The organism is Streptomyces yangpuensis (assembly GCF_001005295.1).
GTDB lineage: Bacteria > Actinomycetota > Actinomycetes > Streptomycetales > Streptomycetaceae > Streptomyces > Streptomyces yangpuensis.
Map to the genome: position 1 here is coordinate 1 of NZ_LBMK01000012.1, position 56,501 is coordinate 56,501.

The window sequence follows — 56,501 nt, forward strand, 5'->3', positions numbered from 1 at the left end:
CGCCACCGGGGAGCACCGTGACCTCGGCGGCCTCCGCGACCGTCGCCACCAGCCGCGCCAGCTCGGCCGGACCGGACGCCACCTGGTCGTACCGGCTCCTGTACGGGCTTCTCACCTACCGCGACCGGTCCGTCTAATCTGAGCAGGATGTCCTACAAGATTCACGATGCCGGTCCGGCAGACCTCCCCGACATCAACGCGATCGGCGCGACGTACAGCGACACCGGCTGGGCGGTCAGCCATTTTGGCGGGATCCTCCCGCTCGACCGGGCCGAGTGCGTCCTCGTGTGCCGTCTGAATACCCCGATCCTCGGCTGGCTGTACGCCGACCTCGGCAGCAGCGGAAGGATCATCATCGAGCGGTTGATCACTGCTCCGCACGCTCGGGGCAGGGGAGTCGCAACGGCACTGGTGGCCGAGCTGGCCCGGCGATACCCCGACCGCTGCCTCGTCGCGGGGGTCGGACCCGAGGAGGTCACCTTCTACGAACGTGTCGGCTTCCTTCCCGACGAGGAACACTTCGAGCCGATGATCAAACCCCCGCTCACGCCGGGACCGTGTTGCCACCTCCGTCCGGCCAGATAGCCGCACCCCTGTCCCGGACACCGTGATGACGGGCGGTGCGCTCGGCGCTCCGTCCAACTCCACGCGCTGTCCGACTACTCAGGCCTGAGCCCGATCGGGATAACGCCGGGCGTGGGTCAACTGCATCCCCTCCTACCGGGCTCGTCTCCGAGGAGAACGCAGGTGCCGCTCCCGCAACACGTCGGGCTACCGAAGCGCTCCCTCGCCATCTGACAAGCTGTCCCCGTCCGAGTAGCCGCGAACAAGCGGTGAAACCAACGGAAGGCACAGCATGAGCACCACTCTGACCAGACCCGGCGAGCGGGCAGAGGACCGCGCGAAGGTGGTCGTTGTCGTCCAGCAGAAGGGCGGCACCGGCAAAACCACCATCGCGATCAACGTGGCCGCCTGCTCCGGGCGGTCTGCGGTATACCCGCAGGCCGCCAACGAGGACGCGCCAGCCCCGGTTGTCGCAGCCGGTATCGACGTTCAGGGCAGCATCGAGAAGTGGTGCGCCCGTGTCCGCGAGGCGAAGCTCCCGTTCGATTACCTCGTCACCAAGGGCAAGACAGGCATCCTGCCTCTCATACTGGAAGACCCCACCAGGCGCCGCGTCATCGTGGACACTCCCGGCTTCATGGACGTCGACCCCGATGCCGAATGGGACGCTGACCCGCTCGGAGACAGCCGCACGGCCGACGCTCTGCGTGAACTCCTGGACGTCGCAGACCTCGCCATCGTGCCCATCACCCCCTCTCGGATCACCTGGGACGAGGCGGAGTTCACGATCGAGCGGATCCTCAAGCCGAGGAAGATCCCCTTCCTCGTCGTGGTCAACATGCACGACCCGAGCAAGGACAAAGCCGAGAAGCAGCTCGACAAGCTCAAGGCGTGGATCGACGAGAGGGAATACCCGCGCGTTGCGGACCCGATCCGCCGGTACACGATCCACGAGCACGCCCACGAGAACGGCACCTTGGTCACCGAGTACAAGATGAGCGGCACTGCGCTGAACGCCCGTGAGGACTTCATGCGTGTGGCCCTGACGATGGAACAGATGCTCTGATGGGACAGCAGATCAACCTGCCTGGCGGCCCCCAGGGGCCGGGCAAGCCGCACACCGCTCTCCAGCTGGCCCGGGCGATCGGCAGCCCGCCGGCCCGTCCGCTCACCGACTCCCCGGTGCCGACGTCCGACGAGGAGCGAAGGCTCACCGCGTGCGAGGCGGCCCTGGAGAACCTGCGGATCGCGTTCTTCGCGGCGGGCAAGGCCCTCCAGGTGATCCGGGACGGGAAGCTGTACCGAAAGGGCTTCACGACGTTTGAGGCGTACACGCTGGAGCGTTGGGACATCACCCCGCAGTACGCGGGGAAGCTGATCCGATCCTGGCGGGTGGCGGAAGTCGCGTTCGAAAAGGCAGCCAAGGAATCGAACGTTTTGGAAACTGCAGTTTCCAAAAGGCTCGGCTTCACGCACGCTTGGGCACTGGTCCCGCTCGCCGAGGAGCACGGCGTGGAGGCGGCAGCGGCCCTGTATCTGACGCTGCTGAAGAAGGACGGCAAGGTCACCTCGACACTGGTCGCCGCCGCCGCAGCCGCGATGCCCGTCGACCTGGTGGGCCACCCACGCAAGCTGGAGTCGTGGGTGGAGCAGTTTGTGCTGAACTACTCTCCGCCGGAGAAGACGGCTGAGCTGGACCCGGCCAAGGCCGTGCGGGCCCTGCGGAAGGCGTCGACGGCCTTCGCGCCGGCAATGGTCCGGGCTGCGCTGGAGCACGATCCCTCGGGGACCCGTGAGGCCGCACGAAACCTGATCCTGTCCCTGTCGGAGTCCACTGGGCTGACAGTTCTGATCGAGGACGACGCCCCGGCCGTGGTACCCGGGGCCAGGAGCGGGGACGACATCAAGGCGAACACAAGCCAAGAAGCGACTGCGTAAAGCGAAGCAGCGCCTCCCCTCCAGCGGAACGGTGGAGGGGAGGCGCTGCCGTCGGTGCAGGACGTTGCCGGCGCCCACTCGGCGAGGCCCTGTCTTCGGGAAAGGGACTCAGCGCATCACACTGTCGCCCGTTGTGCCGAAGGGCACGTGTTCAGTACCGCCTCCCCTAAGAAGGTGCAGGCCGTCCCTGATCCCCGGCTACAGCCCCATGCTTGGCTCGCGCCTTTGCTGTGGCTGGGCGACGGTCGCGGCGGCTTGCGGTGCGGGCGCCTGCTGACGTTGCTGGACCTGGACCTGGCGGGCGCGGAAGGTGCGGGCGGCGGTCTCGGCCTTGTGGAAGTCGGGGTGCTGCTCGGCGAGGGTGCGCCGCAGCTGCTGCTCGGCTCTGGCCAGTTCGGCGTGGCGGCGCCAGTCGGCTGCTTCGGTGGTGGAGGCCTGGGCGGCGCCGTGGAGCTGTCCGAGTTGGCGGGCGTCGCGGGCATCGCGGGCCTGGGCCCGCTCCGGCAGTGCCTGCCGCATCGAGGCGAGCTTCTGGGCCATGTCGTCCAGCTGCGGGGCGTGCCCGGTGGAGCCGAGGGCCTCGGCGTGCGGGCTGGCCTTGAGGGTCTCCCATGCCGCGAGGCGGGCGTCGTCGGCTGCCCGGCGGGCCCGCAGTGCCTCGTTGTCGCCGCCGATGGCCTCGCCGAGGTATCGCTCCTCCATCTGTCGCAGCTCTTTCTTGCTGCTGCCCGCGAGCCGTAGCGCGAGCCAGGACGCCTCCCTCTGCTTCTCCAGGTGCCGCAGGATCGAGCGGGCGTTGGTGGCACGGGCGGTGGCCCGCTGGATGGCGGCCGTCTCCTCCAGGGCCCGGGTCAGATGGCCGACGGCGGTATCGAGCACGGCGCCGGCCTCGGCCGCCCAGCGGGCCCCGCGGCTGGTGCCCTCGGCCCGGTCCCGCTCCAGCCGCTCGGCGAGCGCCCGGTGGGCCTCGCGGGCCTCTGCCGCCTTCTGCTCGTACTGCTCGGCCATGGTGAGGAAGGAGGAGATACTCCGGGCGAGTTCGCCGTCGGGGCGCTTGCCGTACGGGCGGTCCTTCCAGTCCGGCACCTCCGGCTCCTTGCCGGTGTCCTCCTGCTGCCCGGTGACCGGCTCCGGGGCCTGGGCGCAGGTGCGGGTGCGGCTGGCCTCGTCCTCGGCCTGGCGGCGCAGCGCGTGCTCGGTCGACGGCGACTTCATCCGGGCCGCCCTCGCCGACACGACCCGCCGGGCCTCTTGGACTGGGGCCTCGGCTTTCTTCTGGGCCTCGGCGTGCTCGACCTCGACCTGCCGCGGCACCGCCGCCGGGTCAGGGGCCGGGCGGAGCGCGTCGGAGATCATGCCGTCCTCGGCGGACTGGCCGAGGTAGCGGGCGAACGCGCCGATCGCCCGGTGCAGCTGCTCGGTCTCCGTCCGAGCCTTGCCCAGCAGCTTCTGGGTGCGCGCGTCCTCGACCACGTCCAGCGGGAGCCAGAGGTGGTTCGCCGTCCTCGCCCGGGTGATGCCCGGGTAGACCGCGTGGGCGTTCGCCCCGTGCCCGTAGAGCAGGCTCGTGTGGCAGGTCAGGCCCTGGGAGGCGGCGACGGTCATGGCGTAGCCGAGGGAGAGGGCGCCGACGCCGATGTCGTCCGGCTTCATCCAGGCCGACTCGGTCCGCACGCTGCCGTCGGGGTTCACGTCCTTGGTGCGCCAGGTGATCTGCACCCGGCGGTCCTCGGCGACCTGGGTGACGACGGCGCGGTAGCCGTTGAGGACATCGGGCCCCTCGCCGCGGCGCGAGCGGTAGTCGTTGACGCGGACGCGGACGACGTCGCCCTCGGCGAGGGAGAGCTCGCCCCCGCCCGGCAGCGCGTACGTCTGCTCGGCGCCGAGTTCGCCAGCGGCCCGCCGGATCTGCTGCGCGCCGAGATTGAGCGCGTCCACGTCCAGGTTCCGGGCGGCGAGCACCACGAGGTTCTGCAGGAGGTCCTGCTCGTCCGGCCACGCCGTGCGAAGCTCGTCCCACGTCATGAGCATCTCGGAGCGGGCCTCGTCGGCGGTGGCGACAGCGTGCACGCGCCCGCCGGCGGCGAGGAGTTCGAGAGCGTGCTGGTGGTCGCCGGTCCGCCACACCTCCAGCGCGGCGCGCTCGGCCTCGTTCTCCTGGCGGCGGTTCTCTGTGAGGACCTCGCCGTCGACCAGGCGGTGAACCTCGCGGAACCAGCCGCCCACGCCCACGGCCTGGAGCTGCTTGGGGTCGCCGATCGCCACCACCTTCGTGCCGGTGCGGGCGGCCTCGGTGAGGAGCCTGGCGGCGGACCGGTCGTCCGTCATCACCGCCTCGTCCACGACCAGGACGTCGATGCCGGTCAGGCCCCGGCCGCCCTCGATCTGCTGGAGCCAGGACGCCACGGTGCGCGAGGGGATCGCGGAGGCGTCCTGGAGGCCCTTGGCGCCGACCGCCGACAGGCATGCGCCCGCGTACGTGGTGCCGGTGGCGTCCCACGCGATCCGGCACGCGTCCATCAACGTCGACTTGCCCGCGCCGGCCACGCCGACGACGGCCTCGACGCCGTGCCCGTCAGTGAGGATCCGGGTGACGACCTGGCGCTGCTGCGCGGACAGCTCGAACCCGGCCGCCACCGCGAACACGCTCATAGCGGCCTCGGCCTGGGCCACCGTGAGGCGCGCGGACCCGTCGCCCACGCGGTCCAGGGCATGCGCGATGACGGTCTCCTCGGCCACCAGGACGTCGGCGGTGGTGTACCGGTCGGTGCTGCTCATGACGGTAGAGCCGATGTGCGGCAGGGCCACCGCGTACCCCTCGACGCGCAGGACGTCGTCGGCCAGCCGCTCCAGCGCGGCCGGCTCCGCCCCGATGCCCAGGGGGAGTGCGTTGGCGACGGCGGCCAAGAGCTCGGCGCGGCTGAACATCTTCTGGCTGGCGGTCACCCCGGTCTCCGGATCGAAGACCACGGCAGCGATGTCAGCGGGCGGCGGGATCCGCGGACCACCGCCCGGTCCGGCGAGGCCTGCGCCACCGCCGTGCAGGCCCGGGCCGCCGGGGGCCGCGGCCGCGACCATCGCAACCACCTCGACGCCGGCGGCCTCGGCCCGCTGGCGCCAGGAGGTCCGCATCGCGGCCGGGTCGGCGGCGTGCTTGGCCCGGCGGGTCAGCGCGCCGAGCCGCTGCTGGTCCTCGCGGGTAGCGTCCTCGCCGAGCTCCTCGACCACCTTCGCCGAGCGGCGGGAGAAGAAGTCACGGACCGGCTCGGGGATACCGTCGACCTCCCACGCCCTGGTGGTGGCGGACCGGGTGCGGCGCACGCCGAACCTCTCGTACGCCAGCGACCGCACCCGCGCCTTGAAGTAGCCGTCGGCCGCGCTGGCGTGGCGGTAGAGGTCGGCGCCGGAGTTCGCGATCGAGCGCCACTTCCCGTCCGTGCAGCGCGCCATGTTCGCGATGACGACGTGCAGGTGCAGATGCGGGTCCCCGGGAGCGCCGTCGCCCATCGGGCGGGCGGAGCGGTGCTCGACGGACCAGCCGACCAGTCCGCCGGTCGCCAGCCGGACCGGCTTGCCGTCCTGGCTGCCGACCCCGTAGCCGATCCACCGCTCCAGTTGCCGGAACGTATCCGTCTTCGCCTGGTGGACCAGGCGGCGGTACTCGGCGTCGTCCAGCTCGCCCATCAGCCCGGCGAGGACGCTGTCGCTCTTGGGGAGGTCGAGGACGAGGTCCCACCCGCGGACCCGGGAGTCGGTCCGGGCGTCCTTGTTCTCCCACGCCCGGGTCAGCTCGGCCTCGGTGTAGATGTCGGCGAGGTCAAGGCCGGCGGCGCGGGCCAGCTTGTGGAGCGTACCGACGTGGAGGCGGTGGGCCTCGCCCTTGAGGTTCACCATCCGCTGCTGCTGGGCGAGCTTCTTCTGCTGGTACGGCTTGCCGTCCAGCAGGGCTTCCGGCTCCACCCCGGCCTCGGCCGCCGTGAGCGCGATCTCCTTCACCAGCGGGGCCACCGTGAGGGTCGCCGACTCGTGCGCGCGGACCGACGTGGCCGACCCCGCGAGGCGGGCGCCGGTCTTTGGGTGGCAGCCCTTCATCAGTCGGCGGGCGGCCTCCTCGCCCTCGTGGTCGAGGACCTGGCCCTCGGCGAGACCGACCGCGCCCAGGCCGGCGCCCATCCACACGAGCACCCCATCCGATCGCAGACGGTAACTGACGGCCGGGTCCAGAGAGTCGGCCTCGACGGCCTGGTCCGCCTCCACGAGGGCGCCGGCGCTCTCCACCACGCCGCACCCGGCGTGCCTGCGCAGCCGGTAGTCGACCTGCTCGTCCGCCCCGATCTCCGTCACCCACGCCACCGGCGCACCCCGCTTCCCCCACGCGCCTTGTGCGCTTGTGCTGTTACTGTTCTCCGGCCTTGGCCGGGGTTACCCGCGAGGGTAACCCCCTTTGTACATCCTCTGTTTTTGATCTTGAGCGGCCAGCCGAACTGTCCACGGCACCGATGGGATCCGGTGTCGGACGCCAGCCAGATGTCAGTGGCCGACGACAGGAAGTGTCAGCGCTCGGCGACACGGCGGGTGTCAGTTGGGGTCGACGTCGTCGGTGCCGATGACGCGGAGGCTGTACTGAACGTCCTCGGCGAGGACAGTGTCATCGTCGGGGGTGACGATGAGTAGTCAAGTGTCGATGAGTCCGGCGACAGCATGGGCCGAGGTCCGTCCGGATCGACGGTCACGAAACTGTCGTGACCGGCCGGGCCGTCCGGTACTCCAGCCTTTGCTGGTAGTACGTCCGGACGGCCGGCAACGGCGTCCGAGGCTCACATCTTGCTCCGCTGCGGCAGCCGGTTACTGGGCTCAGTAACCACTACCTTGCTCCGCCGGTTCCCTGCCGCTGCCACCAGTGTCGACGCGGAACCGTCTCCAGGATTTTCCCGACGGCGCCAGCGATGTCCTCCTGGCAGCGTCTCCTCAAGTAGCCGCTTGCCGCGATGTTGCCGAACCTAGGATCTTCTTCCTGCTCTTGCCGGATCCTGGCAACGGTTTCAGCGGGGCTGTTCGCGAGCTGCCGGAGGAGCGGGACGAGGTCGGGAGGTAGCACCTTCAAGCGAATGGCTATCTCCGGGGTCTGCAGAGCCGTTCCGGGATTGGAACCGAGCGCCACAGACAATGTCATCAGCTCCCCCAGATAGAAGTCCGCCCGTCGTTCGGCGATCAGGTCCTTCCTGGAGCTGACAAGCTGCCACACGGCCAGCCCCAGGGCTATCAGGGCGAAGGCAGACGCCAGGGTGTCGCCAAGGTTGATCTCGTTGGTCCACTTCATGCGCGAACCGTATGACGCTCCGGCCCTGCTGAATCTGGATTGGGCAAGCCCCGACCAAGAACACGTATCGCAGGTAGGACACGGCCAGTGCTGTCGGACGACAGACGGATGTCAGCGGCTGGCGACATGAAGTGTCAGTGGGAGGCGCTTACCCACGGTTCATCACCGGGCGTAGTGTGCGCGAACCACCGCGTTCGCTACGCCCTGGGGGGGACCATGTTCAAGCCCAAGCTTCCGTACTCACCGAGAGAGAAAGTCTCCTACGCCGACACGAGCACCGCGCCCGCGGCTATAGGCATCGCCATCATCCCCATGGCCATCGTCCACATGTTCCTGGTCGAAGGATCGGGCTGGCCAGCCTGGGTTCCGTGGCTGATCCCCATCGCGTTGCTTTGCCGGAACCTGCGTACGGCGGCGAACTCGTTCAACGAGCTGGCTCACCAGTGGAACCACAAGATCGAACTCGAAGAGGCCGCTGAGCGTGCCGCTGCGAGCGAAGAGACATAGCCGTAAGCCGAAGGTGGGGCCACCATGCAAGACCGTAACGGCGGACACCGCTTGCTGCCGCACACCCTGACACCGACCACTGACACTCTCATGTCGCCCGACACCTCCAGATGATTACGCTGCGTGGGCACGAACCGGGGCCGCCCTCCTCTACCCCGGCAGCCGGGACAGGCCGGCAAACGGCCGGGCAGGAACCTTGTCGATCTCGCACGATGGCATCCATGGACTCAGAAACCCTGCTGGGCCTCGCAGGGATCGGCGGAACCCTGCTCGGATCCGTCGTCGGCGCAACTGGCGCCCTGCGGGTGGCCCGGATCAACACCCGCTCGCAGGCCGACCTCGCCAGCCGGGCCGCCCAGCGCCAGGTCTACGCCGCGTTCTGCGCCACCGTGATGGCCCACACAGCCCGAACCGCCGCCCTACAGGAACTCCTCGACGCCCAGCCACCCGACCCTGACGCCCTATCCACGACCGGCCCTGAACTGGTTGCCAGCCGGGACGCCGTCGTCACCGCCGCCGCAGCCGTCGCCATCGAAGGACCGCCCGCCCTCTCCACTCAGGCCCGCGCCGCCAGCACCGTCGTACGCCTCCAGAGTCTTCTCCTCCAGACAATGATCAACACCCGAACCACCGGGCAACCACTCACTGAGAAGTACCGGACCGACGCCACCACCGCACAGCTGACCGTCAACAAGTACCTCGACACCTTCACCGAAGACTGCCAACTCCTCCTCCACCCCCAGACCGCCACACGACGCGACCGACGCAAGATCCGACTCCTTCACCGCATCAGACCCTGGTAGGCCTTCTGCTGGTTGTGCGGGAAGGTAGGGGGACAACCGCTTGTTGGTTCGGGGGTGGTCCCTGGCTTTCGTCGGGACGCCGGGTACGGTCCCGCTGCTTCGCCGATCCCCTCGCCACGGTCCCACCGATTGCCGGGGTAGGCCTGCGGTCCTGCGCCCACGGTCCCCGCGGTCCGGCCGCCACAGCGGAGGGGCCGCCCGTAGCCAGCCAGCACCAGGGACGCAGCGGGCGGTCAAGGGTGCGCAGCGTGCATCGCGCAGCGACACCGAAGGCACCCATGACGGCCCGGCGGGGCCCGAACACTGAACGAGCGGGCGGCCCCGGCTCATCCTCTGGAGAGCATGGCGATGGCCCCGGCCGGAGGGCCGGGGCCATCGGATCTGTTGGCCTGCTGGCCTGTCAGGTGCTGTGGGTGCTACCACCCGAGGGCTCTGCCCCACTCTCCGGTCGTATGGCGCCTGCGGAGGATCTCCAGGACCGCCTTGCCAGCTTCTCTGTCGAATCCCTCGGGGGTCATGACGATCTTGTGATGGGCCATCTCCAGGTGGTCGTCGTGGTACCCCTCCCACTTGCCGTCGAGGTGGCGTTGCGGCGGGAGGTAGACCTCCAGGAGCTGGAACGCACGCAGCGGCTGGTGGGTCTCGTAGGTCTCACGACCGAGCCCGTACCAGCCGTGCCGATCGCGGCTATTAACGAACCCCATGGTCACGGGCTGGGTGGCACCGGGCAGAGTGATCTGCCTGCTGTCGAACTTCAGGATGTCGAGCCACATCAGGATGGCCGCGATCTCGCTCATGGTGAGAACGTGGACCCAGCCGCGGGTGAAGAACCCTGTGGGGATCTCGATGTACGCCTCGTCGTCCGTGGGCACCGTGTACGGGATGCTCGCGGCTCGGGTGCTCCTGCCGTTCTCGCACCCCAGAAGGATCCCCCTCTTAACCTGGCCGGCCACCCCGGTCACCGACTCCACCAGGTTCTTCTTCTCCAGGGCCTTCATGGCCTCGGCCACCTGGCGCAGCTTGTTCGTCCGCACCGAGGACGCCTGGACGCCGGGTCCCGCGTACTGGGCGACGCTCGCGGCCAGCCCCATCCAGGAGTCGGGCTGCTGCGGGGTCGGTTCAGCGGGGTACGGCACGGGCCACTTCTTCCCGGGGGCGACCTCGCACTGGGCGGCGAACAGCATCAGCAGGTGGAGCTTGAGGGAGAGGCCCTTCGGCGCGATCATCTGGGCCGAGATCGGCCGCTTCTCACGGGGGAGCGGTTTCCGTTCATCGATGACGACGCCTCCGAACTGCTCCAGCCGGAGATAGGAGCGCCGTACGCGAACGACGTTGGGACGCTGCCCTCGCTCCCATATCTCTTGCGCCTTGGCGACCGCGTCGGGGAGCTCCGCCTCCATGAGCTTCACCAGGTTGCCGATCCGAACCTCGACCTTGTCGTCGCGCCGCACAATCCCTCACAAATCGGTCCCACGAATTTTCGCGGATTAAGCGCTACGGATTGATCCTCATGTAACCGTACCTGGTCCGTTCGCTAGCTGAGTCTGCTCTGAACTAGGTCTCGATACATGAGGATCAATCCGTCGAACAGCTTACCTGAGGCGGCGTCAAGGGCGCATCAGACTTTAAGGAGCGGGCCACCGGGGGAACCCATCGGCCGGTCGCGAGCTGGGGTTACCAGCCGCGGAATCCCCTCCGCTCCAGGACGGGAAGCCGGGAAGCAGAACTGTCCTGGAGCCGAGGATCACAGAGAAGAGTCGTACACCCTTGTCCACAGTTGACCGTAACTCAAGCATCGCCGCCCAGAACACCGTGCCGGCGGTCTCCATCCGCAGGCGCCGCTCCACGGGTGCGCTGGCCTGGTGCCAGTTCGTCTTCAGCGTCGGTTGCGCCGTCGGCGGGGTCGCGCTGAGCATCGCCGGCCTCCCCGCCGTCGGCATCCCCCTCATCGTCGCCGCACCCAGCTCGCACATCACGATCACCTTTAACAGGTGATCTACGGGTGGGAAGTCGCGGCCACCCCGGCTCCCCACCAACTCCAGCGGCTACGCGCTGGACACGACGCGGCCCCGGCGGATTCTCTGCCGGGGGCCGCGTCGGTGGTCGTGGTCAGGGTCCGGCGATGAGCCAGAGGATCAGCGCGGCGTCCATGTCCTGGCTGTAGCGGTAGACGACGCTGATGCCGCGGCCGGCGGTCTGCTCGGGCAGCAGCTCGATAACGTACGTCTCGGATCGGGGGTCGGCGTCCGGGAGTCCGCGGGCGTGGTCGGGGTCGGGGTCGTCCTCCAGCGCGCGGCGGACGGTTTCGACGGCGGCCTGCTCGCTCCGGCTGAGGTCGGCCAGGATCTTCTCGGCGGCGTCGCTGAGGAACGCGTGGGTCACCTGGCGCCCGCCTCGTTCATCTTGCGCCGCAGCTCGTCGGTGACGTCCTCGGTGCTCCGGCCGAGCGCGGCCATCGCCTGCGGGTCGAAGCGCAGGAGCACCCGGTGCCGGTATGCCTGGGTGATCTCGCGGACCCGGGTGAGGTCGTCCAGGTCCGCCTCCGACAGCTCCCGCTCGAACGTGGCGGAGTCCGCCGGGAAGCCCCAGACGCGCAGGGCGGCCCGCAGCTCGGCGAGCGTGCGCATCGGCGGGACGGCGTCGTGGTGCTCAGGCTGTGCGGTCACGGCCCCTCCTTCGGTCGGTGGTTCGAGTGTCCTACGTGGGACGGCTCGCGGTGGAGGCTCACCGGTTCTTCCTGAACGGGTCGGCGACGTCGCCGCGCAGCACGCCGTGGACGAGCTGGGCGACCTCGGCGGCGCCGGCCTCCGTGGCCGGGGCGTGGATCGTGTGGGACGTCGTGTGTGCGGAGTTGAGCATCAGCTCCCAGCTGCTGTCCGTGTAGAGCGCGACGGCCAGGCCCCCGGCCGTGCCCCAGGTGGGGCCGCCGGGCACAGGGGCGATACCGACGCCCATGCGGACGGGGGTGGTCACCACCTCCAGGCCCTCGGCGGCCAGCGCGGTGCGCAGGTGGTTCAGCAGCTCGTACAGCTCGCCCGAGTTGCGTTCGGTCGGGCGGCTGTACTTCCGGGAGACCGCCTCGGCGGCGGCCAGGGCGAGCCAGCCGTCGAAGTCCGCGGCCTTCTGGTCGAGGCCGTGCTGGTCGGCGGTGGCGAGGTAGGCGTCCAGGAGTGCCGCGGCCTCGGTGACCACGCTGGGCGCGTACAGCCCGGCGTGTCCGTCGTAGATCCGGCGGACCCTGGTCTGCGAGTCGGTGGTGGAGGTGCTCATTGTGGTTCCCTTCATGGCGAAGCCCGGGGCCGATTACGGCGGCCCCGGGCTTCATGCTGTCGCCCCGTGGTGCCCCGGCGGGCTGGAATGCCGGGATGAACCCCGTTGGGGGCGTTGGGTCTAACAGGTCTGATCGGGCTGCACGGCCGTGTCGAGGTGGTCCAGGGCGCGCTGCAGCAGGGGGCGGTGCGCGGCGTAGAGGGTGCGTCCGGTGGCGGTGATCGCGGCGTCGAGCTGGTCGACGGATCCGAAGGGGTACCAGGTGGCGTCGAGGGCGTCGTCGGCCGCGACGGCGGTCACCGTGGCGGGCAGCAAGTAGAGCGCGCTGGTGGAGGCGACCCAGGCGTTGTCGCTGTTGCGCCAGTCGTCCACGAGGTCCTGGCCGAGGATGATCGGGCGGTGGTCGGAGAGGTCGACGCCGGTCTCCTCTCGCAGCTCGCGGACGAGGGCGGCCGGGGCGGTCTCGCCCGGGTCGACCATGCCGCCGGGGATGGCCTCCACGTGGATGTCGTCCCGGGTGATCAGCAGGACCCGGCGGTCCTGGCCGCTGCCCGCGACGACGATCGGGTCCGCCGCCTGGTTCTCTCCCCATTTGCCGAGGTTGCGGCCGGTGCGGCCGGTGGGGCCGTGGGGGTGCATCGGCCAGCCCTGCGCGTCGAGCTGGAACGGCACGAGGGCGTTTGCCTGTCGCTGGTCCCAGTCGGTCACGTCGGCCGGTGTGGGCGCCGCCTCCGCCCAGTCGGGCACGTGGTGGGCGAGGGCCGCGGGCAGCAGCTCGGGGGGTGTGATGTCCATGGGTGTGTACTCGCTCCTGTGGGTGAGGCGGCGGCTGGTCGTGTCGGGGGGTGTGGTCATCGCTCGTCCGCCCCGATGGTGGCGACGAGCGCGCCGACCGTCTCGCACGCGTGGTGGAAGCTCGCGTCGAGGAGGTAGGCGCCGTTCAGGCCGTGGGCGGCGAGGGCGTAGAACCGCGACTTGCCGGTGCGCTCGGCGATGGTCTGCAGCAGTCCGTCCGGAACGCGCCGGTCGGCGGCGTAGTGGGTCAGGCCGCTGATCGCGAGACCCGCGAGGGCGGCGGCCGGGTGGAGCCGGATGCCGAGGGCACGGGCGCCGGCGGTGACGGCCAGGACCTGGGTCGCCGAGTAGGTGATGCAGTGCCAGGCGCACGCCCGGCGGCCGTGGGCGGTGCCGTGCTCCGTCGTCACCTTGGTCGTCTCGTCCTCGTACCGGACCGGGGCGGCGTCGGTCGCCCGCTTGACCTGGGCGCAGTAGTCGTCCTGGATCCAGTGGTCGCCGACTGCGGAGGCGGCTCGGGTGAGGCCTAAGACGGCGGCGAAGGCGGCGGCTCGGGTGTACGTCATGCTGTCTGTCTCCTCGGTTCTGCTCTGGACGGGGAGTCCTGGGTGGCCGTGCCTCTGGCCGATGCTGCGGCCGCCCGGGATCTGCGCCGGCCTACTGGTCGGCGGTGTAGCGCTTGACCTGGTTGCGGATGTGCTCGCCGGGCCGGGTCGGACCCGTTGGACCCAATGGGGTCAACTCAGCTCACGATCATGTGGTCGGGGTGGCCGTGGAGCATGTGGTCCACACAGTCCGGGCAGTCCTCGCGGGGGCCGAGCTGCTTGTGCATCTCGCGGGAGTCGTAGGCGTGGCGCCAGCACTGCGTGCACTCGCCGCGGGGCGGGTTCAGGGCCTTCTTGCTCGGCATCTCGCTCTCCATTCGGTGGTCGACGGTGATGCGGGGCGGGTGTCGGACAGCCCGGGTTAGAGGTGTTGGGGGCAACAGGCCTAACCCGGGCTGGCGTGGTCATTCGCTGTCGTTGCTCTGGTTGTTCTTGGCGAAGGAGCGGGCGGCCGCGTTGTCGACTGCCTTGATCCCGGCGGTGGCGGTGTTTAGCCCGGCCTTACCGGCGTCGACGACCTTGCCCGCCACCCCGGCCGTCGCGGTGACGGTCTGCGCGGCTGCGCCGGCCACCTGTCCGGCCGCTCCGGCGACGGCGCCGACCATGTTGGCGGTGGCGGCCAGCGCCCCGAACGCGGCCTTGGCGGTGCCGCCTCCGGAGGGGGCACGGCCGCGCTGGTCGGCGCCCTGTCCGCCCTGCGCCTGGGCGAACTTCCCAGACGCGGTGGGCTTGGCGGCGGGGGTGGCCTGGGCGGCGGCGACCTCGCCCTCCAGGAGGGTGCCCCCGGGGAGGGTGACGCGGAACCGGCCGGGCTTGATCTGCGCGGCGATGGCGGCGACCTGCTGCCCGGTCAGGTTGGGCACGGGGAAGAAGCACTGTCCGGTGCTGCCCCGTCCGGGGATGAGCGAGGCGGTGCGCACGCATGAGGCCATGGCGGTCGTGGGGTCGGTGGCGAGCACCCGCATGACGCCGGTCACGGTGCCGTGCTCGGGGCACTGGACGTAGTCACCTTTCACCCGCAGGGCCTTGATGTTCATGGATGCGGTCACGGTGCCGGGGGTCCTTTCTAGGGTCGGGGTGCCGGCGCCCGCGCCCCGGGGTCGGGGGCGGGCGCCGGGGAAGGCCGTCGGGTCAGAGCGGGGGCTAGTCCTCCTTCCACGTGCCGCGCACGATGCCCTCGAACGTGCCGGTGCGCGGGGCGCGGTTCTTGCTCTTGGGGAGGAACAGGTAGGCAAGGCCGAGGACCAGGGCGATCGAGCCGAGCACCTTGGCGGCGGTGACGATGGCGGCCCACACCCCGGCGGCGGCCGCGGTGAGGCCGGCGCCGATGGCGTGCCCGTAGATCACGGCGAGGGCGGTGGTCGACGCGGTGGCGACGAGGACGCAGTAGGTCTTGAGGGCGCGGGTCGAGTAGGCCCATGCGGGGATCCGGCCGGGCTTGGGGAAGGTGGCGTCGGGCAGGGCGGCCGGGGCCGGTTCGGCGGGGGTGGCGGTGGCGGCCTGGGGGATGAACTCGCGGACGGTGGTGCCGTCGGGGCGGACGGTCTCGACGAGGCGGAAGCCGGGCGGGATGGCGGGCGCGGCCGGGGCGGGGCGGACGGTCGGGCCGGCGGTGAACGCCTCGGCGAGCAGGGCGTCGGCGAGGCCGCGCTCGGCGGCGCCGAGGACGGTGGCGGCGGTGGTCTGCTCGGGGGTGCTGGTCATGACGGGCCCCTTTCGGGCGTGATCGCTTTGCGGTGGTTTGGGTGGGGTGACAGGCCCCCTGACTGGCGGCATTCGCGCAGGTCAGGGGCTTGCCGGACCCCCTGACGGGCAGTGGTGACCTCATGCCGGGTCAGGGGGTCCGGGGGGTGCGTAGTCGGGGGCGGCAGGCCCCTGACCTGCGCGGTTGCCGCATGTCAGGGGGTCTGTCAGCCGGTCAATTCGGGTTATTCCGGGCGGCGTTGCGGGCGGCCTCGACGTCGGCCCGCAGGTAGCCGGTGGGCCGCTTCCCGTCCGGCATGCGCACCTGCTTGGACTCCAGCGCGGCCGGGGTGCCGGCGAGTGCCTCCTCGATCTCGGCGGCGAGCTGCTTGCCGACGCGGGCCTCGTAGGCGGGGCGCTCCTCGCCGTCGCCCTGCCCCCAGCGGTCGGCGTCGTAGTCGGCGAGGTGCTTGCGCACGTCCGCCATGGCGACCCTGTCGGCGCCTTCGGGGAACGCGCCGAGCAGCAGGTCGAGGATGGGTGCGGCGATGACGGCGGCCGCGGGCCTGCCGGGCCGTCCCGACCCGTTGGGGCCGCCGGCCGCCGAGGTCTCCCCGGTGGCCCTGATGAGCCATTCCTCGACCTGGTCGGCGAACTGGCCGGGGGCCCGGCCCTCGGCGGCGCGCAGCGCGTATCCGGCGGCGATGATCGGCTCGGCGCCGTCGTAGTGCTCGTCCTCGATGAAGCACGAGCGGATGAGTTCACCGTCCGCGCCGTCGATATCGACGATGGCCGCGCCCCGGAGTTCCTGGGGAATGTCGTGGGCGCGCAGTCCGGCGCCGGTCGCGCCGTCGGCGAGGATCGCATTCGTCTGGACTGCCGAACGGGTCCTCGTCGCCACCCGGGCGTTGCTGTTGTTCTTGAACTTGCGGGGGATGGTCCCGGCGTCCGGGTCCTGGGTGGTGAGCATGACGGTGATGTTCAGCGCGGCGGCGAAACCGGCGAGCTCCTCGACCTGCTCGGCGATCCGGTCGCCCGCCTTCATCGCCTTCTCCGGGTCGCCGGGGCGGGGGACGAGTTCGGTGGCGGTGATGTACTGCGCGAATTCGTCGATGATGGCGAGTTCGAGGGGGAATTCGGCGAGGTCCTTCTCGCTGAATTTGGCCCGCCGCTGCCGGGCGAGGACGTCCTCTCGCCGGTACGCCTCGGCGAGCAGGGCGTCGAGCAGGGCAACCAGGCGGCGGGGGTTGCGGCCGAAGAACGTGGCGCACACGGAGCTGTATCCCATGTGCTCGCCGGGCTTGGCGCCCGCAGCAAGACGAATGTTGACGCGGGGATCGAGGCCGAGACCGCAGATCAGGTTCCGCAGCAGCATGCCCTTGCCGGTGCGGGAGGCGCCCCCGAGCAGCACCATGACGTGCGCCAGCTTGAGGTAGACCGGCTCGCCGCGCCGGTTGAAGCCGATCAAGATGCCCTTGCCCCATGCGTCCTGGCGCACCGGCTCGTCAACCAGCGGGGAGACGAACGGGGTGCCGAACGGGTTGGCCGAGGCCATCCATACGACGACCTGCGCGGAGTGCTCGCCGTCGCGGATGTCGAGCCACTCGGGCCGGATGCGGAACGCCTGGGCGAGCTTGTCCTTCTTGGCGACCAGGGCGGCGAGGCTGCACTCGTCGGGGAGTTCGACGGTCATCTCGACGGCGCTGATGGCGACGGCGCGCGGCAGGCCGACGAGGTGAATCTCGCTGGTCTCCTTGATCAGCCCCATGCGCTTGAGAGCCGACTCGAACGAGTCCTTGCCGAGCGGGGCATCGGCGGCCAGGGTCGCCGGTTCGAAGTGCACCACCGGGGTGAGGTCGGGGTGCCGGCGCGCGTGCTCGCGCTGCCCGTACGCCATGAGGGCCGCCATGGCGGGCAGCAGGATCACGCCCGCCATGATCAGGCCCCACACCTGGGCGACGGCCAGGAGCGCGGCGACGTACGAGGTGGCTCCGGCGGCGCCCAGGACGGGCAGGGTCTCGTGACGGCGGGCCTTGCCCTCGGCGCGCTTCTCGGCCTTCAACGCCCTTACCCAGTCGTTGCCGGACGCCTCGCCGATCTTCCGGGCCTTGGCGGCCTTGGCCTTGGCGATGTCGTCGGCGTAGGAGTCGGCGGCCGTGAAGTGCCCGACGAGGTTGCCGGTGCCGTAGCGGATGCCGTACCACCCGGCCTTGAACAGGCGCCCGAGGTAGAGGTGCGAGCGCCGGGTGTGGTGGGCGGCGGCGTGCTCGATCGCCCGGCGGCGGGCGAGGCGGGCCTCGGCGGAGATGAGCAGCTCGGGCACCCAGTCCTGCCACGCGGTGCGGGGGCGGGGGACCTTGACCGGGGCTGGGGCGCCGGCGCCCGGGTCCTGGTCGAGCTGCTCGATCACCAGGCCCTCGTCTCCGAGGGTGCCCGCGGGGTGCGTGTGCTGCGGGTAGCTGACGGTCCCGGTGGTCATGTCGGCGTATCCGGCGGGGGTGCCGCGTACGGCGGCGCGGGCGTCGGCGGCGAGGCGGTCGAGCTCGTCGGCGTCCATGAACGCCGTCAGGTCCAGGGGCTGCTCGTCGTCGCCCTGGTGGGCGTGACCGGAGGTGTGCTCGGTCATGATGGGGGCGGTCCTTTCTCAGCAGGGTTGGGGCCAGGGGCCCGGTCGGGGTGTCGTCCCAGCCGGGCCCTTCGCATGTCCGGGCACGGCTACGTGTGGCGCTCGAGTTCGTCGAGGGCGAGGTGCAGGCGGGCGCGGGCGGTGTGGGCGGAGCAGCCGACCGCGGTGCCGTCGTCGAGGGATTCGCGGGCCTGCTCGGCCGCTTCGAGGGCGCGCTCCAGGTGCGGGCGGCGCGGGGGTCCGCCGTCGGGGAGGACGGCGGCGAGGTCGAGGTAGACGAGGCCGAGGTCGGCGGCGCACTTGGCGAGGGAGGGCCAGTGCTCGGCGGCGTTGGCGTCGGCGAGGGCGGCGAGCCGGTGCGCGGTGGCGAGGAAGTTCTCGCCGGTCCCGGCGGCCGGGGTGCCGGCGCCGGGGGTCGAGGCGGTGTGCATGGGTGGCGCTCCTACATGTCCTTGGCCTTGGCGGCGGCCTCGTCGGCCTTGGCCTTGAGCTCGGCGGCCTTGGCCTTGGCGCGGGCCTTGGCGGCCTTGTTCGCCTTGCCGAGGCCCTTGGCGATGGGGCCGGCGAACAGGACGACGAGGAACCCGCCCCCGGCAACGAGGGTGGTCTCGACGGCCGACCAGTCGTTCCCGTACGGGCCGGTGATGCCGAGGTAGGTGCCGACGGGCGCGGCGAGGATGACGGTGCGGGGGATGCGGGTGGCGGTGTTGGCGGTCTCGCTCACTGCGGGGTTCTCCTCGGGGGTCAGGGGCGGGCGGTGGTGGCGCGCTGCCATGCGGCCGTGGCGGCGGCGATCCGGACGGTGGCGGCGGCGAGGTCGGCCTCGGTGCGGTCGGGGTTCTCGATGAGGGCGAGGGCCTGGGCGTGGAGTCGGTCACCGAGCCGGTTCCATCCCTCCTGCGAGGCGGGCGAGCTGTCGGCGCCGATGTGGGCGAGCGGGATCATGCGGCGGACTCCTTGGGTGTGCGGGTCTTGGCGGGCTTGGGGACGACGTAGGGGGTGGCGTCGAACATGCCGAGCTGCGCGTCGGCGAGCTGCTCGGCGGCCTGGGCGGCGCGGGCGGCCTTGGCCTTGTTCGCGCGGCGGGTGGAGCAGGGGCGGCACATCACGACGAGCTGCGAGTCGCGCAGCCCGACGGCCTCGTGCAGCGGGAGGTGAGGGTCGCGGGGGACGACGACGAGGGGGGCTCGCCAGTCGCCGGACTCGTAGCAGCGGTCCCCGGTGGTGGGGTGTGTCTTGCCGCAGCCGTACGGCTCGTCGGCGTCGCACTGGCAGTGCTGTCCGGCACGGTCGACGAGGGTGCGGAACCGGATCGGGGTCATGGCCATGAGGGATCTCCTCAAGAGGCGGGGGCCGATGGTTCGGGGCGGGGTGCCGGCGCATCGGCCGGGCACCCCGCCGGGGTGGTGCGGTCAGGTCAGGGAGCCGACCGACGCGGCCCATTCAGCCTGCACGGTGTCGCGCAGCAGACCGGCCGTCGCGGTGCGGCAGGTGACCCGCTTGCGGATGTTCCCCGTCGACAGGAGAGCGGCGTCGCCGAGCTCTGCGGCGAGCTCGCGCACGAGGTCGAGTTGCTCCTCGGTGAAGGTGTCGTCGGCGCCTCCGTCGAGGCCGTAGAGCCCTTTACCCGCCTGGGCAAGGAGCTCTTCGGGGTCTTCGCCGAGCAGGCCCTCGCGGGCGGCCTTGACGCGGGCCGCAGCGGCGCGGGCGAGGGCCTCGGTGTCGGCGGTCTCGCCCGGCTTGTCGGTGCCGTGCACGACCTTCCACGCGGCCGCCCAGATCCGGGTGTCGACGACCGCCGCGCCCTGTGCGGAGCGCATCATCTCGGCGACCGCCCACACGTCGGGGTGGTGCTGCTGGCGGTCGGTGTCCTGCCGGGTCTGCTCGGCGACCTTGGCCTCGTCGGCGGCCTTCCGCTCGGCGGCCCGCTGTTCCTCGCCGAGCCGCTTCTCTTCGGCCTTGCGGGCGGCCTCGGCCTGCTCGGCCTTGGCGCGCTTCTCGGCGTCGCGGCGCTCCCGGAACGAGGGGATGCCGTCGCGCTTCTGGGCGAGGCCGTGCTCGTACGCCATGAGGACGCACGGCCCGGCGAGGGAGGCGATGCCGCCGATGATCCCGGCGTTCAAGCCGATCGTCTCGTCGGTCAGCCCGTGCCACAGGTTGATACCGGCGGCGATCATCGCGGCGATGACGATGCCGATCCGGAACGGCAGGACGTCGCGGCGGGTCGCGACGGCCCACGCGGCCCCGGCGGCGAGGGCCAGGGCGAGCCCCTCCAGCAGGATCGGCGCGGACACCATGAACTTCCGCTCGGGGTCCCAGAACGCGAGGAACTGGATCGGGGCGGCGAGCGCCATGCCGGCGGCGTAGATCCCGCGCGCCGCCCACTTCCATGTGGTTTCGCTGCGCTGCTCCTCGGCGACGCGGTCGGCCTCGGCCTGCTCTTGGTCGGCGGCGGCCTTGTCGGTGCGGGCCTTTTCGGCGTCGGCCTTGGCCTTGGCGGCCTGCTGCTCGGCGATCCTCCGCTCGTGCGCGGCCTCGTCCTGCTCCAGCTTCATCGCCGCGCGCCGGTTGGCGATGCGCTGCTTCTCGGCGTCGGCTTCGGCGGCGGCGCGCAGCGCGTCGCCCTCGGCCTGGGCCTTGATCTCCCGCACCTTGGCCTCGGAACGGGCCCTGATCTCGGCGGCCTTGGCGTTGGCCTGGGCGGTCACGTACGAGGAGAGGCCGGGGTCGGTGTCGGGCTCGGTGCCCGCCGGGTCGGCGAGCTGCTCGTCGGCGAGATCGTCGAAGGGCTTCTCCAGCGAGACGGCGGTCACGGGGTGATCTCCTTACGGGTCGTGCTGCCCGCGGCCGGGGTGCTGGCGGGCGGGGTGAAGGGGAGGGACTTGCCGGACCGGACGGTGCCGGTCATGAACTGGGCGCGCTGCTCGGCGCGGACGGCGCCCAGGTTCGCGGCGACGTAGAGCAGGGCGAGGGCGGCCTCGGCGCCCGCGAGCCGCTCCTCGGCGCGCTCGGCGCGGGCCTCGGCGGCTTCGGAGTAGACGACTTCGGTCTCCCAATGGGCGAACCAGCGGGCGGCGTCGTCCTCGCCGGGGTCCTCGTGGGGGAGGAGGCGGCCGGGCTGCTCGGGGTCGTAGAACGTGACGAGCAGCCGGTTCGGGCGGGTCCGGCCGAGGCGGGCGAGCCGGGCGGTGGTGCGGTCGGTGCCGGTGCACAGCCGGTCGGCCGCCCAGTCCACGGCGTCACCGATCCGGTTGAGGCCGGCCAGGACGAGCACGGCGAGGCAGGCGTACGCGGCGAGGACTACCTCGACGGCGGCGAGCCCGGTACGAAGGGCCCGGCGGGCGAGGGTGCGTTCGGCGGCCTGCCGGTCGGCGTCCTGGGCGGCGAGGTAGCCGTCGAACAGTTCGGGGGTCCAGTCGGCGACCGGGCCGGGGTGGGCGAACCGGAAGTCGGCGGTGGCGGTCATGCGGGTGCTCCCTCGGGGGTCGGGTCGGCCTGGGCGTCGAGCCGGGCCCGGTGGGCGCGGCGGCGGTTCTGGGCGGCGAGGAGCTGCGCGCACCGGCCCTCGTCGTGGGCGCGGTTGCGGGTGGTGCGGGCGACGGTGAGGGTCTCGGGGTCGAGGAGCGTCTCGATCACGCACGGCCGGGTCATGTGGTCACCGGCCCGGCTCGTCCTGCGGACCAGCGGACGGCGCCCCGGTAGACGAGGCGGAGCAGCAGCCATCCGGCGATCACCACGGCGGCCGCCTTGAGGAGCGCGGCCACGGCGGTGACCACGGCCATGGCGGCGGCGACGAGGACGACCCCGGCGCCGTAGCCGACGGCCAAGAGCACGGCGACCAGGACGACGAGAGCGGCGGGGTGGAGCCGGTCGGCCCGCTCGATCAGGCGGCGGGCGAGGTCGCGGCCGCCGTCCAGGGCCCGGCGCAGGGTGTCGGCGTTCATGCCGCCCACCCCGTCGCGAAGTAGTCGTCGGCCTCGCCGTAGATGTCGGCGTCGGAGACGGGGAGGATGCCGGAGCGGCCCTCCGGCTCGGGGCCGAGGTCGTCGTCCTCGCGCTCCATGTCCTCGATCAGACCGCCGATCAGGTCCAAGGTGACGACGCTGATGAGACCGGCGTCGGTCATGTCGACCAGGGCGCACAGGCGGGTGTACTCGAGCTCGTCTTCGGCGCCGGCGGGGCCGCGGACCAGGTCGACGTCGATCCCGAGGACCGCCGACAGCCCGATCCGGTCGATCGCGAAGAGGCGGGACTCGGCCGCCGGCTGCTGCGCGGCGGGGTGGATGTAGGAGATGCTGTCCATCGGTTCAACTCCTGGGTTGAGGGGTTGTCCGTGCAGCGGCCCCGCCCCAGGTGTTCGAGCACCAGGGGGTTCACGGGGCCGCTCCCCGTTGGCGGGGAAGGGCGTAGCTGGTGGCCTGATGGCCACAGCCGCGGCACCCCCGTAAGGGCGAGCGCCGGACTGAAGACATAGGGCCTGAGCTTGTGTTTCTTCGCCTTGTCACTCTGTGGAGTTCTTCTCGGTACACCAGCTCGGTACAGCTCCGAGGCGGTCCGGTGTCGCCGTTTTCGGCATGGAGGTGCCATGCGCAACCGCATGGTTCTGAGCGGCTGCACTAGGCGAGAAGTGCTTTGACGTGCAGGTATAGCCCGCTCAACCGATTGGGTTAAGCCCGCTTAACCTGGCGACATCGAAACCATAGGACGACCCCGCCGACGCGTCAAGCACCTTGAACAGTTACGGTTAAGTGCGCTAAACAAGACCCTACGAAGGGAGGCACGAATGGATCAGGAACAGCTTGATGCGGCTCTCGATGCCGCGTTGTCCCAGCTCAAGGAACTGACCGACCCTCTTGAGCGGGCCAAGTCCGCCCACAGCCTTACTGGCCGGGTGCAGGACTACGGCAACGAGCTCCAGGCCGTCCGCAACGAAGCCATGAACGCAGCCCTGCGTACGGGCAACCTGAACAGCACCGAGTTGGCGGCGGAACTCGGCATCAGCAAGGCGCGTGTAAGCCAGCTGGCCAAGGGCTCTCCCCCCGAACGCCTCTTCCTCGGTTCCGGCACGGTCATCGTGGCCTTGGCCGAGAAGCTGGAGGATGGCAAGGAGAAAGCCGTCCAGGGCCCGGTGATCGCGACGCCGGACGTCCAGACCTACGGGAAGCTGAGCGAGCTGGCCGAGGAAGTCGGCCTCGCCTGCACGCTTGAGCCGATCCCGGTGGGGGGCAACGTCCGCCTCAACCGAAACAATCTCGTCGTCATCTGCGGCCCTCGGCTGTCTCCGCTCCTGGAGCAGATCCTCGAAGGCGACCCCCATCTGCGGTTCGCCAAGGACGCCGAGGGCTGGCACCTGATCGACCGGACCGGCGGGAAGACCTATCGCTCGCCGATGGACAGCGGGGAGAACCGCGACATCGCCTACTTCGGCCGGCTGCCGCGCCCCGACGGCCAGGGGACGTTCCTCTACGTGGCAGGGATCCACGCCATCGGCTCCGGCGGTGTCGTCCACTGGCTGACCCAGGAACTGGCCAACGTGCACAGCGAACTGAGGGCGAAGCGGTTCTCTACGCTGATCTCGAGCCGCTTCGACCCGAAGACGGGGGAGATCCTCGAGAGCGAGCGCATCACGCCCTTCTACCGCCCAGAAGGGGCCTGACATGCAGATCACCACGGCGTCAGCCAAGGGTGTGGGGGACGAGAACGAGGACGGCGTCTTCACTGGCCCCAGCGGTGTCGTGGTGCTTGATGGGCTGTCCGCGCCGAAGGACTTGCCGATGGCGTGCCTCCACGGCACGCCATGGCTCGTCCGACAGCTCGGTACGCGGCTGCTCGCGCTGATGGGGGATGACGAGCAGCCGCTCGCCGAGGTACTCCGGACGGCAATCAAGGACGTCAACTCGATGCACTGCGACACGTGCGCGCTCGACCAGGAGGCAGTCCCGGCTGCCACCGTGGTCATGCTGCGCCAGCGCCAGGACGTCATCGACTACCTCGTCCTGTCGGACTCCGTGCTGGTGCTGGACACGGCAGGGACAGTCCAAGCCGTGGCGGACACCAGCGTCGAGGACGTCGCGGGGAAGGAAATGGCCGCAGCGTTGGCCGGCCCCGCGGGCACTCCCGAACGGGCTGCCCGAGTTTCCGAACTCGTTGCCGTCCAGCGCAGCCTGCGGAACAGCCCCGACGGGTACTGGGTCGCTTCTACCAATCCCGCAGCTGCGGACCACGCCATCACCGGCAGTGTCCCGGCCGTCGGGCTCCGCCGGGCCGCGCTGTTGTCGGATGGCGCCAGCCGCCTCGCCGACACCTTCCATCAGTTGTCCTGGGAGGAGCTGCTCGACGTGCTGGAGGGGGCGGGGCCGGCCGCGCTCATCTCCAAGACCCGGTCCGCCGAGGCGTCCGACGCGGATGGCACCCGCTGGGCCAGGTTCAAGGTGAGCGACGACGCGACGGCGGCGTACGTCACGTTCGACGACGCCCGACACACCCAGGGTTCGCCCACTGACCACGATCAGGTCGGCTGAGGAGGATGATGGGCCCGCAAAACGCGAACAGGCCCGCCGCGATGCGGGGGGCCTGCCGGTCGCGGAGCCGGTTGTGGAAGGTCGGCGCCCGCGTCCAAGCACCTGTCGAGGAGGTGCCTGCGATGGCAGCAGGCTACGCGTACCCGTATGCGGTCACGCGCACGTTGGGCCCGGCGACACGCCGCCAGCCCGCCCTGCGGGACGCCCACGCAAGTTCTCGCCCGGCAGACGGGACAGAGGCGCCAAAGCGCCTTTCGGCAAGTTGCAACGGGTTGACGACCACGCATGATCGCGGTCGGGCCTGCTTCTACAACGGACTTCCCGGTCAGCCCAACCGGAGATCGGACTCGACGATGGACCCGTAAACGGGCGATGGCCGCCCCTGCGTCAACAGGAAGCGGCCATCTCATACCCCACGACTCGAAACCCCGGCCCTAGCAAGCCACAGAACCCCGAGTCGTACGTCGGCGGTAACGCCGGGCACCCAAGCACGAGGCCCGGTTACCACCGCCCAGGATAGCGAGCAATCTCAGGAATGCGCAGCACCACCTGAGGTCTGACCTCGCTGTCTGGGTGATCCCACCGACGTACGGCTCCTACCCCGAACGGGAGCCGAACACCTGATGCACCGCCCCCTCCGGCCCGCCTCCGCGGAGCCCGCGACGGTAACCGTCGCCGCCGCGTACGAAGGCGCCGTGATGACTACGAACTACACCCTGAGTCGCCCGCTGACCTGCTCTAGGCGGGGTGTCCGCTTTGGCGCATACAACGGCCCCGGGACTACGATCCGCGTACTCCCCAGCACCTTCACCAGCTCCTCCGCGGCCGCGCCGGCGGTGGCCCGATGACCGCCAACGGCTTCATCCGTCGCGGCCCGATGGCCGCCGATGTCTTTGAGCAGCAGTTCACCCGCATCCACAACGCCGTCTTCCGCGACCGCCGGATGTCCTACAAGGCCAAGGGCATCTTCGGCCTCATCAGCACCCACCGGGACGGCTTCGGTCTGTCCATCGAGTCCCTGACCTCGTTCAGCACGGACGGCGTCAGCGCGGTGCGCACGGGCCTGAACGAGCTGGAGAAGTTCGGCTACCTCCAGCGGGACCAGCAGCGCCTCGACGGCCCGACAGCCGACAACCCGAACGCCAAGAAGGGCTCCTTCGGCGCGGTCGAGTACTTCATCACCGACATGCCGGACGGGCTGGTGATCAGCATCCCGGCCCCGGCCCCGGCCCCGGAGGAAAACCCCAGCTCAGACCCGTCATGCGAAAACCGCACGACGGAGGGGCCGAAGGAAAACCGCAGCTCAGACCCGTCATGCGATTTTCCGCACGCGGATGAACCGCATGCGGAGGATCACCGACGTAAGAAGAACAATCCCCAGAAGAACATCTCTCTCTCTGGCTTGCCATCGTCACCGGGACCCCAGGAGTCCACCCCGGTCGGGACGCAGACGAGAGAGACGGCTGCGCCGGAAGACAACCCTGCTCCGGCTACTGCCGAGGTGCCCGCGCCCCGCAGCGGCCAGGCCGCGGAGGAGCAGCCTGCGGAGCTGCTGGAGATGCTGCGCGGCCTGCCCGGCCGGATGCACCGCGACGACGCGGCAGACCTGCTGCCACTGGCCGCTGAGGCCTTGGCGGCGGGCTGGACGGTGCCCCGGCTGCGTGACCACCTGTCGCGTCGGTGCGACCCGGATCGCGTCTTCAACGTGGCGGCGATCTACCGGATGCAGCTCAAGAAGCTCCCGTCGGCCCCGGCCGGTGCGGGCGCTCACCCGGCGGCGGCCGCGCCGGCGTGCTCGAAGTGCAACGGGTCCGGCCTGGCCGAGGATCCGGAGACCTTCCTGCCGATCGGCCCGTGCGAGTGCCGCAAGGCCCCGGCGCTCGCCGCCGCGTCCTGACTGCCTGGCCTTCCCCGAACGACAGCAGCGGCCGGAAACCTTGCCCGGCCCGGCCGCCGCCCGATCTCGTGAACGGAGATCCACAATGAGCGTAGCCACTTCCCCCGCCCACTCCCGCGAGGACCTCGACCCGCGCGACTTCGAGCGCATCCCGCCCCAGGACCTGGAGGCGGAGCAGTCCGTCCTCGGCGGCATGCTGCTGTCGAAGGACGCCATCGGCGATGTCGCCGAGATCCTGCAGGGCTCGGACTTCTACCGGCCGGCGCACGAGACCGTGTACCGGGCGATCCTCGAGGTCCACGGTAAGGGCGAGCCCGCCGACCCGATCACGGTCGCGGCGTACCTGACCACCACCGGGGACCTGGCCAAGATCGGCGGGGCGTCCTACCTGCACACCCTGGTCCAGCAGGTGCCCACGGCGGCGAACGCCGAGTACTACGCCGAGATCGTCTACGACGCCGCCGTCGCCAGGAACCTGGTCGTGGCGGGCACGGCCATCGCCGCCAGCGGGTACGCACGCGACGGCGACACCGACGAGCTGGTCGAGCGGGCACAGGAGCGGCTGTACGGCGTGGTCCGCCACCGCGGCGACGAGTCGCTGATGGACGCCTCGGAGGGCATGGACGACACCTTCGACGACATCGAGGCCGCCGGGAAGCGCAAGAAGGGCGAACTCACCGGCGTGCCGACCGGCTTCACCGACCTCGACAGCCTCACCCTCGGCCTGCAGGCCGGCCAGCTCATCCTGATCGCCGGGCGCCCGGCCATGGGCAAGTCCACCCTCGGCCTGGACATCGCCCGGGCGGCCAGCCTCAAGCACCACTTGACCAGCGCGTTCTTCTCTCTGGAGATGAGCCGCAAGGAACTCCACATGCGGCTGCTGTCCGCCGAGGGGTCCGTCGGGCTGCACCACATCCGCTCCGGCCAGCTCGACGACGCCGCCTGGAACCGGATGGCCAAGGCCAAAGCACGGGTCGACGCCGGGAACCTGCTCCTGGACGACTCCCCCGAGCTGACCGCCATGTCGATCCGCACCAAGGCCCGCCGGCTCAAGCAGCGCGGCAAGCTCGACTTGGTCGTCATCGACTACCTCCAGCTGCTCCAGTACGGCGGCGGCCGCCGACCGGAGTCCCGCCAGCAAGAGGTCTCCGACATCTCCCGCCAGCTCAAGCTGATGGCCAAGGAGCTGGAGGTCCCGGTCATCGCGCTCTCGCAGCTCAACCGCGGGCCCGAGCAGCGCACCGACAAGAAGCCGCAGGTCTCCGACCTGCGCGAGTCCGGATCACTGGAGCAGGACGCCGACGTGGTGATCCTCCTGCACCGCGAGGACCAGTACGAGAAGGAATCGCCCCGCGCGGGTGAGGCCGACCTGATCGTCGGCAAGCACCGCAACGGGCCGACAGCCGTCATCACGACCGCCTTCCAGGGCCACTACAGCCGTTTCGTGGACATGGCCCAGACCTGAGACACACCTCAAATAGCTCACACGAGCGGATTCGGATCATCCTGACGTCGCCTTTCGGGGCGCCTCAGGATGGTCTTCAACCATCGACGGAGAGGCTCAGATGACCATCGCCGAGACGACCGGCCGCCCGGTGCGGACGGCAAGCGAGCAGATCCTCAAGGCAGGCAGCGAGGTGCGCTCCCGCGCCGATCTCATGAAGTACCTCGAAGACCTATCGACGGCAGCGTCCGCCATCCAGCACGGTCTGCGCAGCGCGGCCTGGCTCGGCCTGCTCAGCTCCGAGGGGACTTCACCGGAGCGGCCGCTGGCCAAGGACATCGACGAGCAGCTGACGTCTAGCGCGGCGATCGATGCCGGCCGAACCCTGGACGACGTGGCCTTCGGCAAGTCCATCCTGGACACCCTGAACCTGGCGCGCCTCCTCGGCGACCTGGCCAGTACCACGTGGACCGTGGGCACCGTGGGGAACACCCATGCCGGAGTCGAGGAAGCGCGCGCTGCGTACGACGCTGACCAGGCTGAGATCCACAAGGAGCTCATGCACGGCATCGGCCGCGCGATCGGGGACACCGTGCCAGAGGAAGCGCTCGACGAAGTGGAAACGGCCCTCAAGGCCGAGCTGAAGATCATCGAGCAGCGCCGGGAGGACGCCAAGGCCGCGCGGTTGGCCCGGGCGGCCGACTTCCCGACCTGAGCCCGCGACACTGTCCGCTCCGCCTGCCACGGTGACCTTCGTAGTCACACACCGGCTTCGCCCCCGGCACATCCGTGCCGGGGGCGCTGTCGTTTCCGGCACGGTCCTCAGCCACAGAAGGTGCGCCCCACTTGGCGTGCACGCGGTCCCAGTCTGCAGGGGCCTCGCCGCAGTCCCACCCGCCCTAGCCACGCTTTCTCTCCTGGTGGCCAGCCCCGTACGGGCTGCGGTCGAAGGCCGGCGGGCGCCGCCCCCGACGTGGACCGGCTTGCGGTGGTCACCATGAGGGTGATGGGCCGCCGATACCCCCACCGGCCCGCCGCCTATTAACAGGCCGCTGCTCCTCCCGGCTACCGGTGGTGGGTACGGCCCGCGCCGTACCCACCACCCCCGCTCGGGGTACCTCAGCCCGCCATTCGACCCGAAACGATCTTGACCCCCTCGCGTAGCAGGCCAGGGTTGTGACCCGAGCCGGGGATGGCGGACGGTCGGAGAACCGGACGGTCATACTCCGGACAGAACCGGCGAGCCGCAAGCGCAAGGGCCTGTTAATAGTCCAGAGGAGGGGGGCGCGGCCGCGTCACCCATTCGGGTGACGCGGCCGCGCAGTGGGGCGTCCCTGAGGAAGTCCGTGCAGGTCAGAACATAGAGAGGAGCCCTTCCGGGCACGACCCTCAAGGCCCCATCGGCTTCGCCGATGAACACAGACGCCCTTCGGGCGGCGACTACAGGAGCAAGGCGGCGCGTCCCTGAGCGGGCCTGTGCGGCTCTCCGGCGCTGATCGGCACTCCCCGGCGCCGAGGCGGAGATTGGCGCTCCCGGCCTCCACCACGCCCCGTATCGGGCCCGTTCCGCATGATCCTGCGGCCCGCCCAGTGCTGGTGTCGGTGCAGGTCAGGCCTTGCTTTGGGATAGAACATCCGTATATGTGATGTTCAGTCTCTGAACGCGCCCGCCTAAGCCGCGCCTAAGCCCCTTCGCCGTAGCCATGGTTCCGACACGGGGTGGGCACCGATGCGAGGGGCGGATTCCGGCGCAACCATGGCCCTATCACGCGGTCGTGGGGACGGCCGCCCAGGGGAAGGGGTAGCCCATGGTGTTCGTCGGGACCCACGCCGAGTGGGGGCGTGTCGACGTCACGTTGCCGGACCTCGGATGCGGCCAGGACCGGACCGCGATTCACCGGCCGAAGGACGGGCCGGCCCCGCTGGTCTGCCGTGACCCGGCATGCGGGTGGGCGCTGCACCTGGTGCACGTCACCCACGGCGGCCGGGATCTCTGGTACCTGCGGCACGCGGACGGCGCCCCGCACTGCCCGACGGCCGGGGAGTCGATGGCGCATCACCTGTTGAAGCTGAACCTGGCCCTGGCCGTCCGTGACGCCGGCGGGGAGGCCGAGCTGGAGGCGTTCGCGCCGGACGGGTCCTGGCGGGCGGACGTCCTGGCGACGATGCCGGACGGCCGCTTAGTGGCGCTGGAGGCGCAGGTGTCCGCCATCGCGGTGGAGGACGTCGAGCAGCGCACCGCCCGGTACTCGGCGGCCGGGGTGGAGGTCTGTTGGTTCACGGACCGGAAGACCGTGCCGTGGCTCGGCGCCGTGCTGGCGGTCCGAGTGGCCCGGGCCGAGGAGGACGGCCCGCTCCTGGTCGTCGCCGGGGCGGCCCGATTCGTACCGGAGTGGTGCGTCCAGCGGCCGTTGTGCGAACGCGTCCCAGGAGCGCTTCCGTGCGGTGGACACGGTCGGTGGATGGACGTCGCCGAGCTGGCGCTGGAGCAGTTCGTGGCGGCCCTGGTCGCGAACACGGTGCGCCCGTACCGGCTTCGGGTCGGGGAACCGGTGCTCCGGTGGATCGCCCGGCGGTACTTCGAGTGGGAGGCCGAGCAGCTGGCGGCGTCCGAGGCGCACCGGCGGGCGGCCGAGCGGGCCGCGGCCGTCGAGCGGCGGCGGGGGCAGGACCAGGCCGATCACATGGCGCGTATCCGGGAGCTGGAGGCCCGCCAGGCCAGCCTTCGCCGCCCGGTCCGAGCGTGGGTGTGCCAGGAGACCGGGGATCCTGCCGCCGCCGTCCGTACGGGGAAGGACCCGGAACCCGCGTTCGCCATGGGGTTGCCGGTGACGGTGCACGGCGAGCTGTACGGGGTGATCTGCCCGGTGGCCAGCCGTCTGCCTGCACTGCGGCGAGAGCTGGAGGGGCTGGTGTTCTTCGCCGCGACGGAGCGGGAGGCAGCCCGTATCTCGGGGCAGGCCGCGCCGGGGCAACGAGTCGTCGTCCTGGAGGCCGAGGCGTCCGAGGTCCCCGAGCAGCGCGCCAGCGGCGGGGTCACCGTGACGCCGGTAGGCCGGGGCCCGGGCCACATCAACGTTCGGGACATGGTCCGGATCAGGGGTCTGAGGAACATCGGTGCCAGATCGTGCGCTAAGCCCTCGTCGGCCCTGGTGGGCGGCTGGCGGGCCGTCGGCAACGGGGCCGGTCTGAAGTCGTCCCCCAGATAACACCCCAATATCTGCGGTAGCTTGATCCGTCACCTGCGGTGATGTTCTCCGGCGGCTGCACGAAGCGGCCCTGTTATCTGCGGCAAGGGGAAAACGGTGCCCATGCTCGTTCAGCTGCCGACCGGGAAGGCGTTGACCGTCCGGACGGCGGCCGACCTGTTCCTCGACTCGCTCGGCAATCCGAACACCGTCCGGAACTACGGCATCGCCGTCGGGAAAACCGCCGAGCGCCTCGGCGAGGGCCGGCCGCTCGCCTCGGTGGAGGATGCCGAGATCGGTGAGGCGCTGGAGCTGCTGTGGGGCCGCTCGGCGGTGAACACGTGGAATGCCCGCCGCGGCGCCGTGCTGTCCTGGACGGGCTGGTGCTCCGAGCGCGGTTACGAGGGCCCGACGGTCCCGGCCTGGGCGAAGCGGCTGGCGGTGCCGGACTCTGAGACCCCGGCCCGCTCGAAGATGGCCGTCGACCGGCTGATCGCCCGGCGCGAGGTGCACCTGCGGGAGAAGACGCTGTGGCGGATGCTCTACGAGACGTCCGGGCGGGCGGAGGAGATCCTCGGCGTGAACATCGAGGACCTGGACTTCGCCGGGCGCCGCTGCCCGGTGAAGGCGAAGGGCGCCCGGACCAAGGCCCGCCGCCGCGGGCAGGTCCGCGAGGACTACGTGCTGGAGACGGTGTACTGGGACGCCGGCACCGCCCGGCTCCTGCCCCGCCTGCTGAAGGGCCGCATGCGCGGGCCGGTGTTCGTCACCCACCGCCGCCCGGGGCCCGGGAAGGTCGTCAGCCCGCGCGACGTCTGTCCGGACACCGGGTTCGCCCGGCTGTCGTACGGGCAGGCCCGGGCCCTTCTGGATGAGCACACGGCCGTACGCGGCCCCGGAACGGGCTGGGATCTGCACGAGTACCGCCATTCCTCCCTGACCCACCTCGGAGAGCAGGGCGCCTCCCTGCTGATGCTGATGGCGAAGTCGAGGCACAAGAAGCCGGAGAACGTCCGGCGCTACTTCAAACCGTCCCCGGAGGCGATTGCCGAGCTCACCAGCCTGCTCGCACCGGGAGGCGTTGCGCGCTAAGCCTGCCTAATGGCGGGCCCTTGTGCGTGCTCTGCTGTTGCAGACAGCTGGGGCGGAGGAACGGACCGAGGCCCGTCGCGTCGTGCGGCGGGCCTCAGCGGATTCCGAGGTGTGGCGGCGTGCGAGCTCAGCTGCTACTCAGCCGTCGGCTCGACGTAGGTGCTGTCGAACCAGTCGAGGAACTCGCGGACGGTGCCGATCTTGGCAACCCGGGCGTGCAGCGCCTTCTGGTCGTGCCCGGCCAGGAACCAGCCGCCAGCGACCGGTTCGCCACAGCCGCACCCGCACAGGCGGGTGTCATGCGGCGAGTCGAAGTAGGTGATCGGGTTCCGGGCCGACTCCACAGGGGTGTCCTCGCCCACGTAGGCGTCGTAGACCGCGTGACCCGCCTTGAGGAACCGGCCCTCGATCGCCTTGCGGCCCCCGGACACCGGGACCAGCTTGTCGATCTCGATGGCCATGCGCACCTTCCCGCCGTGCGACAGCAGCGCGTACTGCTCCTTCTCCGCCCGCTCCCCCAGGACCCAGCAGCCCCGGTTGGCCTGGAAGAGCGCTTCGTCGCTCATGCTCTCGTGCCAGCCGACGTAGCCACGCCCCAGCTGGTCCTCCTGCGGCTCAACAGGGCGCATGGCGCCGAGAGTAATGTGGATCATGATCCGCCCCCAATAGATGGATACCCAAGGACTCTTGTCCTGGTGTCTATTGGCATACTGCCAGGAAAAGCCGGATACCTTCAACCCCTTGGATGCAAGGCTTTCGATTAAGGGCTACCGGGTGAGGGGGCTCTCAACTACACCGTGGCCTTTCGGCACTCCTGCTGGATCGTACGGAGAAGGCCGGCCGGATCCAGCTGACCAGCCTGGGCACGGGCGTCATCACGTTGCTCCTGGGACAGGGTGGAATCTTCGCTGGTGGAGGCGTGCTTGAACATCTCCTGCACATCGCTCAAGGCGTTGGACAGTCGGTCCCATCGAGGGTCCAGCCGGGCGGCGAGGGCGGCTTCGTCGGCGACAGGACCGATGTCACGGGCGTACCCGGCCAGCTCTTCGGAGGTCTGCGGCGTGGCCGAGTCTGAGGATTCCGTGTCCCCCGTGTCACCGTCATATCCGAAGTCACGGCAGGCGTTCACGGCGTGCTCGCGGGCCTCGCCGACTCCGGGCTGCCCGCAGGCAACCAGCAGGCCACCCAGGGCCAGGACGATTATGACGGAACGCTTCATGACCCCCACCTGCGGTGCAGTACACCCTGTGCTGCACCGCCACGAGGGTACCTACCGCTCCGCACGCAGCACACGGGGGCGGAACGACCGACTGCAGAGCTGCTTGCGAGCGACCGACGGCTGCCCGTCCTACTCGTCGTCTGCGGCGTGCTTGTCGCGCAGGGGCCGCAGGCCGCCGGGGAGGTCGGGGAGCTGGAAGGAGTACCGGCCGAGCATGTTGACGTGGTGCCGGACGAACGGGGAGAGGCGCGCGACGTCCTCGTCCCGGACCTCGAAGCCGTCGGCGCGGAGCTCGGTGACGGCGGCGTCCATGTACCGGGTGTTGAAGAGGACCAGGGCGTTGAGGACGAGGCCGAGGGCGCCAATCTGGTCCTCCATGCCGTCCTGGTAGCGCTGGTAGAGCTGCCCCGCGCGGCCGTGGAAGATCTTCCGGGCGAGCGCGTGCCGGCCTTCTTGGAGGTTGGCCTGCACCTTGATCTGGCGGCGGTAGCCGGGCTCGTCGGCCAGGCGCAGGATGTGCAGGGTCTTCGCGATCCGCCCATAGTGCGCGATCGCGTCGCCGAGCGGGGTCGGACGCCCGTCGCGCGACAGCATCCGGATCACGTCGTAGGCGCGGACGGCGCCGGTGTGAATGGAGCCGATGATCCGCAGGATGTCCTCCCAGTGCCGCTCGATCCGGGCCAGGTCGACCCGGCCGCGGGCCGCGTCCTGGAAGGCGCCGTAGTCGGCCGTGCGGTCGATGCGCCACATCTTCTGGTCCGGCAGGTCCGCCAGCTGCGGCGCGTACGCGAACCCGGCGAGGGTGAGCAGGCCGAAGACGATGTCGGAGTACGAGGCGGTGTCAGTGACGATCATCTCCGGACGGCGGCCGCCGTCGCGGTCGTAGAGAACGTCCAGCACGTACAAGGAGTCGCGTGGAGTGCCGGCCACGACCTTCCCGCCGAGCCCGGCGGCTTGGTCGTTGATCATGTTGAGCCAGGTGGCGCCGCCCCGGCGGCCGAAGTACTTCGGGTTCGGCCGCGCGTACACGCTCGGCACCGGGACGACGAACCGCATCCCGTCCACCGAGGCCACGAGCCCGCCGCCCCACGCCTGCGCGAGGCCGATGGACGCCTGGTGCTCGATCAGGGTCGCGTTCGCGGCCCGGTACGTTGCGAGCCGCAGATAGGTCTGGTCGACGTGGGAGAGCCGCCCGTACTTCAGCGCGTCCGCCCCGCCGATCACGGGGGTGTAGCCGACGTTGCAGCCGTGGGCGACAAGCAGCGCGGCGATCGTGACGTGCAGGTCCCTCAGGCGGGCCTCGCCGCCCGTGACCGACGTGAACGCCTGGTCGGCGCCGGTCCAGGAGAAGACCTCCAGCAGCACCTCCGGCAGGTCCACGCGGGGCAGCATCGCGTTCACCGCGGCCCGCAGATCGAGCAGGGAGGCCGGTTCGGGCTCCGGCTCCAGCGCGGCGAAGTGCAGCCGGCCGTCGTCGTCGAAGACGATCTGCGCGTTGTCCGGCAGCCGCCCGGCGACCTCCCGGTACGTGCCGTCCAGCAGCGCCGCCCGCGCGGCCAGGTGCTCACCCGCTTCCCCGGGCAGTCCGAGCGAGGCCAGCACGGTCGGCCTGGCCTGCTCCCACGCCTCACCGGCCAGCAGCTTCGCCCGCGGGTCGCCCCACTTGGAGGAGTTCTTCGCGAACACCTGCTTGCTTCGCAGCATCCGGTGCAGCTGCTCCAGGACGCAGAAGGTGTACGCCTTCCAGTCCACCGTGCCCGGCTCCAGGTGGGGTGCCGAGAGCACCAGGCGCCGCCACGAGCCGACCAGCAGGCCGGTGTCGATCTCGGCCGGGCCGACCTTCTTGCGACCCATGAGGTCCGGCAGCGACTTGAGCGCGTCCAGCACGGCCTCGCCCTCGGGAGTAGCACCGAAGTCGACGACCGCGACCAGGAGCTTGAGGAACGGCCGGACGGTGCCGAACCGGCTGACCAGCATGGACCGCCACGCCTCGTCCGCATCGGAGTCCAGCGGCGGAGTCAGCTCGAACAGCGCGGCAATCGCGGCGGCCAGCTCGTGCCGGGGCACCACCGCCTCGATCCGCTCCCACATCGCCTCGAACGACTCCACCGCCGGGCCGGTGACCTCCCCGGTGTCGGTGTCGACCAGCTCGCTCGTGGTATCGAACACGACCTGAAACGCGGTCGCCAGCTTCGCCGACGCCCGTTCCACCCGCGGCAGCGTCTTCATCTTCTCCTTGACGGTCTCGCGCTCGGCCTTGGCCAGCAGCTTCGTCGCGATCAGCACCTCCAAGAGGTCGAGCGCGTCGTCGACGGCCCGGGTCGTCAGGTAGACCGTCGTGGCCAGCAGCGTCGCCAGCCGGCGGGAATTGCCGTGCCGGCGCAGCAGCGACGCCTTGCCGTCCACGCCGTACCGGGACAGCTCTGCCAGCCGCCGGGGCGGGATCGCCGACGTGTCCAGGTCCCCCATGCCGAGGGCGGCGATCTCCTCCGCGCGCTTCAGCGCCGCCTTCATCTGAGGGCCGGACACCCGCACCGGCCCGCGACGCAGCCGGTCCAGCTCCGAGACCCGCTCGCCGGGCGGCACGGTCAGCAGCGAATCCAGCACCGCCCGCTGACCGACGCTCAGCAGCCCGTACAGCGTGTCCCACAACCGCTGGTTCGCAGCCTCCCGCACCGTGCCCACCAGCCGGGCCAGACGGCTCGCTCCCGGCAGCAGCACCCGCCCCTCGCGCAGCCAGCCCGCCGCCGCGTCGAACAACGCCTTCGGCCCGTCCCCGGTCGTCCACGCCCGCGCGTCCAGCCAGACCACCAGCTCGTCGCGGACCTCGGCGAAGTCCCGCCAGCCTCCGGACTCCTGAATCTCCCCGGCATGTGTACGGGCCGTACCGTCTCGCTCGCCGTAAAGCTTCAGGCACGAGGCGTCCGCGATCTCCAACTGCTCGGCCAGGTACTCGGCCACCTCCGCCGGCACCTGCCGCGGGTCCGGCATGAACCGGCCCAGGAACCGCACGCTCGTGAGCTGGACCGCGAACCCGAGCCGGTTGTGGGCCCGGCGCTTGGCCTGCACCGCCTCCCGGTCCGCGTCGTCCAGGAAGAAGTACCTCTCCAGCTCCGCCCGCGAGGGCACCTCGTGAAACGACCCATACCGGGCCGCCTGCTCGTCCGTCAGGAACTCGACCGCCACAACAGCTCTCCGAAGATCGACAACAACGACCCTCGAAGGCTCCGACGCTCAATCACACCAGGTCAAAGCCCCAACCAGCCCGGAGAACCCTTAGCGCACGATCTGACACCGATGTTCCTCAGACCCCGATCATGACGGGCGTCGACAGGGTGTGAGCGCCAGGCGGCCCCGCCACCCTCGGACTGGCGGGGCCGATATCACCGGGAGGAACCTTCCGCGCAGAGGTTCGGGTTACGGCTCGCTGATCCGGCGCTGGCCCGGTTGAGCCCGTGCTGGAGGTCACCTCGCCAGCCGCCGTGCTCGGCGTCACCTGCTCGACGGTTTCAGTCGTTGACGCCGAGGATGGCGCGGGCCTGTTCGATGAGGTCGTTCATCGCCTGGTAGTGCCCGTCCCTGTGGCGGGCCAGCGCGGGGCGGAGGGGTTCGTAGTAGCAGTCGACCAGGAGAACGACCTGCTCATGCTCGGGCAGCTGGGGGACCTGGCGCAGCGCCTCCTCCGCCAGGGCGTGTAGCTCCAGGGCGTTGGGGGCGTCCGCGACGGCGGCGGTGCGGAAGGTCTCCAGCGCCGCGACAGCGCGGTAGAGGGGCGTGGCGTCGCCCTCGTGGGGTTCCAGCCTCTGCAGGTGGGTCATGGCGCGGTTGGACTCGGCGCGTTCGTGGGCGAAGTCGCTCAGGTTCCGCGTCGTCGTGGCGAGTTCCTTGACGGCAGGGAGCAGGCTGGTGGGGGCGCACAGTTCGACGGTTCCACGGGCCTGGATGAACGCCTCGTGGAGAGCGTTCGTGGTGGCGGCGTCTCCCGGCTCGCGGTACTGGCGGTCGAGGGCGCGCACGAGCTCGCGGGTGGCGCGGAGCAGGTCGGCTATCGCGGTGGTGCGATGGTCACGCACGGCGGCGGCGTGGGCGGCGGCGGCCGCACGGTCGCTCTGCTCGCGGACCGCCTGGAGGGTGGCGGCGGCCGCCGTTTCGGCGGCTTCCTTGGCGGCCTTGGCCTGGGCGAGTCCGCCCTTGGCCTGGATGTGCGATCCGAGCCAGGTGCCGCCGAACGCGGCCGCGACGGTAAGGAGGGCGAGGAGGATCGTGGAGTGGTCTTTCAGGAACTCGATCACGCCCGATCCTCCCGTGGGGAGGAGGGCTCGGGACAGCCCTTCGCCGCGGGCGGCGAAGTGGAGGGCCCCCTTGCCCGCCGTGGAACCCTCGCCGGTCAAGGAGTTGCCCTCCTCTCAGGCTTGCCCAGGGTGGTCCGTCAGCTGCGGGGCCCCTCCCCCAGCGGCCGGCGCGGGGACGAGGCGGGGGTTGCCGACGCCCGGGCTGACGGCCGGAGCTCGTCCTGGGCGGCCCGCTCTGCGGCGGTCCGCCGGGGGGCCACCGTCGGCTCCTGGTCGGTGACGGCGGAGACCGGTCCGTGCCCGAGCGGGCGGCGCATAATTGTCACCGCCGAAGTCTCACAAACCGGCGAACACTGCTGATCAGCGGTAGCAGGTCGCCGTACGGGTCCACGAATCCTTGACACATAAGAGTGTGTACTAAGGTGGGGGTGCTATAGCTCAGGCTGTAGAAACGACAACGGCTCCCCTTCGCCTGTTAACGCTGAGGAGCCGCTGCACGGAGTGGGTACACCCACAACCAGTGCCCCTTGGTGTCTCACCACCAGGGGGCGCAGTGCGTTCTACAGGCTGTTCAGGTACTCGAACAGCCACTTCCCCCCGTCGATGATCCATCCGGAGATGTCATCGGCGAAGACGACCAAGATGAGGTCGAGGGGAGAACGCTCGTTGCGGTGTGCACCTCGGCATCCCGGCTGCTCGCCCTTCCCGAGGGGGTCGGACTGCTCACCGTTCTGCTCGATGTGCGCCATGTTCAGTTGTCCTCTCATCCGCTGACGCCGTGCGCGCCCGTCAAAGGCGGGGTCTGGTTGAAGAACCCGCCTTCTGCGATGCGCCCGCGGTGTGCTGCGAACAGCCGCCAGTCTATGCGGTGTTGAGGGACCCGTTGGAATACGGCAGTCAAAATGCTCTGACCAGGCGTTATCCATGAGGGACGTCGTTGCGGGGGGCCTTCCGGAACCGAGTCCCCGATCCGGGCCGAGATCGACAGCGGATGGGTTCGCATCGACCCGTTCGAGGAGTCGATGCTCTCCATGGACTTCTTCGCCGGGCCTGACTTGTTGTGCAGGAGCACACCCGCACCGGACCAGGACTGGGGGTGCCGGTAAGAACTCTGTCACCAGCCGCAGACGGACCACTTTGAGACTGGGTAGGGCTGGTCGTCAGGTGAGAAGGGCGACGAGGGTGCTGGCTACGACGGCGGCGAGGGTGACGACCGCGCCGAAGGTGGCAGCGGCGCGGGTGAGGGCCGTGGGATAGCTGGCGTTGTCCATGCGCGCGAGCTTTCCCGCGCCGGCGGCGGCCAGCAGCGCGACGCGCCGCCCAGCCCTCGGGGCCGCGGCGGGAACCGTGGGGCTGCACCAGCTCATCGCGTAGGCCAGCGCCGAGGGCGGGGCGCGCCCCGCCCTCGGCGCTGCAGCTCACACTTGTACCCGTCGGCGACCCCTCCGGCACCCAGGGCGTTGGGTCTAATGGGTCTAAAGGGGTGTGAGGTGCAGTGCCCGGTCAAGGGAGCGCAGCAGCTCGGGCTCCCATCCGGCACGCGGGACGTCCACGGCGAGCAGGCCACCAGCGCTGAGCACGGCAAGTTGGACCTGGTGCTCGACGCCCAGGCGCCAGGCCTCGCGTAGGACGTGGCGGGCCTCGTCGCGGGCCTTGCGGCCGGTTGTCGCGGCGTCCTTGGCGTCGGGCAGGGCGGCGAGGCTGCGGGCAGCGCGCTGGAGCCGGTCCATCAGCTCGGCGGCCCGCTCGGCGTCCGGCGCGGGCGGCACCAGGTAGAGCTCAGGGAGGGCGACTCCGCGGCGCAGCTGCTCCATCCGCACCGGCAGCGGCGACCAGCCCGGTGTCCCGGCGAGGTCCACGTTCACCTTCTCCACCGTCGCGCTGTAGGCGCGGCCGGTGCCGCGTGCCTGCAGGGCGGTGCCGGCGGGCCGGTACTCGGGCTCGAGGTTCTCGCCGACTACGCCCCCGTGGTTCCCGCGCACGGACACCCACAGCCAGTCGGCGCCGCCGGTGACGTCGCCCATCAGCATGCGGCGCACCAGGAGGTAGCGCTGCAGGGCGGCCCGGGTGGACCGGCGCAGCGGGTAGACCTCGACGGACACCGGGCTGTCGGGACGGGCGTTCTGCGGGCGGCGCCGGATGCGGACCTCCCCCAAGGGCGGGGAGAGGTCCTCCAGACGCAGCGCGCACAGCTCACCGACCCGGGCGCCGGTGTCCAGGACGACCGAGGCCATGGCGAGCATCCGCACCCATCGGGGGTAGCCGTGCTCCATCAGGCCGCCCTCGACGCTCCAGCGGGTACGGCGGCCGACGTAGTCGGACAGGGTCACCAGGCTCTCGCGCAGCTGCTCGCGCCGGGCCACGTCGACAGGCTCCTTGCGGGGGAGCTCCTTGAGCTGGCGCAGGTAGTGGACCTCCAGGCCGAGCTCCCGCTGGAGCAGGGCCATCACCCCGGAGCGCACCATCGCCGTCGCCTCGGAGGTCGGGCGCTTCTCACCGCGGTCGCGGAGCTCGCCTTCCAGGGCGAGCTTCTCGTACGCCTTGAGCGACTCCGGGTCGAAGATGTCGGCCAGGTCGTCGCCGACGCCGTGCGGGTGCCCAGGGTGCTGGAGGGCACGGACCAGCTCGCGGGCGTGAGCCCGGATCTGCCGACGGCGGGCGTCGGAGGGGGCCTCCTCGCACACGGCGTCCACGGCCTCCTGGAGCTCGGGCATCTCTTCCAGGAGGTCAACCTTCTTCGTCACGCCCTGCACGGTAGCCACGTCCGGCCGGACGTACTGACCGAACCGAGAATTAGACCCATTAGAACCAATAGGCCCAACCGCCGCTGACGTGGTGCGGCAGAGGATGGTGGCCGCCTGCCACGGGGTACCGGTACGGCGGCTCCCGTGGTGCGCGACAGCCCGGCGCGGACGAGGGTGGGGAGATGTCGACTCCCAAGCTGGTGGTCTATGAGCCCGATGAGCGCGGCTGGCGGAAGGTCCGCTTCGACGGACAGATCCTCGGGACGGCCTACCGGGCCTCAGACATCCCGGAGCTGCTGAGGCAGGCCGGGATGGAGAACGCGGAGGACTTCGACCTCACGCCGGGCGAGTTCGTGGAGTGGCGCGGTGGCGGGCCGGAGACCTGGGCGGAGTCGCCGCCCTGACCGTGCCCTGACGCAGCGAGGGCCCCACCGGAAGCGGTGGGGCCCCCGTGGTTGCGCCGGCTACTTCGTGACCGGCGGCCCGCTCTTGAGGTTCTTGTTGCGGCGCTGGGGGAACTGCGCCCCGTTGTTGTACTCGCGCTCGTCGCGGCGCAGCTGCGCGAGGACGGCGGCCTCCACGTACGCGGACAGCGACACCGGGACGTCGGCGTCCTCGTCGTCGATCCGCTGGAGCGCGACCACGGCGTTGCGCAGCCGGTTCATGGTCTCCGGGCTCACGTACGCCGGGATCTTCTCCTTCGTGCCCGGGGTGGACGTCTTCTGGGCGCCCAGCTCCTTGCCGAGGAGGGTCCCCTGCCCGAAGGGCATTCCGTTGCTCATGCTGCAGCTCCCCGCGGCGCCACCAGCATGTGACCGAGCTGGTCGAAGTCACGCGTGGTGGTGGACCGCTTGTTGTACTCGCGGATGGACTGGTTCTCGTCGGGCGCGGTGGTGGCGTCCACCGACCTGCGAATGGGGCACACGAGCGCGTCCGGGTAGTGCGCGGCCATCTCGTTGCCGACCGAGCGGGAGATGATCGTCTTGCCCCAGGCCGTGAGCACGGCGGCCCGCACCCTCACGTCGTACTCCTCCTGGGCGTCGGCGATCGTCCTGCGCAGCGGCTCGTTCGACTTCTTGTCCAGGCCGCTGAGCTGGCTGGGCACCAGGACCTCGCCGCCGATCGCCAGGGTGAACGTCGAGAGCTTCCCGACCTTCGGCGGGCAGTCGACGATGGTGATGTCCACCGGCGCCTCGCTCCGCTTGATCGCCCGGCGCAGGGTGCGCTCGCCGTTGACCGCCGGGTCGTACTCGACGACCGCGCAGTCCTCGTAGCTGGGCACGATGTAGAGGTTCTTGTACCGGGTGTAGTAGGTCGCCTCGTCCAGGCCGGCCTCGCCGTACATGACGTTTTTGAGCGTCAGCCGGTGCTTGGGGTCCAGGCCTTCGGGATAGACCGGCGCCAGCCACCCCGTCAGACCGGCGTCCTGCGGGTCGGCGTCGATGATGCGCACGGTGTAGCCCATCGCCGCCCAGGCGCACGCGAGCTCCAGGGTGGTAGTGGTCTTCCCGGCGCCGCCCTTGCGGTTGAAGACGATGAAGACGCGGTGCTCGCCTTCCGCGATCGGGGACGGCCCGGTGAACGCGGCCGGGAGCAGGATGCGCGGGCGCAGCTTGTTGGCCGGCTCCGTCCACTCCCGTTCGAAGACGGCCGGCATGCGCAGCCGGTCCGGGATCTTCAACGGCTCCAGCGTTACCTGGACCATGGCTCTCTCCTCATTCGGACCTCTCCCCGTCCACTCGTCACCGCCAGACCGTACCGCCTCCTCCCGGCCCGGACGTGGACCCGGCCGCGCTCCGCCCGATCGAGGAAACCCCAGGCCAGCGTGGTGCCCCTAACAGGGTTGACCCCATTGGGTCCAACAGGTCCGGGCGCCTGGTGCGTTGACCAGGGCGGACCGCCCGGTACGTCGGTGAGACCCCCGCGCCCGCGCGCGTAGGACCGTCGCGTAAATCGCAAAATGCGTGACGCCGGAGACGCAAGCGACCAGGTGTACGTACGGTCCGCCCGCATGAGATCAAGCACCCGCCGCCCGGGCCGCCCCTCCCTGCTGACGCCGGAGCGGATCGAGAGCATCGTCAAGGCGACCGCCGTGGGCGTCGCCACTTCGCTCGCCGCCGAGGGCGCCGGCGTTTCCCGGGCCACCCTCGCCCGGTGGATGGCCCGCGGCCGCGACGCAGCCCAGGCCCGCGAGGACGGAGAACCCGCGAACGCCTCCGACGACGTGTACGTCGAGTTGTACCGGCGGGTGAACTCCGCTCGGGCGCAGATGGCCGCCCGGGCGCTCGCACGAGTTCTGCAGGCGGGCGCCGGGAGCCTGGTCCTGGAGGAACGCGTACGCACCTACAACGACCCCGTCACCGGCCAGGACGTCGAGGAACGGCAGACCCGGTACCTGCGGCCGGACTGGCGGGCGGCGGCGTGGTGGCTGGCCCATGTGTTCCCCGAGCACTACGGGCCGAACGCCCAGAGCTGGGAGCAGGTCCTCGATGCGTACGACGCCGAGCAGGCCGCCATGGAGCAGACCGCCGGCCCCGACGACCCGCACCTCGCCGAACTCACTGAACGCCTCGCCGTCACCCTCGCCGCCCAAGTCGGGCAGCGCGACGACCAGGCGGAGGTCCACTGAACTGCCTGAGCTGCCTTGGGAGGTGAAGCCCGGAGAAAGCCCAGTGCGCTGGGCGGCATCCGGGCCTACCGTCGGCCGAAGCCAGTCCGGCCCGCACGCACGACGAGGTGTAGCAGTGGATCAAGAGCAGTGGTTGCGCATCATCGACGATATGGCCGCGACCGCAATCCGGCGCGCCCCGCGGACGCTCCACCGGATCGGGCGCCGCCGCCAGCTGTTCGAGCGGCGACTCCGCCGACACTGGGGCCGCAGTCTCGATCTCTGTCTGCTCACTTTTGCCCAGGCCGAGGAGCTGGGATCCGAGCTGAGCCATCTCACGCCCACACCGTGCGACATGGTCACCGCGGCTCTCATACAGCTGCACGCCCGCGCGTGCCGGGCCGCCGACGAGGTGTACTGCCTCCTCTCCGCTGGCCACGGCCAGGGAGCGATGAAGCCGGCCCGCCTGTTGTACGAGCTGGCAGCCGTCACGAGCGTCATCGGCACGTACGGTCGGAGGCCGGGCCACGAGGATCTCGTCGAGCGGTACTACGCGCACGAGGACTGCGCGGGCTTCAAGGCCATGGAGATCTACCAGGAGTACGCCCAAGACCTGGGGATGGAGCCCTACTCGGACGAGGAGGTCGAAGAGGCCCGCCAGGCTTCACAGGCGGCCGTCGACCGGTTCGGGCCTGGCATCAGGAGCCAGGTCGGATGGGCTGCCGCACCACTCGCCAGCGTCGGCGCCCGAGTCAGTACCAGGGGTTTGGCCTCGCTGGCCGACCTCGCCCATCTCCATCCCTACTTCGAGTGGGCCTCCGCCGAGACCCACGCCGGCGCGCAGGGGATGCGGTTGAACAGAGCGGACACCCGTCGCGGCCCCGTCCTGCAGACCGGCCCGAGCGTGGTGGGCCTAGCCGATCCGGCATACCTCGCAGTGAAGTTCATCTGCCACATCACCCATGCTCTCGTCGAGCACAGCCAGCCGGAGCCCGGGCCGCAGTTCTTGCTCGGCGTCGCCGCCCTGCACAAACTCCAGATGCGAACGCATGACGCCTTGGAAGCCGCCCTCCGCAGGACCCGGGACCTTCCGCTCATCGGCTGAGCGACGGGGAGTTGGTTGCCCCTGTTGGACCCAATAGGGGCAACCACCCTGTCGGGTGAGATCTGGGCTGCAGGCTGCTTCTCCCGCGCTGGGCTGCGCTACGGTGCGGACGGCTGGACGCGCACGCCAACCGCCGCAGACTCCGACGCCCACGTCGTCAGGGTCAGCGATCGGCCGAGGACCTCCGGGGCCCGCGAAGTCCGTAACGGTGTCTTCCGTCGGCGGGCGACGTGGGCAGGCCCGCCGGATCCGGAGAACACTCATGCCCCGCAATCAGAACACCGCGGCGCAGCGCGCACGCGAGGCTCAGCGCAAGGCGGGCGGGAAGTACACCGCACTGCTCCGCGAAGCCGCCACCGATGGACCGCCGAAGGCCTTCCCGTTCCGGAGCCTCTTGGCCGAGTGCTCCACGCTGCCGGAGGTCCACGTCGACTGGGGGTACAACGACCCCGAGGACGACGACTCCTTTCCCGGCCCCGTGATGTTCGAGTCAGCCCTGCTCGGTGGGCCCGTCCCCTGCGGCACGGTTCTGGCGCTCGCCGGCGCCCTGTCCGGCCTGGAACTGCGCGGGGACGTGCACGTGGAGTCCAACGATCCCCTTGGGGAAGCGATCGTGTCCTGCGCTGGCCGTCGCTTCCGACTGGTCCTGAACCAGGACCTGCTCTACGAGCTTTGCCAGGGCTCAGGCTGCCCCCGCCAGCCGATCGACGATTTCTTCATCCCGTACTGCGCCGGACACCTTCCAGAGTGCCCGGCGGAGAAGCTGATCGACATGGCCAGTAACTGGGGCATCGACCGCCGCGATGCATTCGAAGAGCGCCCCGGAGATGCACAGGCGGGGCCGGAGGGTGACCATCTTGTCCGGGCCGCAGTCACCCAAGGGGCCTTCACGAAAGTCGCAGTCGCGCTCGTCAGCCACTGCTTCACGGACTCGGACCTGATCGACGAGGTGCACGGCTGGGGCGAGGAGGCCATGACAGTGCGCCACGGCATCGAACGCGAGCGGCTGCGTTTGACCACGGTGGCGAACAAGGAGGGCTCCCGCATCCGGCAGTCGGTCGACGCCTCGTGCATCGCATGCGGATCCCCGCTCACCCGTGGTCTTGACGTCTGGGCCGTTCCGCCGCAGTTCTGCTCCGCGGCCTGCGCTCCGCCGCGGCCGCCCCGATGGGAGTCCCTCCCCGACCCGTGGGCGGCGAAGACGGGCCTGATCGTCTGAACTAGAAAGGTGCACGTCATCGGCGTCACCGGTTCGGCCTGTCAGGGCCCTGGCCGGGGCCGTGCACCTCACACCGCTTTAGACCTGTTGGACCTAACATCCCAACACCGTTTGGCCCGGCTGGGAGCGCCCATCCACGCTACTCAAGGTGACCGGGGTCACAGGCAAGACACGGAGAAAGTTTGTCGGACCAGGGTGTCGACGCGCCTAGAGGTAGAAGCCTGGTTCATACAAGCCCCGTCAGGGAGGACCGCATGTACCCCCGTCTACTCACCGGTGACTTCACTAGTGCCCTGCGCGCCGCGAGCCCGCCTCGGCCTAAAGATGGCGACATCACCGTCGGCGAAGACGGGGTACGACGCATCGTCCTGATCGTCACAATCAGCGTCCCACTCCCCGCACCGTCGTTGGAGGGGCTGGCGCTCTACACAGAGGCCCAGGCAAAGTCCTGGGAGGTGGGGCGGCCTCTTCACCCATGGGTGGACGCAAAATATGATTCCGACGCGGAACAGGACAGCTCGTCCCAGCCTGCTGATGTATCCGACCTCGCGCTTCGCGTGATCGCCAACATCGCGCGGTGGCGTGCGATGTTGGAGAGCCACGTCTGTCAGCCCTCCGCTGGCCGCCACAGGTGCCGCTGCCCCAAGCGGGACGCCTTGTCGATGATCAACTCGTTCATCGCGTCGGCCCTACTTGAGGTGGCCTCGTCCGTCTGCATTCCGGTCCCTCTTGTAACCCGAGATGCGCTCATCGCTGCCCTCGTCGCGCGCAACGCCGCCATTGAGGGCGACACGGATGGAGTAGACGCGTTCAGCCGTGACTGGCTCGGCTTCTCGCACCCGGAGAGGTGGCGCGACGCTGTGGAGATAGCTCTCCTCGGGGACTGGGTTGACCAGCTGGGGGCCGGGACGGCTCATGACCCCGTGATCACCAGGCTGCTGCAGGGTCACAGTAAGAGAGAACACAAACAGCTACAGCCCCTATGGGAGCGCAGAACCAGGGGTCGGCGAACCGCCTTACTCAGCCAACCGTTGAGTCAAACAACGACTGTCGCCGACCTACTCACCGAGTACCGCACGCCGGAGTCCGAGGCGCTGTGGGCGGAGTTGTCCGACCATCGAGTGACGGCTGTGCTCAGGGCGTTGTCTTCAGAGGAGGGGGCCGTCGCGCGTAGATGGGCCGAGAGCGGAGAGGCGTGGTCCGACGCCGCCGTCGATGCCGGAATGGCTACCTCATACGGCGAGCGCGTCCGCCGGAAGCTCCGTCGGCTTGGCGCCCGCCAAGCCGAACGCGCCGCAGCGGTGGGGTGCCCCAATGAGTGAGCTCTTGTATGCCGCACTGCCTGAGTTTCTCGGCAGCCTCGCGGCCTCCGTAGTCATCGCGGTCATCCTCTGGTCATTCCGGCGGGGTCGCGCATCTCGCGCAGCTCACCGGCACTGCACGGCAGGGACCACCCCGTGCAGTGAGCTCGCTCTGGATAGTCACCCGTCATCCGAACGCTCGTGATCACGGTGTTCACCGTCGTCATACGGCCGTGCACACCATCAGTCACGCCATCGGCGCCCCGATCTGCCCGGCCGGGGCGCCGATGGCGTTGCCCAGCTCACGTCGCCGGGTCGGACCCGTTGGGGCTAACGGGTCCGACCAGGGCAATTCACCGCGGACGCTGGTCAGGTCAGACCGGCGGAGGCGTTGTCGTCCCAGCCGTCCTCGCGCTGCATGTAGCCGAGCATCGAGCGGGAGTGGCGGGCCCAGCCGCCCTGGTCTGCGATGGCGATGGCGTCCTTGCCCTTCTTGCGGCCGGTGGAGGCGAGGCCGATGCGCAGGGAGTGCCCGGTCCAGGAGATCGGCACCCCGGCCCGGGCGGAGATGCGTTTGATGGCGCGGGTGACGGAGTCGGGAACCAGGCCGCCGGTGATGTGGCCGTGCTGGTCGATGCCGACGAAGGCGGGGGTGGAGGGGTCGGCCCACCGATGGCCGTGCTCACCGACCAGGCGCTCGCGGTAGGCGGTGTAGGCGCGGACCGGGCAGATTCCCGGGTCCTGGGCGTAGCCGATCTTCGCGTTGCGGACGGAGTGCTTGGTCTTGCCGGTGAGCACGGCGACGACCAGGCCGCGCGGGTGCAGGGTGACGTCGCCGTTCTGGAGGCCGGCGGGGTCCTGGGCGCGTGAGGCGTAGTGGAAGCCTGTGAGGACGAGCGCCTTGTCGCGGTCGCCAGCGAGGGTGTCGGGGCAGGAGCGGGCGATGGCGTGCAGCCCGTCGACGTCGGCGCCGACGGCCTGGCCGCGGCCGCGCCGCTCCCCGGCCTGCAGGAGCTTGACCTCCAGGCCGGCCAGCGCCTTGCGGGCCGCGGCCTGGTCGTCACCGCTGACGGCAACCCCGCGCTCGCGCAGGCCGATGACGACGGCGGCGAGGTGGGTGTCGGCGGAGCTGGGCGCGTACCCCTTCCCGCTCTGCTGGCCCTCGCGCAGCATCCAAGCGACGAAGGCGACCAGGGCACCGCGGGAGCCCTCCAGTTCGGGCAGACCGGCGGCGGCGCAGAACCGGGTCCACACCCGCCACGACTTCTTGTACGTGTCGACGGTGTTGTCCGGGGTGATCTCGGCAGCGACCGCGTCGGCCAGGTCCTCGGCCTCGGCGAGCCGGCGAGCGGCGTCGACGCCGTGGCGTTCGGCCCACCGCTCGATGAGCGCCTGGCGCTCGGCGGCCGCCGGGTCCAGCGGCGCAACGGGCTCGTGCCCGCCGAGGACGTCGGCGGGCACCAGCTCCATATCGGCGGCCGTGCTCACGGTGCCTCCGCCGAAGCTGTTGACGGGCGGGGCGAGCGGACCAGCGCCCAGCGGGTGCGGTCGTAGCCCTCGGCGTCGTGCCATCCCACCCACAGCACACAGACGAGCTGGTTCCAGGCGTTCATCCGCTCGCTCAGCCAGTTGTCCGGCACCGGCTCGTCGCGGTAGTCGGCCTCCCACTCGAAGTTCGGGTCGAGGGTGTCGGTGTAGATGGACAGGGCTTCTTCGATCGCCCGCCCGGCGGCGGTCTGGCCGCTGTCGACCAGCTCACCCAGGCGGTCGGTCAGGAACGCGGAGACGGCAGCGTAGTCCTGCGGGGTGAGCTGGTCGACGGTGTACGCGCGGTCTTCCGGGATGGCCGGGACAGCGGAGCGGTCGAACATCACGGTGGCTTCCCCTCCGGTGGGACGCGATGACGACGGGTCGTCATGTCCCGTTCTGTCGCGTCGGATAAGGAGAGCTTATCCGACGCGACCCCCAACGCGGGCGCCCTGCAACGTGAATCGGCCGCCGCCGCTGCGAAATGTTGTCCCGAAAATGCTGCCCTTCAATCGCTCCTGACGATGTATAAGAGAGGAGAGGTAAGCGCTGCACAAGTCGTGCAGCGCTCGACATGGAATGAGGAATCACCTTGATGCACCTCTACCCGCTCGCAAACGGCGTGCGCACCGACCACCCGGTGCCCGGACTGCCGTTCGTCGACGACTCGCACATCCCCCTCGACGAGGGGCCCGAGGCCATCGAGGCCGTCGGCCGCAACCAGGGCGAGGGCATGTGGGGCCGCTACGACCCCAATCGCCAGAGCGGCGGCTGGCACGCCTTCACCACCGACCCGCTCGACCACTCCCTGGGCTGGTCGGTGCGCTACCACCCCGAGCACGGCCGGACCGTGCTCCTGATGAGCGACGGCGACACGTCCTCGCTGCACAGCACCTGGGACGGGGACCAGCTGCTGTTCCGCGCCGGCGGCTACTGGTGGGACGGCATCGCCTGGTACCGGCCCGGGCAGGTCTGGGACCCGGTCGAGCAGGACTACGAGCGGCGCAGGGCCCGCGCCGCCGTCACGGTCAGCGCCGCCGACATGCTCGACGGCCAGGCCGACCCCGCCCGGGCCCACATCGGCAGGATCCTCACCTTCGACCCGAAGGAGCCGGCGCCGGAGAACTGGGGCGACCACCTGGCCCTGTGGGCGCAACTCCACCAGGAGCGGGAGGGCGCGCTGCCGCTGAACCGGTGCGTGGTCGACGTCGCCACCCCGGAGCTGACCGGCGCGCAGCTGCTGGGCGTCCCGGAGATGGCGGAGCTGGGCGGCATCACCGCCTCGACGCTGCGGGCCTACATCTCCCGCGGCAACAGCGAGGTGCCCCAGCCGCAGGCGGTGGTCGGCGGCCGCGACCAGTGGGCGCGGGCGGTGGCCGACGACTGGGTGGAGAAGCGCCAGCGCTCCTACGAGGGTGTGAAGGCCACGATGTCCGCCGGCGACCGTGACGAGCTCTCCCGCGGGGCCGCCGAGGTCCGCGACCACTTCGCGGCCGACTTCCAGAGCACCCTGTGGGATCGGCCGGACGTGCGCAAGCGGTGGGTCCTGCGGGCCCGCAACCAGGATTCGGTGAAGGAGGTCTCGGACGCTCTGGCCTGGACCGTCGCCGTCAGCCTGGACCGCATCGTGCCCACCCAGTTCCTGGGGCACACCGTCGAAAGCGCGGTGATCCACGACTTCGCCGACGCCATCGACCTGGACCGTGAGGTCGGAGCCCGGACGAAGAGCCGGCCGAAGAGGAAGGAGTGGTCGCACCTGTGGGTGTCGCGCCCGGTCGCGGGGATGCTCGACTGGTTCATCCGCCACCACCCCGAATCCGCCCACCACCACATCGGTGAGATCACCCGCGAGGCCCACAAGCGGTGGGAGATCCCGGCGGAGGACACCCTCTACACCCTGCGCCAGGCCGTCTCCATGGACGGCAAGCTGAGCAAGGAGGACCGGGAGGCCTTCTTCGCCCTCCTGACGCCGCCGGCCAAGGGCGACTGACCGGCACGCCGGACGGCAGGGGGCTGGAGCCAATGCCAGTGGCTCCAGCCCCCTGCGCGCGACTGTACCCGGGGGAAACCCTGAGGTCTCCCGGGTACACATGGCTGTTCACGTTGCGAACGCCCTCGGGGCGCCGGGCGCAGCTGCGACATGCGCTCCCTTCAACTCGGAGGCCGGGTTCGGGCTGCCGACTGTCTGTTTGGCTCCCCAATTCGCCCGTATGTGGTTTCGGAATTGATCGTTCTTGTCGTGCACGAACGGGGCCTCGCCGCTCGCTATATGAGTGGAGGCGCGGACGCCTCTGGCGCCGTGGGGGGAGGGGGACGGCGTCCTTCATCGACAACGAAGGGGTGGGGCAGCGTGCGGCTTACTGCTGTAGCGACGGTCCTCCAGATCGCACTGGTGGTACGGGTGTTCGGGCCCGACACGGTCCGCTGCTGCCGACGTCTGCTCGCCGCAGGCGTGCGGGTGGGCATTGCCGGCATGGCGGGTGCCGCACGGCACCCCGCCCCGGCTCCAGACGACTTCCACCTCGAGGTGGATCAGTGACCTATGAAGACCCGGAGAACTCCGCCGAGGCGGAGCAGCCGTCCACTTTCTCAGCTCAGCACCCCGCCCTGGCCGGCTGGAGCATCACCGATGAGCGGTCGTACTGGGCATTCCACGACGACCGGTACACGCCGTTCCTGGGCTTCGCCTACAGAAAGCTGGGATCTGACGCCGATGCAGAAGACGCCGCCGACAAAACCTTCGACGAGATCATGAACAACTGGCAGCGGATGCTCGGTATGGAGAACCTGCGCGGGTACGCGTGGAGCATCCTCAAGAGCCGTATCAGTGACCAGCGCCGCAAACGCGACAAGCAGGCTCTGCCGACCGATCTCGCGGCGTTCGCCGCGATGGTCGACCACCGCGACGACTTTGCCGTCGTACTCGGCCGCCTCCAGTTTGCCCGCGCGGTTGGGCACCTCAGCGAGCGGCAGCGCGACGCGGTGACCCTGCGGCACGGGCTGGAGCTCGACACAGCCACCGCCGCCCAGCTCATGGGCGTCGCCGAGGCGACGGTGCGTTCTCTGCTGAGCCAGGCCCGCGCTCGTCTTCTCCAGGTACTCGACATCCCCAGCGACGACGGGAAGGTCAGGTCATGAGCGAGCCTGCGTTCAACCAGTACCTGGAAGCCTTCTTCTCCCGGCCGCCGCTGCCGGAGCGGTACGCCGACTACGACATGGCCGAGGCGCGGGCCCGGCTGCTGGCGCGCCGTGGTAACAGGATCCCTTCCCCCTCTCGGAGCTCCGGCGGAGGAATGGTCACCGACCTTCCCGAACCGGGTCCCGAAAGCGCCACCCCCCGGCCGCGACCGCTGCACTGGCTGGACCCGCGTCAGGATCACCCCGCAGACATCGAAGACGCGCGCCGGGCTCTGACCGCAGTCTGCGTGCTCACGGTCATCTCCCCCGACTCCGGTCTGCTCCTGCGCCGCCTCCTGGCCGCTGGTCCAGTCGAGGCCCAGGACGTCCTGGTCTTCGCCTGCCTGCTCCACCTCCTCGGCCATGAAGGTGCTCAGTTCTGGTGGCAGCTCGCTGCGGGCGCCGGCAGCGACACGGCCGTCTACTGCCTCTTCCTCGAACACAGCCGTCACGCCGAGTACGACGACGCCGCCGTCTGGGCGGACCGGCTCGACCTCAACACCTTCACCCCGCTGCGGCGGTGGGGACCGTTCATCCGGGCCCACACCGAACACCCACTTCCCCCCACGCTCCTGACCTACGTCAGCAACTACGAGCACCCCCTCCTGGGCTCGGTGCCCAGGCCGACGGCTCCACTGGCCGACGTGCTCTGCGAGCTGGTCGAACCGCCGCCCGCGCCGGCCTACCTCCGAGAACGCAGCCGTCTGCTCCCCGCACCCGAGGCTCCCGCGCGGGAGGCGCCGCAGCCGTACGCCGCCCGGTTCCCGCACCTGTCCGCTCCGCCCCCACCTCGCCGGCCAGCCACGCCGGAGAGCAGCACTCTGCAGCAGGCCCGCGCCGCGGAGGCAGTCGTACGGGTCCTGGAACAGCACCCGCTGGGCGCGCCGCTGAAGCTGCTGCGGCAGCAGTCCGGCCTGCCCGAGGAGCAGCTGCACATGCTGCTGGCCATGCTGGTCGCGGAGGAGTTCGCCACCACCATCGCCGACGACATCTACGTGCCCGGCGCAGCTCTGGACCGCCTGGCCTCGCCCGGCGGGACCGGCTTGCAGCTGCAGCACACCCTCGCGCTCGCCCGCGACAGCGTCGGAGCCGCGGTCTACCTCAGCCGCTACGTCGACGGCGAGGTCCACATCACGCAAATGGCAGACGGTCCCATCACCCCGGCAGTCAACGAGTGGGTGGACTTCAGGTCGGCCGCGCACGCGAGCGCCGTCGGCAAGTGCCTGCTGACCCAGCTCGACCATGACTCACGCACCGACCACTTCACCCGGCACAAGGCCGCCCGGCTCACCCGCCGGACCATCACCAACCCCCGAGCCCTGTTCGACCGTCTCGACCGGATCACCCCGGACGATCCCGTCTACGACCTGCGCGAATACTCCTCCCACACGGTCTGTTCGGCTGTCCCCATCACCATCGGAACGGAGGCAGGCAGCCTCGCCCTGTCCCTTCCCTACAGCAGCGCCAGCCGCCTTCCTGCCGCAACACGGGCACTGACCCGCAAAGCGGTGCCCGTTCTCCTAACCCTGCTGCTGGCCGGTGCCAAACTTCCGGACGCCGGCCCCGACCCCGGTGAATCAGCCGACTCGGACGTCCACTCCAGTGTCATCAGCACGACGAAGTTCGAGCAGCTGCGTCGCCTGTTCCGCACCCCCCTCGCGGCAGACAGCGCGATCCATGCCGTCGCGTACTCCCCTGCGGCCGGGCCCCACCTGGTGACCGAGGCCGGCAGTGACGCCCTCTACCTCTTCGCCACCGCCCCAGCACCCGCTCTCGCCCTGGACGGCGGCGCCCAGCTCGCGCTGCCCCACACCTACACCACCGACAGCTCAGCGCCCCTGTACCCAGGACGGACAGGACTTGATCCACATGCCAATGCCCTCCTCGTCTTCTCCACCTAGTCGCCGACCTGGAGCGCCTCCAACCCTCCTGCTCGATGTCTGAGCAGGAGGGCTCTGCATCGGCCGTACGGATCGCCTTGCGCCTGACGAGTCGCGGGCGAGGGCGGCGGCGATCGAAGGCCCTCCAGAGGGGGCGGTGCGTACGACCGGTCGTGTCGGCTGCCACGGTGGGGCGGCGTCCTCCTTGGCGGTGTTTGGCCTCGGCGGCGCGCAGTCCGTCGTAGGTGAGCCCGCTGAAGTGCGCCGACGGCGAGGCATGGACGAGAAACGTCACCGTGGCCAGGAGATCGCCCGCGGCCCGCACCGTGATGGTCTTGCCGGAGTTCCTCGCCGTGTTTCACCATCTGTAATCAGGGAGTACCACGGAGCCGGGGGTGGGCATGTCGTCTGGCACGGGCGGAAGCTACTGGGCGGACAAGGCGCTGCCCAGCGTCTTCAAACACGAACTACTCAAGCGCTACCTGCCTCAGTTCGGCGCGATGACGGGCTCACGAACACACGACAAGCGCGTGGTCTACCTGGACGGGTACGCGGGAGAGGGCCGCTACGAGAACGGAGAGCCTGCATCGGCGGAGCTCGCACTACGCATCGCGTCGGACCTGCGCTCTCGGCCCGGTCTGACGCTGGAGTGCTTCTTCTCGGAGTCCCAGCCGAAGTCGTTCGACCTCCTGCATGAGGTTGTCCAGCAGTACCGTGCGAGCGGTGTACTGGCGCATGCGCACCCCGGTGAGGTCGATGGCGTCCTCGACCAGGTTGTCGAGCGGGCGGAGCAAGAGCCGCTGTTCCTCTTTCTGGATCCGTGCGGGCTCCTCTTGCCCCAGGACCGGCTGGTGGACGTGCTGGCTCGCAAGCGGCCGCATAAGAAGTGGCCGCCGACCGAGTTGCTGATGAACTTCAGCATGATGGCCGTCTGGCGCTTGGGCGGACACGTCCGCTCCCCCCAGGGCAACGAGAAGTCGCTGCAGCGCTTCGACGATGTGTGTGGCGGCACTTGGTGGCGTGATTACTTCGCCGACGCGATGGCGTCTCGCGAGAAGGAGGAGGCGGCGCAGGACGCGATCGAGGCGGTCGCGGCCGAGTACCGGCAGCGCCTGGCCCGGCGAACCGACATGCTCGTGCAGGCGGTCCCGGTGTCGCACTCACCGCGCAAACGCGCGGTCTACCAGCTGGTGTTCGCCACGCGCAGCCCCTACGGGCTGTGGGTTTTCGGTGACACCGTCGCCCGGGCCCGGAACAAGTGGTGGGAGACGCTGGTGATGCAGGAGGACGACGGACTGTTCTCGATCGCTTCGCTCACGCGCCCGGACCCGAAGGAGGTCCAGGCCAGGGCGGTGCCGCAGATCGCGGCCAACCTGGAGAAGCTCCTGATGGAGACGGGTCGGCCGGTCAAGCTCGTCGACCACCCGCTGGAGATTTTCGGCTCCTTCTACGGGCAGGTCACCGAGCCAGCGGTGCGCAAAGCCGTGCAGCTTCTGCACGAGCAGGGCAAGACGCCCAGCGACGGTGTGGGAGTGCCCCGGACCCGGGAGATCATCCTCTACCCGAAGCAGCGCGCGGCCTGAACCGAACGTGCCACCGGCAGTACTCTGAGGCGGTCCCGGTCAGGCCGGGACCGCCAGTGGCATCTGGTCCCAGGTCCGCCCTTCAAGGGAGCGGCCACCGGCCTTCGGGGTGTGGCCACCCCATTGTTTGAAGAAGAACGCCACGTTCTCCTCCACGCACTGGTCCCGGATCTGCGTCACCCAGGCTGGGTCCATGGGACGGTGTTTGGGGCCTGACTCGCCGCCTGCGATAACCCAGTCGATGCCCTCTAGGCGCAGGCCGTCGAGCGGCCCGAGCAGGGGCTCGCAGGAGAGGAACCGAACAGCGGCTGGCACCTGCCGCAGATCATCCACGCGCGGTAGCTCTTTCGCAGTCTCCACGGACACCCCCATCCACACGTTGGCCGGCCAGTCGAGCCGGTCGGCGACCTGCCGCAGGCGGCGAGCACGCTTGGTCAGCACCTGGTAGGTGTGCTGGGGGGTGTCGGCCATGACCTCGAAAACGCGGCGGACGAAGTCGAGCGGGACCCGGGCGTGGAAGAGGTCCGACATGGAGTTCACGAACACGGTCCGCGGGCTCTTCCACCCGTAGGGGACGTCCAGTGCGTCGGGATGGACCGTGAGGTCAAAGCCCGGGCCGGACGTTCTCGGGTCACCGTCATTCTGGTACTTGGGCGCGCCCATGGCCTTTAGCCTCTTCGCCAGGGTCAAGGCGTAGCAGTTGTCGCACCCCAACGAGACACGGTCACACCCAGTCGTTGGATTCCAGGTCGCCTCAGTCCACTCAATGGAACTCCGGTCACCCACTGGTTCGCCTCCATCTCGCCCTGCTCGTTCCAGCTCCCCTGGCCCTTCAGCGGCACACTTTCGGAACGGGCATCGCCATACAACCATCCCTGAGCCCCTGCCCTTGCTGGAACGGCGGGGCACGTAGCCGAACTGGCAGCGGCGGAGTCCTGCGGCGCGAGCAGACAGCAGCGGCCCGGACCTCGGCCGGGCTCAGGGCGGTCGCCGCGAACGGCACCCCGGCCCGATGACGGTGACTGCGCCGCCGTGCTGCCCGCACCGGCCGATCCGACGGAGCCCGAGGCCGCCGTCTCCCTCGCGCTCCCGGCCTGCAGCAGTACCGGCTCGCTGCGGTCATCCCTTCGGTGGTTCCCGGTACGTGACCGGCCCGGGCGGGGGAGGCTGGACGCCGGGGGCCGGCCGACTGGCGGCCGGCCGGACTGCCGGGAGCGGGTGACCGTTGGTGGACAGGGTCCTCAACACGCTGAGTGCCGCGCACACGGGATCGGTGGGGGTGTTGCTCGCCGACGGCAGCGAGCCCGGCCCGGTCTACTACGACGTGGGCAGCGGCGCGCACATGCCGTCGTCGCGCGAGTGGCACGCCTACGACGGCCGGTCCGGCCGCCCCCGGGCCGCGGCCCTGCGGGGCAGCTGTTCCTGCGGATGGCGGGGGATGGCCGAGTACCCGCTCGACTGGACCGTCCTGCCTGTGGACCGGCCGCTGTACGAGGCGGACGTCGACCTCTCCGGGCCGGTTGCGGACTACGACGCGCACCTGTCGGTGATCCGGGACTCCGCCGTGCAACTTCCCGCCGAGCTCGTCGGGCT

At 70.3% G+C, this 56,501-nt stretch carries 53 protein-coding genes and 2 pseudogenes (1 of these 55 running past the window's edge); 23 read left to right on the forward strand and 32 right to left on the reverse strand.

All coding sequences use genetic code 11. The annotated features are described in order from the left end of the window. The first annotated feature begins 147 nt into the window (after window positions 1-147). The 3 genes from AAT21_RS33800 to AAT21_RS34840 all read left to right on the forward strand — a co-directional run bounded on the left by AAT21_RS33800 (window position 148) and on the right by AAT21_RS34840 (window position 2,502). On the forward strand, window positions 148-585 hold the full coding sequence (locus AAT21_RS33800) for a GNAT family N-acetyltransferase (RefSeq protein ID WP_046780821.1): 438 nt from the start codon (window positions 148-150) through the stop codon (window positions 583-585). A gap of 271 nt (window positions 586-856) precedes the next feature. After that, entirely contained in the window at window positions 857-1,630 is a 774-nt protein-coding gene (locus AAT21_RS33805; RefSeq protein WP_046780822.1) for a hypothetical protein, read from the forward strand. After that, on the forward strand, window positions 1,630-2,502 hold the full coding sequence (locus tag AAT21_RS34840; protein ID WP_052758104.1) for a hypothetical protein: 873 nt from the start codon (window positions 1,630-1,632) through the stop codon (window positions 2,500-2,502). The genes AAT21_RS33805 and AAT21_RS34840 overlap by 1 nt, the downstream gene beginning before the upstream one ends. 198 nt (window positions 2,503-2,700) lie before the next feature. On the opposite strand, the gene mobF is transcribed toward AAT21_RS34840, so the two are convergent. Further along, window positions 2,701-6,855, reverse strand: coding sequence for a MobF family relaxase (gene mobF / locus AAT21_RS33815; RefSeq protein ID WP_046780823.1), 4,155 nt, complete (start codon window positions 6,853-6,855; stop codon window positions 2,701-2,703). Window positions 6,856-7,366: 511 nt separating this feature from the next. Next, complete coding sequence (locus tag AAT21_RS33820; RefSeq protein ID WP_046780824.1) at window positions 7,367-7,822, reverse strand: hypothetical protein; 456 nt, start codon at window positions 7,820-7,822, stop codon at window positions 7,367-7,369. 216 nt (window positions 7,823-8,038) lie between these two features. Here AAT21_RS33820 and AAT21_RS33825 point away from each other — a divergent pair, with 216 nt between their 5' ends. After that, window positions 8,039-8,329: a hypothetical protein gene (locus tag AAT21_RS33825; protein ID WP_157879833.1), complete on the forward strand. Its 291-nt coding sequence runs from the start codon at window positions 8,039-8,041 to the stop codon at window positions 8,327-8,329. Window positions 8,330-8,550: 221 nt separating this feature from the next. After that, window positions 8,551-9,132 (forward strand): hypothetical protein, encoded by a 582-nt coding sequence (locus tag AAT21_RS33830; RefSeq protein ID WP_046780826.1) that lies wholly within the window; start codon window positions 8,551-8,553, stop codon window positions 9,130-9,132. 416 nt (window positions 9,133-9,548) lie between these two features. On the opposite strand, the gene AAT21_RS33835 is transcribed toward AAT21_RS33830, so the two are convergent. Then, entirely contained in the window at window positions 9,549-10,583 is a 1,035-nt protein-coding gene (locus tag AAT21_RS33835) for a hypothetical protein (RefSeq protein WP_107081459.1), read from the reverse strand. Between the two features lie 316 nt (window positions 10,584-10,899). On the opposite strand from AAT21_RS33835, the gene AAT21_RS33840 reads away from it, so the two are divergent. Then, entirely contained in the window at window positions 10,900-11,127 is a 228-nt protein-coding gene (locus tag AAT21_RS33840; protein ID WP_046780827.1) for a hypothetical protein, read from the forward strand. Between the two features lie 114 nt (window positions 11,128-11,241). On the opposite strand, the gene AAT21_RS33845 is transcribed toward AAT21_RS33840, so the two are convergent. The 18 genes from AAT21_RS33845 to AAT21_RS33930 all read right to left on the reverse strand — a co-directional run bounded on the left by AAT21_RS33845 (window position 11,242) and on the right by AAT21_RS33930 (window position 22,414). Continuing rightward, on the reverse strand, window positions 11,242-11,514 hold the full coding sequence (locus AAT21_RS33845; RefSeq protein ID WP_046780828.1) for a hypothetical protein: 273 nt from the start codon (window positions 11,512-11,514) through the stop codon (window positions 11,242-11,244). Beyond that, on the reverse strand, window positions 11,511-11,798 hold the full coding sequence (locus AAT21_RS33850; protein WP_046780829.1) for a hypothetical protein: 288 nt from the start codon (window positions 11,796-11,798) through the stop codon (window positions 11,511-11,513). Before AAT21_RS33850 ends, AAT21_RS33845 begins: the two co-directional genes overlap by 4 nt. A gap of 58 nt (window positions 11,799-11,856) precedes the next feature. Further along, window positions 11,857-12,402, reverse strand: a complete 546-nt coding sequence (locus AAT21_RS33855; RefSeq protein ID WP_046780830.1) for a hypothetical protein — start codon at window positions 12,400-12,402, stop codon at window positions 11,857-11,859. Window positions 12,403-12,522: 120 nt separating this feature from the next. Continuing rightward, window positions 12,523-13,197, reverse strand: a complete 675-nt coding sequence (locus AAT21_RS33860) for an NUDIX domain-containing protein (RefSeq protein WP_235439317.1) — start codon at window positions 13,195-13,197, stop codon at window positions 12,523-12,525. Between the two features lie 56 nt (window positions 13,198-13,253). Continuing rightward, a complete protein-coding gene (locus tag AAT21_RS33865) occupies window positions 13,254-13,763 on the reverse strand; it encodes a hypothetical protein (RefSeq protein ID WP_046780832.1) in 510 nt (169 codons plus the stop codon). A gap of 176 nt (window positions 13,764-13,939) precedes the next feature. Further along, the gene (locus AAT21_RS33870) at window positions 13,940-14,107 is read right to left on the reverse strand and encodes a hypothetical protein (protein ID WP_046780833.1); all 168 of its coding nucleotides are present in this window, start codon (window positions 14,105-14,107) and stop codon (window positions 13,940-13,942) included. 99 nt (window positions 14,108-14,206) lie between these two features. Beyond that, complete coding sequence (locus AAT21_RS37860; RefSeq protein ID WP_157879834.1) at window positions 14,207-14,851, reverse strand: hypothetical protein; 645 nt, start codon at window positions 14,849-14,851, stop codon at window positions 14,207-14,209. A 94-nt stretch (window positions 14,852-14,945) separates the two neighbouring features. Next, window positions 14,946-15,506, reverse strand: coding sequence for a hypothetical protein (locus AAT21_RS34845; RefSeq protein ID WP_052758106.1), 561 nt, complete (start codon window positions 15,504-15,506; stop codon window positions 14,946-14,948). A 214-nt stretch (window positions 15,507-15,720) separates the two neighbouring features. After that, window positions 15,721-18,111 carry a hypothetical protein gene (locus AAT21_RS33885; RefSeq protein WP_046780834.1) on the reverse strand — a complete coding sequence of 797 codons (2,391 nt, stop codon included), beginning with the start codon at window positions 18,109-18,111 and terminating at the stop codon, window positions 15,721-15,723. Window positions 18,112-18,200: 89 nt separating this feature from the next. Further along, window positions 18,201-18,542 (reverse strand): hypothetical protein, encoded by a 342-nt coding sequence (locus AAT21_RS33890; RefSeq protein WP_046780835.1) that lies wholly within the window; start codon window positions 18,540-18,542, stop codon window positions 18,201-18,203. 11 nt (window positions 18,543-18,553) lie between these two features. Beyond that, window positions 18,554-18,835 (reverse strand): hypothetical protein, encoded by a 282-nt coding sequence (locus tag AAT21_RS33895; protein ID WP_046780836.1) that lies wholly within the window; start codon window positions 18,833-18,835, stop codon window positions 18,554-18,556. A gap of 20 nt (window positions 18,836-18,855) precedes the next feature. Continuing rightward, window positions 18,856-19,056, reverse strand: a complete 201-nt coding sequence (locus tag AAT21_RS33900; protein ID WP_046780837.1) for a hypothetical protein — start codon at window positions 19,054-19,056, stop codon at window positions 18,856-18,858. Beyond that, the gene (locus AAT21_RS33905; RefSeq protein ID WP_046780838.1) at window positions 19,053-19,439 is read right to left on the reverse strand and encodes a hypothetical protein; all 387 of its coding nucleotides are present in this window, start codon (window positions 19,437-19,439) and stop codon (window positions 19,053-19,055) included. The genes AAT21_RS33900 and AAT21_RS33905 overlap by 4 nt, the downstream gene beginning before the upstream one ends. Before the next feature lie 84 nt (window positions 19,440-19,523). Then, complete coding sequence (locus AAT21_RS33910; protein ID WP_046780839.1) at window positions 19,524-20,924, reverse strand: hypothetical protein; 1,401 nt, start codon at window positions 20,922-20,924, stop codon at window positions 19,524-19,526. Beyond that, entirely contained in the window at window positions 20,921-21,577 is a 657-nt protein-coding gene (locus tag AAT21_RS33915) for a hypothetical protein (RefSeq protein WP_046780840.1), read from the reverse strand. The genes AAT21_RS33910 and AAT21_RS33915 overlap by 4 nt, the downstream gene beginning before the upstream one ends. Continuing rightward, window positions 21,574-21,747: a hypothetical protein gene (locus AAT21_RS33920; protein ID WP_157879835.1), complete on the reverse strand. Its 174-nt coding sequence runs from the start codon at window positions 21,745-21,747 to the stop codon at window positions 21,574-21,576. Before AAT21_RS33920 ends, AAT21_RS33915 begins: the two co-directional genes overlap by 4 nt. A gap of 11 nt (window positions 21,748-21,758) precedes the next feature. Further along, window positions 21,759-22,055 carry a hypothetical protein gene (locus tag AAT21_RS33925; protein ID WP_157879836.1) on the reverse strand — a complete coding sequence of 99 codons (297 nt, stop codon included), beginning with the start codon at window positions 22,053-22,055 and terminating at the stop codon, window positions 21,759-21,761. After that, window positions 22,052-22,414 carry a hypothetical protein gene (locus AAT21_RS33930; RefSeq protein WP_046780843.1) on the reverse strand — a complete coding sequence of 121 codons (363 nt, stop codon included), beginning with the start codon at window positions 22,412-22,414 and terminating at the stop codon, window positions 22,052-22,054. Before AAT21_RS33930 ends, AAT21_RS33925 begins: the two co-directional genes overlap by 4 nt. A 480-nt stretch (window positions 22,415-22,894) precedes the next feature. On the opposite strand from AAT21_RS33930, the gene AAT21_RS33935 reads away from it, so the two are divergent. From AAT21_RS33935 to AAT21_RS33965, 7 genes and pseudogenes are all read left to right on the forward strand, one after another. Then, a complete protein-coding gene (locus AAT21_RS33935) occupies window positions 22,895-23,767 on the forward strand; it encodes a hypothetical protein (RefSeq protein WP_046780844.1) in 873 nt (290 codons plus the stop codon). A gap of 1 nt (window position 23,768) precedes the next feature. Continuing rightward, on the forward strand, window positions 23,769-24,632 hold the full coding sequence (locus AAT21_RS33940; protein WP_046780845.1) for a hypothetical protein: 864 nt from the start codon (window positions 23,769-23,771) through the stop codon (window positions 24,630-24,632). Window positions 24,633-25,476: 844 nt separating this feature from the next. Then, window positions 25,477-26,529, forward strand: a complete 1,053-nt coding sequence (locus tag AAT21_RS34850; RefSeq protein ID WP_052758107.1) for a hypothetical protein — start codon at window positions 25,477-25,479, stop codon at window positions 26,527-26,529. Between the two features lie 139 nt (window positions 26,530-26,668). Further along, window positions 26,669-27,994 (forward strand): annotated as a pseudogene (dnaB, locus tag AAT21_RS33950) (replicative DNA helicase); the annotation flags it as partial. Between the two features lie 100 nt (window positions 27,995-28,094). Continuing rightward, window positions 28,095-28,688: a hypothetical protein gene (locus AAT21_RS33955; RefSeq protein ID WP_046780847.1), complete on the forward strand. Its 594-nt coding sequence runs from the start codon at window positions 28,095-28,097 to the stop codon at window positions 28,686-28,688. A gap of 1,093 nt (window positions 28,689-29,781) precedes the next feature. Then, the gene (locus tag AAT21_RS34855; RefSeq protein WP_052758108.1) at window positions 29,782-31,182 is read left to right on the forward strand and encodes a competence protein CoiA family protein; all 1,401 of its coding nucleotides are present in this window, start codon (window positions 29,782-29,784) and stop codon (window positions 31,180-31,182) included. Between the two features lie 96 nt (window positions 31,183-31,278). Next, window positions 31,279-32,253, forward strand: a complete 975-nt coding sequence (locus AAT21_RS33965) for a tyrosine-type recombinase/integrase (protein ID WP_046780848.1) — start codon at window positions 31,279-31,281, stop codon at window positions 32,251-32,253. Window positions 32,254-32,387: 134 nt separating this feature from the next. Here the strand turns inward: AAT21_RS33965 and AAT21_RS33970 are convergent, their stop codons facing one another. The 6 genes from AAT21_RS33970 to AAT21_RS34000 all read right to left on the reverse strand — a co-directional run bounded on the left by AAT21_RS33970 (window position 32,388) and on the right by AAT21_RS34000 (window position 40,508). Next, window positions 32,388-32,882 (reverse strand): hypothetical protein, encoded by a 495-nt coding sequence (locus AAT21_RS33970; protein WP_235439318.1) that lies wholly within the window; start codon window positions 32,880-32,882, stop codon window positions 32,388-32,390. Between the two features lie 161 nt (window positions 32,883-33,043). After that, the gene (locus AAT21_RS33975) at window positions 33,044-33,472 is read right to left on the reverse strand and encodes a hypothetical protein (protein WP_046780850.1); all 429 of its coding nucleotides are present in this window, start codon (window positions 33,470-33,472) and stop codon (window positions 33,044-33,046) included. Window positions 33,473-33,601: 129 nt separating this feature from the next. After that, window positions 33,602-36,658, reverse strand: a complete 3,057-nt coding sequence (locus AAT21_RS33980) for a Tn3 family transposase (protein WP_046780851.1) — start codon at window positions 36,656-36,658, stop codon at window positions 33,602-33,604. Between the two features lie 323 nt (window positions 36,659-36,981). Continuing rightward, window positions 36,982-37,863, reverse strand: coding sequence for a hypothetical protein (locus tag AAT21_RS33985; RefSeq protein ID WP_046780852.1), 882 nt, complete (start codon window positions 37,861-37,863; stop codon window positions 36,982-36,984). A gap of 461 nt (window positions 37,864-38,324) precedes the next feature. Next, a complete protein-coding gene (locus tag AAT21_RS33990) occupies window positions 38,325-38,513 on the reverse strand; it encodes a hypothetical protein (protein WP_046780853.1) in 189 nt (62 codons plus the stop codon). Window positions 38,514-39,239: 726 nt separating this feature from the next. Further along, window positions 39,240-40,508, reverse strand: a complete 1,269-nt coding sequence (locus AAT21_RS34000; protein ID WP_235439319.1) for a site-specific integrase — start codon at window positions 40,506-40,508, stop codon at window positions 39,240-39,242. Between the two features lie 182 nt (window positions 40,509-40,690). On the opposite strand from AAT21_RS34000, the gene AAT21_RS34005 reads away from it, so the two are divergent. After that, window positions 40,691-40,912: a hypothetical protein gene (locus AAT21_RS34005; protein ID WP_046780855.1), complete on the forward strand. Its 222-nt coding sequence runs from the start codon at window positions 40,691-40,693 to the stop codon at window positions 40,910-40,912. 60 nt (window positions 40,913-40,972) lie between these two features. Here the strand turns inward: AAT21_RS34005 and AAT21_RS34010 are convergent, their stop codons facing one another. Both AAT21_RS34010 and AAT21_RS34015 read right to left on the reverse strand, forming a co-directional pair. Next, window positions 40,973-41,290, reverse strand: a complete 318-nt coding sequence (locus AAT21_RS34010) for a hypothetical protein (RefSeq protein WP_046780856.1) — start codon at window positions 41,288-41,290, stop codon at window positions 40,973-40,975. Beyond that, the gene (locus tag AAT21_RS34015; protein WP_046780857.1) at window positions 41,287-42,213 is read right to left on the reverse strand and encodes a ParA family protein; all 927 of its coding nucleotides are present in this window, start codon (window positions 42,211-42,213) and stop codon (window positions 41,287-41,289) included. The genes AAT21_RS34010 and AAT21_RS34015 overlap by 4 nt, the downstream gene beginning before the upstream one ends. A 306-nt stretch (window positions 42,214-42,519) precedes the next feature. Here AAT21_RS34015 and AAT21_RS34020 point away from each other — a divergent pair, with 306 nt between their 5' ends. The 4 genes from AAT21_RS34020 (at window position 42,520) to AAT21_RS34865 (ending at window position 46,762) form a co-directional block, all read left to right on the forward strand. Continuing rightward, a complete protein-coding gene (locus AAT21_RS34020) occupies window positions 42,520-43,137 on the forward strand; it encodes a helix-turn-helix domain-containing protein (RefSeq protein ID WP_157879837.1) in 618 nt (205 codons plus the stop codon). Window positions 43,138-43,252: 115 nt separating this feature from the next. Next, window positions 43,253-44,221, forward strand: coding sequence for a DUF5677 domain-containing protein (locus AAT21_RS34025; protein ID WP_046780859.1), 969 nt, complete (start codon window positions 43,253-43,255; stop codon window positions 44,219-44,221). A gap of 262 nt (window positions 44,222-44,483) precedes the next feature. After that, window positions 44,484-45,440 carry a hypothetical protein gene (locus AAT21_RS34860; protein WP_052758110.1) on the forward strand — a complete coding sequence of 319 codons (957 nt, stop codon included), beginning with the start codon at window positions 44,484-44,486 and terminating at the stop codon, window positions 45,438-45,440. A 254-nt stretch (window positions 45,441-45,694) separates the two neighbouring features. Beyond that, window positions 45,695-46,762: a hypothetical protein gene (locus AAT21_RS34865; RefSeq protein WP_052758111.1), complete on the forward strand. Its 1,068-nt coding sequence runs from the start codon at window positions 45,695-45,697 to the stop codon at window positions 46,760-46,762. Between the two features lie 348 nt (window positions 46,763-47,110). Here the strand turns inward: AAT21_RS34865 and AAT21_RS34040 are convergent, their stop codons facing one another. Together AAT21_RS34040 and AAT21_RS34045 are read right to left on the reverse strand one after the other, a co-directional pair. Beyond that, on the reverse strand, window positions 47,111-48,229 hold the full coding sequence (locus AAT21_RS34040) for a site-specific integrase (protein ID WP_235439320.1): 1,119 nt from the start codon (window positions 48,227-48,229) through the stop codon (window positions 47,111-47,113). Beyond that, on the reverse strand, window positions 48,226-48,615 hold the full coding sequence (locus tag AAT21_RS34045) for a hypothetical protein (RefSeq protein ID WP_167350640.1): 390 nt from the start codon (window positions 48,613-48,615) through the stop codon (window positions 48,226-48,228). The genes AAT21_RS34040 and AAT21_RS34045 overlap by 4 nt, the downstream gene beginning before the upstream one ends. A gap of 248 nt (window positions 48,616-48,863) precedes the next feature. Between AAT21_RS34045 and AAT21_RS34050 the strand changes: the two genes are divergently transcribed. The 4 genes and pseudogenes from AAT21_RS34050 to tcmP all read left to right on the forward strand — a co-directional run bounded on the left by AAT21_RS34050 (window position 48,864) and on the right by tcmP (window position 54,908). Then, a complete protein-coding gene (locus tag AAT21_RS34050; RefSeq protein WP_046780861.1) occupies window positions 48,864-50,258 on the forward strand; it encodes a hypothetical protein in 1,395 nt (464 codons plus the stop codon). A gap of 545 nt (window positions 50,259-50,803) precedes the next feature. Continuing rightward, window positions 50,804-51,406 carry an RNA polymerase sigma factor gene (locus tag AAT21_RS36375; protein ID WP_052758112.1) on the forward strand — a complete coding sequence of 201 codons (603 nt, stop codon included), beginning with the start codon at window positions 50,804-50,806 and terminating at the stop codon, window positions 51,404-51,406. Between the two features lie 809 nt (window positions 51,407-52,215). Next, window positions 52,216-52,980, forward strand: a pseudogene (locus tag AAT21_RS40125) (IclR family transcriptional regulator domain-containing protein); the annotation flags it as partial. Between the two features lie 746 nt (window positions 52,981-53,726). Further along, a complete protein-coding gene (gene tcmP / locus AAT21_RS36380; protein ID WP_079026144.1) occupies window positions 53,727-54,908 on the forward strand; it encodes a three-Cys-motif partner protein TcmP in 1,182 nt (393 codons plus the stop codon). A gap of 39 nt (window positions 54,909-54,947) precedes the next feature. Here tcmP and AAT21_RS34075 read toward each other — a convergent pair whose 3' ends face one another. After that, window positions 54,948-55,694: a DUF5131 family protein gene (locus AAT21_RS34075; protein WP_046780863.1), complete on the reverse strand. Its 747-nt coding sequence runs from the start codon at window positions 55,692-55,694 to the stop codon at window positions 54,948-54,950. Window positions 55,695-56,133: 439 nt separating this feature from the next. Here AAT21_RS34075 and AAT21_RS34080 point away from each other — a divergent pair, with 439 nt between their 5' ends. Then, window positions 56,134-56,501, forward strand: the 5' portion of a protein-coding gene (locus AAT21_RS34080) for a hypothetical protein (RefSeq protein WP_052758113.1). Its footprint extends 220 nt past the window's final position; only the first 368 of its 588 coding nucleotides appear in the window; its start codon is at window positions 56,134-56,136; its stop codon lies off the right edge, out of view.

Bases quoted from the DNA above. Each gene is read 5' to 3' on its own strand.
- AAT21_RS33890 (WP_046780835.1), bottom strand. From the start codon at position 18,542: ATGCACACCGCCTCGACCCCCGGCGCCGGCACCCCGGCCGCCGGGACC.
- AAT21_RS33855 (WP_046780830.1), bottom strand. From the start codon at position 12,402: ATGAGCACCTCCACCACCGACTCGCAGACCAGGGTCCGCCGGATCTAC.
- AAT21_RS34865 (WP_052758111.1), top strand. From the start codon at position 45,695: ATGTACCCCCGTCTACTCACCGGTGACTTCACTAGTGCCCTGCGCGCC.
- AAT21_RS33805 (WP_046780822.1), top strand. From the start codon at position 857: ATGAGCACCACTCTGACCAGACCCGGCGAGCGGGCAGAGGACCGCGCG.
- AAT21_RS33925 (WP_157879836.1), bottom strand. From the start codon at position 22,055: ATGAACGCCGACACCCTGCGCCGGGCCCTGGACGGCGGCCGCGACCTC.
- AAT21_RS33955 (WP_046780847.1), top strand. From the start codon at position 28,095: ATGACCATCGCCGAGACGACCGGCCGCCCGGTGCGGACGGCAAGCGAG.
- AAT21_RS34840 (WP_052758104.1), top strand. From the start codon at position 1,630: ATGGGACAGCAGATCAACCTGCCTGGCGGCCCCCAGGGGCCGGGCAAG.
- AAT21_RS34005 (WP_046780855.1), top strand. From the start codon at position 40,691: ATGTCGACTCCCAAGCTGGTGGTCTATGAGCCCGATGAGCGCGGCTGG.
- AAT21_RS33905 (WP_046780838.1), bottom strand. From the start codon at position 19,439: ATGGCCATGACCCCGATCCGGTTCCGCACCCTCGTCGACCGTGCCGGA.
- AAT21_RS33885 (WP_046780834.1), bottom strand. From the start codon at position 18,111: ATGACCGAGCACACCTCCGGTCACGCCCACCAGGGCGACGACGAGCAG.
- AAT21_RS33820 (WP_046780824.1), bottom strand. From the start codon at position 7,822: ATGAAGTGGACCAACGAGATCAACCTTGGCGACACCCTGGCGTCTGCC.
- AAT21_RS33900 (WP_046780837.1), bottom strand. From the start codon at position 19,056: ATGATCCCGCTCGCCCACATCGGCGCCGACAGCTCGCCCGCCTCGCAG.
- AAT21_RS34010 (WP_046780856.1), bottom strand. From the start codon at position 41,290: ATGAGCAACGGAATGCCCTTCGGGCAGGGGACCCTCCTCGGCAAGGAG.
- AAT21_RS34015 (WP_046780857.1), bottom strand. From the start codon at position 42,213: ATGGTCCAGGTAACGCTGGAGCCGTTGAAGATCCCGGACCGGCTGCGC.
- AAT21_RS34020 (WP_157879837.1), top strand. From the start codon at position 42,520: ATGAGATCAAGCACCCGCCGCCCGGGCCGCCCCTCCCTGCTGACGCCG.
- AAT21_RS33830 (WP_046780826.1), top strand. From the start codon at position 8,551: ATGGACTCAGAAACCCTGCTGGGCCTCGCAGGGATCGGCGGAACCCTG.
- AAT21_RS33990 (WP_046780853.1), bottom strand. From the start codon at position 38,513: ATGGCGCACATCGAGCAGAACGGTGAGCAGTCCGACCCCCTCGGGAAG.
- AAT21_RS34855 (WP_052758108.1), top strand. From the start codon at position 29,782: ATGGTGTTCGTCGGGACCCACGCCGAGTGGGGGCGTGTCGACGTCACG.
- AAT21_RS33865 (WP_046780832.1), bottom strand. From the start codon at position 13,763: ATGACGTACACCCGAGCCGCCGCCTTCGCCGCCGTCTTAGGCCTCACC.
- AAT21_RS34860 (WP_052758110.1), top strand. From the start codon at position 44,484: ATGCCCCGCAATCAGAACACCGCGGCGCAGCGCGCACGCGAGGCTCAG.
- AAT21_RS34845 (WP_052758106.1), bottom strand. From the start codon at position 15,506: ATGACCAGCACCCCCGAGCAGACCACCGCCGCCACCGTCCTCGGCGCC.
- AAT21_RS33870 (WP_046780833.1), bottom strand. From the start codon at position 14,107: ATGCCGAGCAAGAAGGCCCTGAACCCGCCCCGCGGCGAGTGCACGCAG.
- AAT21_RS33860 (WP_235439317.1), bottom strand. From the start codon at position 13,197: ATGGACATCACACCCCCCGAGCTGCTGCCCGCGGCCCTCGCCCACCAC.
- tcmP (WP_079026144.1), top strand. From the start codon at position 53,727: ATGTCGTCTGGCACGGGCGGAAGCTACTGGGCGGACAAGGCGCTGCCC.
- AAT21_RS33930 (WP_046780843.1), bottom strand. From the start codon at position 22,414: ATGGACAGCATCTCCTACATCCACCCCGCCGCGCAGCAGCCGGCGGCC.
- AAT21_RS34050 (WP_046780861.1), top strand. From the start codon at position 48,864: ATGCACCTCTACCCGCTCGCAAACGGCGTGCGCACCGACCACCCGGTG.
- AAT21_RS33935 (WP_046780844.1), top strand. From the start codon at position 22,895: ATGGATCAGGAACAGCTTGATGCGGCTCTCGATGCCGCGTTGTCCCAG.
- AAT21_RS33825 (WP_157879833.1), top strand. From the start codon at position 8,039: ATGTTCAAGCCCAAGCTTCCGTACTCACCGAGAGAGAAAGTCTCCTAC.
- AAT21_RS33915 (WP_046780840.1), bottom strand. From the start codon at position 21,577: ATGACCGCCACCGCCGACTTCCGGTTCGCCCACCCCGGCCCGGTCGCC.
- AAT21_RS34850 (WP_052758107.1), top strand. From the start codon at position 25,477: ATGACCGCCAACGGCTTCATCCGTCGCGGCCCGATGGCCGCCGATGTC.
- AAT21_RS33800 (WP_046780821.1), top strand. From the start codon at position 148: ATGTCCTACAAGATTCACGATGCCGGTCCGGCAGACCTCCCCGACATC.
- AAT21_RS33940 (WP_046780845.1), top strand. From the start codon at position 23,769: ATGCAGATCACCACGGCGTCAGCCAAGGGTGTGGGGGACGAGAACGAG.
- AAT21_RS33975 (WP_046780850.1), bottom strand. From the start codon at position 33,472: ATGAAGCGTTCCGTCATAATCGTCCTGGCCCTGGGTGGCCTGCTGGTT.
- AAT21_RS33970 (WP_235439318.1), bottom strand. From the start codon at position 32,882: ATGCGCCCTGTTGAGCCGCAGGAGGACCAGCTGGGGCGTGGCTACGTC.